We start from the raw sequence: 55,906 nt of genomic DNA, 5'->3' as shown, positions 1-55,906 counted from the left end.
GCATCCCGGCGCCGCCAAGGAGACCGCGGACGGCGGACACCGTTACGCCCTGCCGACGTTGCTGGTCAGCACGCGTGCGGGGTGTCGCGCCGTGCCCGGGTGGCGCTCGTACGAGGAGTACGCGTCGGCGTTCGACGAGCTCAGTCCGGGGCTGCTGAGGGAGCGCGTGAGGCCCGCGCCTTCGGAGGCTCTCGCCCGGTACCGGAGCCTGACCGGACCGGAGCATCGGGTGCTGACCGCCGGCTCCTGGCCTCCGGACGACGCCGTGCGCGTGGAGACGGGCAACGGCCCGGTGTGGCTGCACCCCGAGGAAGCCACCGTCCATCCTGCCACCGGCGGCTCTTCCGCCGTGCGTTGAATCATTTCTGAGCGATCGTCAGGAGTACGGCGGCGAATACGGCGTGACGCTCGCCCTGCGCCGAGTACCTGATCGATCGTCAGGCGTCGGCCGAGCGGCACCGTCCCGGGCTCCCGCCGATCGCCGGCGAAGACCCGTCCCGCCCAATGAGACACCAATTGGTGTCCATTGACAGCCGTCGAGAACCGGCCCCAGGATGTGCACCATGCTCACGACGCACCCCGGCGTGGTGTGCCGCTACGTGGACCTGCGGCGCACCTCCAGCGCTCTCTGTCGCTGACCGCCTGCCGACCACGGCCCCCTGGCGCCTGACTCCCGTCCCGCCGGCACCGGCCCCGCGCCGCACCGCCGCCCGGCCGCCGTCATCGCGCGCCCCCCTCTCGGTGTTCCTCCGCCTTCCCTCCCCAAGTCTCCCGGCCCTCCCCGCGGCCCGACGACGCCTCCTGCCCTGACCCGGCATGCCTTTGTGTGCGCCCAAGCCCGCACCGGCATGCCCGTTCCCGGGCTGCGCGTCGCCCGCCGTCGGGGCTGCCGTCCTTCGCTCCCCCGCCGTCGCCCCGGCGCCGGCGGGAGCTCTCGCAGAAAGCGAACCGATGTCCGGACGCCTCACGCCCCGCCCCTCCGCAGCGGCATCCCGCTCCTCCCGGCGCCCCGGGCGGCTCCGCGCAGCCGCCCTGGGAACCGCCCTCACCACCGTGCTCGTCCCCGCGCTGAGCGCCTGCGGCGGCGAGACCGCGTCGGCCACCGGCTCCGCCGCCCTGAAGTGGACCTCCTCCTACTTCCCCGCCCACTGGGACCCGGTCGTCAGCGGCAGCGGCGCCCAGTTCCGTGAACTCGCCCTGATCTACGCCTCGTTGACCCGGACGGACGCGAGCGGAAAGGCCGTCCCCGATCTGGCCAAGAGCTGGGACTACAACGCCAAGGGCGATGTGATCACCTTCCATCTGCGGCCGAACCTGAAGTTCAGCGACGGCGCGCCGGTCGACGCCACCGCCGTGAAGGCCGCGATCGAGCGCGCCAAGAAGCAGAAGAACTCCGCCCTGTTCGGCGACCTGACCTCGATCACGTCGGTGGACGCCAAGGGTCTCGACGCGGTGATCCACCTCAGCCAGGTCGACTACCAGATCCCCCAGCTGCTGGGCGAGCGCGTCCTTCAGATCGCCAGCCCCAAGGCGGCGGCCTCTCCCGGCAAGCTGGACCAGAGCCCGGTCGGCGCGGGCCCGTTCATCGTCACCCAGCTCGTCCCCGGCACCAAGGCGGTGCTGAAGAAGAACCCGGACTACTGGGACGCCGAGAACATCCACATCGACCATGTGGAGCTGAGCTCCGCCCCCGACGCCTCCACCGTCGTCTCCGGACTCCAGACCGGCGTCTACAACTTCGCCGACATAGCGCCCAGTCAGGCCGACGCGGCCAAGAAGGCCGGACTCGACGTCTTCGTGCAGCCCGGCTTCAACGCCTCCAACCTCAGCCTCAACACCAACAAGGCGCCGTTCGACAACGACAAGGTCGTCGACGCGGTCCGCTACGCGGTCAACCGCCAGGAGTTCGTCGACAAGCTGACGTTCGGCTACGGCTCGGTGACCGACCAGCCGTTCCCCAAGGGCTACGTCGCCTACGACCCGCAGTCCGAGAACGCGTACGCCTACGACCCGGCGAAGGCCAAGAAGCTGCTGGGCGAGGCCGGTTACCAGGCGGGCGCGCTCAAGCTGAACCTGGTCATCCCGGCCGAGGACCCTCAGGCCGAGATCGTCCAGGCGCAGTTGGCGAAGGTCGGCATCAAGGTCACGATCAAGATCGACAAGAACTGGGCCACGCCGTTCTTCGCCAAGGACCTGACGTTCTCGCTGTACGGCACCACGGGCCGTGACTCGGCGGCGCAGACCCTGACCGCGCACTTCGGCCCGGACGGCCCGCTCAACCTCAGCTCCCCCTATGAGCCGTCCGGCTTCGAGGCGGCCATCGCCAAGGTCCGCAGGACCCCGCTGGGCTCGCCGGACTACGCGAAGGTCCTCCAGGCGGCGACCCGGGCCGGCCTCAAGAGCAAGGCGCTGGTCTTCACGTACTCCTCGCCCAACCTCATCGCCAAGAGCAAGTCCATCTCCGCCCTGCCGAAGAACCCGGCCCACATCGACTGGACCGGCGTGACCATCGCCGGCGGCAACTGACAACCCGCCCACGACAGAGAGGGGGCAACCCATGACGACGACGGAGGCACCGGCCCCGTCCGGCGTCCGTCTCCCGGGCACCGCGGTCAGGACCGGGCACACCCTGGGCCGTGTCCTGGCCGTCCTCGCCCGGTCGGCCGCGATCTTCGTGCCCGTGTTCGTGGTCGCGACGTTCGTGACCTTCGCCCTGCGGTCGCTGAGCGGGCTGAGCCCGGCGCGCATCCAGCTGGGCGAGGAGGCGACGCCCGCGGCGGTCGCCCGGGTCGAGGCCCACTGGGGTCTCGACCGGCCGTTCCTCGTGCAGTACGCGGACTGGTTCGGGGGCGTCCTGCACGGACGGCTCGGCACGAGCTGGACCAATGGCGCGGACATCTCCACGCTCATCGGCCTCGGCCTGGGCGTGAGCCTGTCGGTGGCGACGTTCGCGCTGATCATCGGCGTCGTCGCGGGATTCGCCCTCGGCACGATCGCGGCCGTGCGCCGCACCACCTGGATCGACCGCGCGATCACGGGCTTCGTCACCCTGATCTCGGTGATGCCGGCGTTCGTCGTCGGCATCGTGCTCGTCGCCGTCTTCGCGGTGGGACTGCATCTGTTCCCGTCCGCCGGGTACGTTCCGGCGGAGCAGGGGTTCGGGCCGTGGCTCGCCCACATCACCCTGCCCGCCGTCGCGCTGAGCTTCGACGTCGTCGCCGACGTCGCCCGTCAGCTGCGCGGCAGCCTCGTCGGGGCCTACCGCGAGAACTACGTGACCGGCGCGGTCGTCCGGGGCCTGAGTCCACGCCGGATCTTCTTCGGCCATGTACTGCGCAACGGCCTCGGACCCGCGCTCGCCACGCTCGGGCTGAAGTTCCCCGCCCTGGTCGGCGCCTCCGTCGTCACGGAGTGGATCTTCGGGCTCCAGGGGTTCGGACGGTTCGCGAACGACTCCGCCCAGGCCGGCGACGTACCGGCCGTGCAGGGGGTCCTCGTGGTGTCGATCGTCCTGGTCGTCGTCTTCAACCTGCTCGTCAATCTGGTGCTGGCGCGCGTCACGCCCGCCGCGGGGCGGGGGGTGTGACGATGGTGCGCCGCGTTCTCACCCTCACCTCCGCCCGGATCGCCCTGGCCGTCCTCGTCGCGATCGCCGTGCTCGCCCTGTTCGGGCCGCTGCTCGCCCCGCAGGACCCGCTGGCCACCAGCGACCACACGCTCGCCGCCGCTTCCGGCGCCCACTGGCTGGGAACGGACTACCTCGGCCGTGACGTGCTGAGCAGGCTCCTGGCCGGCTCTCGGGTCAGCGTCCTCGGCTCGCTGGAGGTCGCGTTCACGGCCCTGGCGATCGGTGCCGTCCCCGGCATCCTGTCGGTCCACCTCGGCCGGGCCTTCGAATGGGTCACTCTCCGGCTCGCCGACACCCTGGTCGCCCTGCCGTTCCTGCTGTTCGCGGTCGCCGTCGTCGCCCTGCTGGGCAACGGGCTCACCCAGGCCATGCTCGTCACGGGCGCCCTGGTGTCCCCGTTGTTCTACCGCGTGGCCCGCGCCGCCACCCTGGCCGTGGCCCGCTCGCCGTACGTGGAGGCCGCGATCGTCTCGGGCGCCTCGACCGGCTGGATCGTACGGCGCCACGTGTGGGCCAAGGTGCTTCCGCCGATCGCGGTGGCGCTGGCCCAGACCGTCGGTGTCGGCTTCGTCATCGTGTCGAGCCTGACCTTCCTCGGGATCGGGGTGCAGCCTCCCGCGCCCACCTGGGGCGGTCTGCTCGCGTCCGATCTGGGTTATCTCAGCCATCAGCCGTGGGCACCGCTGGCCCCCGCCCTGCTGATCATGGTGACGGTCTGGGCCTGCAACCTCCTCGCCGACGCCGTCCGTGACGTCTCCGGCGAGGCGGGCCGCACGGCGGCCGGACGCGGCAGGACCCGCCCCGACCGGCGTGCCCCGGCCGCTCCCGCTCCCGCCGGAGGTGTGCGATGACGACCCTGTCCGGGAAACTCCTCACCGAGACCCCGAAGGCCGAAGAAGCCCCGGAGACCACGGAGCCCGCTCCGCCCGCGCCCTCCGAACCGCCGGCCCCGGTGCTGGCCGTACGCGATGTACGCATCGGCGAGGGGGGCGGCGGCCGGGAGATCGTCCACGGCGTCAGCTTCACGCTCACGCCCGGCAGCGCCGTCGGCATCGTCGGCGAGTCCGGCAGCGGGAAGACCCTCACCTGCCGTGCCGCGCTGGGAATCCTGCCCGCGCCCTTCGAGATCACCGGCGGTTCGGTGGAGATCGGGGGCCACGACATCGCCGGTCTGTCCCCGGCCCGGTGGACGGACCTGCGCGGTGCCACGATCAGCGCCGTCTTCCAGGACCCGGCGTCCTACCTCAACCCCTCGATCCGCGTGGGCGCCCAGATGGCCGAGGTCCTCCGGGTCAAGACCGGTCTCAAGCGGCGCACCGCACGGCGCCGGACGATCGAACTGCTGCGGTCGGTCCAGCTCCGGGACCCCGAACTCGTCTCCTCCCAGTACCCCCACGAGCTGTCCGGCGGCATGCTCCAGCGAGTCCTCATCGCCGTGGCCATCGCCGCCGGCCCGCGCGTCCTCATCGCCGACGAGGCCACCACCGCGCTCGACGTCACCGTCCAGGCCGAGATCCTCGACCTGCTGGCCGATCTGCGCGAGCGGACCGGGCTGGCCCTGGTCCTGGTCTCCCACGACCTGGCCGTCGTCGCCCAGCTGTGCGACGAGGTCCTCGTCATGCGCCACGGCGAGGTGGTCGAACAGGGCCCGGCCGAGGTCGTGCTCCACCGTCCCCGGCACCCCTATACCCGGCTGCTGATCGCCGAGCACGAGCAGTACGGCCTGGAGAAGTTCCTCGCGCCCGAAGGGGAGTCATGACCACCGAGACCGTGAAGTCCGCTCCGGCCCCGGAGTCCGCCCGCTCCCCGGAACCGGAGCGGGCCGTCCTGGAGATCAGGGATCTCGCGGTCCGCTACGGATCGCGCAGGCGGCCCCGACTCGCGCTGCACGGCGTCTCGTTGAGCGTCGCTCCGGGCGAGACCGTCGGGATCATCGGCGAGACGGGTTCGGGCAAGTCCACCCTGGCCCGGGCGGTGCTCGGTCTGGTGCGGCCCTCGGCGGGGTCCGTCGTCGTCGCGGGCGAGGACGTCAGCGCGTACGGCCGCGGGCAGTGGCGTGCGCTGCGGCGGCGCGGCCTGGTCCAGTACGTCTTCCAGGACCCCCTGCGCAGCCTCGATCCGGACCTCACCGTCGAAGCCTCGCTGAGCGAACCCCTGCTCGTCCGGGGCGTGTCCCGCGCCGAGACGGCGGACCGGGTCCGCGCCTTCCTGGCCCGCGTCCATCTCTCCGCGGACCTGCTCGGCCGGTTGCCCGGTGAACTCTCCGGCGGTCAGCGCCAACGCGTCGCCGTGGCACGGGCGTTGATCACCGAACCCCGGCTGCTCATCCTCGACGAGCCCGTCAGCGCCCTGGACTCCGCCAACCGCGTCCAGATCCTGCGCATCCTGGAGGAACTCCGCGACGACGGGGTGGCCCTCGTGTTCATCTCCCACGACCTCGGCTCCGTCGCGGGGATCGCCGACCGCATCGCCGTGCTCTACCGGGGCGAACTGGTCGAGACCGGGGCCGCCCGCGATGTCATCGGCCGGCCCCGACACCCCTACACGCGCCTGCTCGTCCGTTCCGCGCCCACGCTGCGCTCCGCCTCGGCCGACCGGGCCGAACGCGCCGCCCTCCGCGCCCTGCTGAACGTCTGAAGCACTCGAAGACAGGAAGAAACCCATGACCCGCACGATCCACCTCGCCCTGCACCCCTACGGCGTCGGCGGTCCCGGCCAGCACGGTCTGTGGAAGGACCCGCGCGTGGCGAAGAACGCGAGCATCGACATCGACTACTACATCCGGCTGGCGAAGGCGGCCGAACACGCGCTGTTCGACGCCCTGTTCATCGTCGACAGCCAGTTCATCAACGCCACCTATCCGGCGCACTACCTCAACCGCCTGGAACCGCTCACCCTGTTGTCGGCGGTCGCCACCCACACCCGGCACATCGGCCTGGTGGGAACCGCCAGTTCGACCTACAACTCGCCCTTCAACCTGGCCCGGCGGTTCGCCTCCCTCGACCACATCAGCGGCGGCCGGGCCGGCTGGAACGTCGTCACCAGCTTCGACACGGGTACGTCCCGCAACTTCGGACTCGACGAACACCTCGACTACACCGCGCGCTACGGCCGCGCGCTGGAGTTCGTCCAGGTGGCCCGGGGTCTCTGGGACTCCTACGAGGACGACGCCTTCCCCGCCGACGTGGCCAGGGACGTCTTCCTCGACCCGTCCAGGCTGCACGCGCTCGACCACGAGGGCGAGCACTTCAAGGTGGCGGGACCGCTGAACCTCTCGCGCTCCGCGCAGGGCCAGCCGGTCATCTTCCAGGCCGGAGTCTCCGAGGAGGGCCGCGATCTGGCCGCGCAGGTCGCCGAGGGCATCTACGCGCCCGGCGGCACGCTCCAGCAGGCCCAGGAGTACTACGCCGACATCAAGAAGCGCACCGTCTCGTACGGCCGCGACCCCGAGCACATCAAGATCTTCATCCACGGGAGCCCGGTGGTCGCCTCCACCGACGAGGCGGCCCGGCGCCGCGAACGGGAGATCTTCGAGGAGGACAACGACTTCGTGCGCAACCTCGCCCTGCTCGGACGCGCCTTCGGCGCCTACGACTTCAGCGAGCACGACCTGGACGCGCCCTTCCCCGATGTCGCGCACCTCGCGGAGAAGGGCGGCCGCACCGGCGCCGCCGCCCTCATCGAGCGGGCCCGTACGGAGAACCTGACGCTGCGCCAGGTCGCCGAGTCCGTCAATCAGTTCCGGAGCTCGCCGTTCGTCGGGGCTCCGGAGACCGTCGCCGACACCATCGAGAAGTGGTTCGACGCCGGCACCTTCGACGGCATCAACCTCGCCTTCCGCACCGAGGAGGAGCTGAACCTCTTCGTCGACGGCGTCGTGCCGGTCCTCCAGAAGCGCGGGCTGTTCCGCACCGAGTACGCGGCCGACACCCTGCGCGGCAACCTCGGGCTGCCCGTCCCGGCCAACCGTCACGCCCGCGAGCCGCAGCTCGCGGACGACTGAGAATCCGCCGCGACCGGCCGGTGGAGCAGAACCGGCCTCCACCGGCCGTGCCCGGTGGCCGCCTCACCGAAGAACCGTCCGGCACGGCGCCCCGACGAGACGACCCGCCACCGAAAGGCCGACATCGCATGACGAGCGAGCGACCACGCTTCAGGCTCGGCTTCCTCACCCACGTCCAGGGACGCGATCAGGACGTCGCCCGTACCTACCGCAACGCACAGGACCTGTTCGCCGTCGCGGACGAACTCGGCTTCGACGTCGGCTGGGTGGCCCAGCACCACGTCGCCCTCGGCGGCGGGGGTCTGTCCTCGCCCTGGACCTTCCTCGCCCACGCGGCCGCGCGGACCACCCGGATCCGGCTGGGCACCGCCGTCACCGTGCTCCCGCTGGAGGACCCGGTGCGCCTCGCCGAGGACATCGCCACCGTCGACGCCCTCAGCGGCGGCCGCGTCGAGATCGGCGTGGGCAGCGGATCGAGCGACCGGGAGTACGCCGCGTTCGGCAAGGACGCCGCCCGCAAAAGCGAACTGACCAGCGAGAACCTCGACGTCCTGCGGCGGGCCCTGGCCCACGACGAGGTGGGCACACCCGGCTTCCGTATCCAGCCCCGCCCCGGCGACTTCGGCCGCCGTGTCTGGCAGGGCGTGTTCAGCGCGCACGGGGCCGAGTACGCGGCGCGCCGCGGTTCGAACCTGCTGCTCAACCGGGCGGCCTACGGATTCGACTCCCCCACCGACGAGGTGCAGCGGCCCTGGGCCGACGCCTTCCTCGCCGCCTGGGACCAGCCGCACCGCCCGCGCGTCGGCCTGTCGCGCTTCGTCTTCCCGGCCAAGGACCGGCGCACGGCGCTCCGCGCGATCGGCGACGACGTGCACCGGGCGGCGCTGCGCATGGCGAAGAGCGGCGCGTTCCCCCGGGGCCTCGACAGGGACGAGGCGCTGCGCCGCTTCCAATCGTTCTACGGCCGTCCCGACGACGTCGTCGAAGCTCTGAGCCGGGAGAAGGTCCTGCCGGTGGCGACCGACCTGATCGCCCAGTTCAACCCCGCCGTCCCCGACCACGACGCCGCCGTGCGCGCCCTCGAACTCATCGCGACCGAGGTGGCGCCCGCGCTGGGCTGGAAGCCCGTGCACCCGGACGAGGCCGCCCCCGTCGCACCCGTATCCGCAGGAGCCTGAGATGTCCCAGTACACCGACCACCACGGGCCCGAAGGGCTCCTCGTCCGCGGCACGATCCTCGTGGTTCCCGGCCGCGGCGAGACCCGGGCGACCTACACGCGCCTCGGCGGACGACTCGCCGCCGACGCCTACCGGGTCCGCGTAATCGACCCGCCGACGCTCGACGCCGGAGACCCGGCCGCGTCCCTGACCGAGCTGGAGGCCCGGCTCGCCGAGGCCGTCGAGGACACCGCCTCGCAGGAAGGTGTCGTACGGCCGGTCGTCCTCGTCGGCGCGGACTCGGGGGCCGTGGCGCTCGCCGCGCTCCTCGGCGGGGCCAGGGCTCCGGCGGCCTGGTGGCCGAACGCCCTGGTCCTCGCCGGTCTTCCCGGCCCGTCCGCGAAGACCGACGCCGCCGGCGAGTCGTGGGACGCCGAGCTCGACGTCCGCACCTCGTGCCCCACCCATCGAAGCCGCCTCACCCAGGACCCAGAGGTACGGCGCGGTTCGCTCGACGACGTGATCCCGGACTCGCTGGTCGGCGCGGCCTACGACAGCGAGTCGTCCCTGCCCACCCTGATGCTCGTCGGCGACTCCGATCCGCTCGCCGACGACGAGGCACTGGCCCGCCTGGCCAAGTCGCTTCCCCTGGCCCGCCTTTCGGTCGTCCACGGCGCTCACCACGACGTCCTCAACGACCTCCAGCACCGTTCGGTGGCGGCCGAGGTCGTCGGCTTCCTGGAGGCGCTGCGGGGTGACCTGCGGCCGCTGGTCAGTGTGCGCTCCAGCGCCTGGTGAGTTCCCGTCGGGAGGGCCGCCGGCCGCGACGTCCGCCGACGGCCCTCCCGACGAGCGGGCCCGGCCGACCGGCCGGCACCCGACGACCCGCGTTCACACAACCGCATCCCGACCCGGAAGGTCCGCCATGGCCACCATCGTGTCCGTCTCCGGAAGCCCCTCCCCCACCTCCCGCACCACCCGGCTCCTGCGCCACCTCGACGACCGGCTCCGCCTCCAGGGCCACGAGGTCATCTCCCTGGAGGTGCGTACGCTGCCCGCCCACGCGCTGCTCGGAGCCGACTTCCGGCATCCGGCGATCGTCGAGACGGCGGCCCTGTTCGAGAAGGCCGACGGCGTGGTGATCGGCACTCCCGTCTACAAGGCCGCCTACTCCGGCCTGCTGAAGTCGCTCCTCGACCTGCTCCCGCAGTACGCGCTGACCGGCAAGACGGTGCTGCCCCTCGCCACCGGCGGCAGTACGGCCCATGTCCTCGCCATCGACTACGCGTTGCGTCCGGTGCTCACTTCCATGGGCGCCTCGCACATCGTGCCCGGCTGGTTCACCCTCGACAAGGACATCACCGCGGGCGAGGACGGCACAGCCGTGATCGCACCCGCCGCGGCCCGTGCCCTGGAGCAGGTGACGGACCACTTCTCGGCCACGCTGGGCGGCCGCACGACGGCACTCGCGTCGACCGCCTGAAATGCGAGCACCCGGCCCGGGTCCGCGCCTTCTCCACGGGAGATCGCCCCGTCCACGAACAAGGCACCCCGTGCCCGGAACTCCGGGCACGGGGTGCCTTGTTCGTCGCCCCTGGCCGTCACTCCAGGGGCCGGTGCCGGGTCACCGCTTGCGCCACTCCTCGGCCAGCAGTTCGTAGGAGCGGACCCGGTCCGCGTGTCCGTGGGTGATCGTGGTGATGAGCAACTCGTCGGCCCCGGTGGCCTCTTGCAGCTGCTCCAGTTGGTCGGCGACCCGCCGGGGGGAGCCGACGAACTGGGTGTCGAGGCGGTCCTGGACGAGAGCCCGGTCCGCGTCCGACCAGACGTGGGCGCGCGCCTCGTCCGGGGTGGGGAACTCGATGGCCCCCTCGGCCGTGCGGATGCTGCGGACCCAGGGGCCGTACCCGGTGGCGAGTTCGCGGGCCCGCTCGTCGTCCTCGGCGACCACGACGTCCGCGGACACGCTGACGTAGGGCTTGTCGAGGATGTCGGAGGGCTGGAACGCGGCGCGGTAGCCGTCCACGGCCTCCAGGACGGTGGCGGGGCTGACGTGGTAGTTCGCCGCGAACCGGAGACCGCCCCGGCCCGCGACCTCGGCGCTCTGCCCGCCGCTGCTGCCGAGGATCCACAGTTCCAGGTCGGCGCCCTCGCCGGGGACCGCGCGCGCCTCGACGCCGTCGGCCGAACGGTAGGTGCCCGCGAGCAGCGCGAGGATGTCGTCGATCTGCTCTCCGTAGTCCTGCGACTGGGCGTTGGGCTGCTGGAGGAGCGTGCGCTGAAGGGCGATCCTCGGTGAGCCGAGGAGGTGCTCGAAGGAGAAGCGGGGCGGTATGAGGAGCCCGTTCGGGGCGCGGCCGTCGGTCACGGGCGTCGCGGTCACCGGCGGTGCGGCGGGCTTGCCTGACGGCCGGCCGCCGGAGCGTCCGAGGCCCAGGTCGAGGCGTCCGGGGTGCAGCGCGTCGATCAGGCCGAACTCCTCGACCGTGGACAGGGCGGTGCGGTGGCCGAGTTGGACGGCACCGGCGCCGAGCCGGATGGTCGAGGTCGCGGAGGCGGTCAGGGCGATGACGACGGCCGGCGAGGTGCCGGCCACACCGGGGTTGAGATGGTGCTCGGCGAACCAGTAGCGGGTGTAGCCGAGGCTCTCGGCCCGGCGGGCCAGGTCGATGGAGTTGCGCAGCGCGTCCCCGGCCGTGGAACCCGAGGACACCGGAACCAGGTCGAGTACACCGAGAGGGATGTCGGACATGTGCTGGGGCCTCCTCAGCGGTCGACGGACAGGGGGGCGGTGGCGGACGGTGGGCCGGGAGGGCGGTGGCACGGCTCCCGGTACGGGGCCCGGTACGGGCGTCTCATGACGCCACCCGGGCGGCCCGGGCCTCGGCGTCGGGGTGGGCGAGGCCGAGGTGGTCGCGCAGGGTGGTGCCCTCGTACTCGGTGCGGTAGACGCCGCGTTCCTGGAGGAGCGGGACGACGGTGTCCGCGAAGGAGTCCAGGCCGCCCGGGGTGATGTGCGGGACCAGGATGAACCCGTCGGAGGCGTCGGCCTGGACGAACGCGTCGATGGTCCGGGCGACCGTCGCCGGGCTGCCCACGAAGGCCTGCCGGCTCCCGGTCTCGATGACGAGGTCGCGGATGGACCAGTTGTTGGCGGCCGCCCGCTCCCTCCACTCCCGGACGGTGGCCAGCGGGTCGCGGTACATCCGGACCTGGGCACGGCCCCGGGCGACGGTGTGTTCCCCGAGGTCCGGGTCGATGTCGGGCAGCGGCCCGTCCGGGTCGTACGCGGACAGGTCGCGGTTCCAGACGAACTCCAGGTGCTTGATGGCGGTGGCGCCGCTGACCTGGAGGCGCCGCACCTCGCGCGCGTGCTCCTCGGCCTCGGCGTCGGTGTCCCCGAGCACGAAGGTCGCGGCGGGCAGGATCAGCAGCTGGTCGGGACGGCGGCCGTGGCGGGCGAGACGGCCCTTGACGTCCGTGTAGAAGGCCTGGCCCTCCTTGAGGGTGGAGTACCGGCTGAAGATCGCGTCGGCGCTCGACGCGGCGAACTCCCGGCCTTCCTCGGAGTCACCGGCCTGGAAGATCACCGGGCGGCCCTGCGGGGAGCGGGGGACGTTGAACTGGCCCTCGATGTCGAAGTGCCGGCCCTCGTGGACGAAGGCTCCGGCCTTCGCGTCGTCCAGGAACGTGCCCGTCTCCTGGTCGGCGACGATCTCGTCCCCGCGCCAGGAGTCGAAGAGCTCGCCTGCGGTGCTCAGGAATTCCTTGGCCCGGGAGTAGCGCTCCTCCTGCGGCAGGAAGCCGCCGCGCCGGAAGTTCTCGCCGGTGAAGGCGTCCCAGGAGGTGACGACGTTCCAGGCGGCGCGTCCGGCGGAGAGGTGGTCGAGGCTGGCGAACTGGCGGGCCACCTCGTAGGGCTCGTTGAAGGTGGAGTTGATGGTGCCGGTCAGACCGAGGCGTTCGGTGACGGCGGCGAGCGCGGCGAGGACGGCGAAGGTGTCGGGCCGTCCCACGACATCCAAGTCGTATATTTTCCCGCCCTGTTCGCGTAGTCGCAGGCCCTCGGCGAGGAACAGGAAGTCGAACTTGGCGCGCTCGGCGGTCCGCGCGAAGTGCGCGAACGAGCTGAACTCGATGTGGCTGCCGGCCTCGGGGTCGCTCCACACGGTGGTGTTGTTGACACCGGGGAAGTGCGCCGCGAGGTGGATCTGCTTGAGCGGCTTGCTCATGGTCGGGGTCCTTCCGGCTCAGGCGGTCGTGGCGTAGCGGTTCGCGGGGCGGGCCAGCCCGAGCAGCCCGCGCAGGGTGTCGGCCTCGTAGGCCCGCCGGAACACGTTCCGGCGCTGGAGTTCGGGCACCAGGTCACGGGTGATCGCGGGGAGGTCGTGCCCGGCGACGGCGGGCCGCAGCCGGAAGCCGGATAGTCCTGCCTCGCTCAACTCCTGGAGCAGATCGGCAAGTTGGACCGGCGTGCCGGTGAAGATCCGGGCGTCGCTCGTGTACGGCCGGCCCGCGAGGGCGTCCAGTCGCTCGCGGCGGGCCTCGGCGGCTCCGGGCTCGTCGTCCAGGAAGACGACGAGGTCGCCGAAGACGTGCACGGTCTCGTCGGCCCGCCCGGCCGCGGTCTGCTCGGCGCGGATCTCCCCGACGACGGCACGCGCCTGGTCGGCGTCGTGCGGGGTGACGTAGCCGATGTCGGCGGACCTGGCCACCAGCCGGTACGGGACGGTGGCGTGGGCCAGCGCGCTGACGACCGGCTGTCCCTGCGGCGGCCGGGGCGTGATCGAGGGGCCCTTGACGCGGAAGTTCCCGCCCTCGAAGTCGATGTAGTGGAGCTTGTCGCGGTCGATGAAACGGCCGGTGGCACGGTCGCGGATCTCCGCGTCGTCCTCCCAGCTGTCCCAGAGCCTGCGCACGACCTCGACGTAGTCGGCGGCCTCGTCGAAGAGCTCGGTGACCAGTTCCTGGGCGGCGGGCGTGTCGTAGTCCTCGATGCGGAAGGGCGGGAAGGTGCGCCGTCCGAAGTGCGCGGCCTCGTTCTGGCGTGCGCTGACCTGTACGCGCAGGCCCGCGCGGCCGGAGCTCACGTAGTCGAGGGTGGCGATCGCCTTGGACAGGTGGAACGGCTCGGTGTGGGTGGCCACGACCGTCGGCACGAGACCGATGTTGCGGGTCAGCGGCGCGACGCGCGAGGCGATGAGGACGGCGTCGAGGCGGCCGCGGACCTGGTCGGTGCGCCCGTCGGGTCCGGTGAAGGAGGAGGACTGGAGGCCGAGTCCGTCCTCGATGGTCACGAAGTCGAGCAGACCGCGCTCGGCCTCGGCGACGAGGCCGGTCCAGTAGCCGGCGGTCAGCAGGTCGTGGGGGCGGGCCACGGGCTCGCGCCAGGCGGCCGGATGCCAGCCGGCGCCGTCCAGGGCGACGGCGAGGTGCAGCGAAGGGGGTGACGAGGACACGGAGGTGCCTTCCTGATCGACCGTACGAGGAAGCCCGCCCTGGTGAGCGGGGCGCGGCTGCGTGGAAACAGGTCAGGGGCGACAGAGGGCGCCGGCGAACCGCAGCAGATCGATGTGCGGCCGGCCGTACAGGTGCGGAAGGCGGGGCGGGAGCGGGCTCGGCGCGCGGTGGGACACGTGCCGCATGTGTCTCACCTCCGCCCTCTGGGCCCCGCGCTCGCGGGGGCGTTCTCCGCCCGGTGCCCGCCGGCGCCCGACGGGGCGCCGCACGGTCCTGAACCATGGCAACCGCACGGCTATGCCTTTTCTTCCGGCGCTCCGGCGGCATCTTGTCGTTGCGGCGCGGCCTGGTGTCCGCCAGGGGTGCGGACGAGCATGAACCGGGTGCGGCGGCGCAGGGTGAAGCCGATCGATTCGTAGAGCCGGATCGCGTTCGTGTTGTCGGCGGCCGCGTGGAGGAAGGGGGTGTCTCCCCGTTCCCTGATGCCCGCCGCGACCGCGCGGACCAGGCGGGTGGCCAGGCCCCGGCCCCGGTGGCCGGGGTGGGTGCACACCGCGCTGATCTCGGTCCATCCCGGCGGGCGCAGCCGTTCGCCGGCCAGCGCGACCAGACGGCCGTCCTCGCGCAGGCCGAGGTAGGTGCCGAGTTCGACGGTACGGGGCAGGAAGGGGCCCGGGCGGGTGAGGGCGATCAGGTCGAGGATCTCGGGGACGTCGTCGGGGCCGAGGCGTATCGCCTCGGGCGCGGGCTCCGAGTGCAGCGCGGTGGCGGTCAACTGGACTCCCTCACCGCTCTGTTCGATCGTCCAGTCGGCGGGCACGGTCTGGACCGCGGTGACCGGGGTGAGGGTGCCGGGACCGACGAGCTCGGCCAGGTCCGCCCAGGAGCGGGGGTCGGCGGGGTCGTCGAGGGCGGCGAACGGGGACACGTCCGTGGGGTAGCGGGCGGCGCCGCCGACGCGCTCGGCGAGGTGGGCGTGCGGGCCGGTGAGCGCGGCCCAGGCCGCGTTGTCGAGGACGTGCGGTGCGGTCGGACCCGGGGAGGCGACGGGGCTGAGGCTGGTGGACATGGCGGTGCGGGTTCTCCGTATCTGGAACGCGGCCGGACGCGCCCCGGGACTCCGCCGCGGCGCGGCGGAGTCCCCTGGGCGGGCGGTGTGGTTCAGGAGTTGTCGAGCGGCAGGCCGGGCGGGTTGACCTCGGAGGTCTTGACCGCCTCGTTCGAGAGGTTCCAGGCGGCCAGCCACTTGCCGTACTGCCCGTTCTTGATCAGGTAGTTGATGGCGTCGGCGACCGGCTTGGCGAGCCCGCTGTCCTTCTTCGCCGTGGCCGCGATGAGCCCCTGGATCGTCTCGCCCGCGCCGGAGAACTGCCCTGCGTTGCGGGTCGGGTTGGGGGACTTGGCGTTCTGGGTGACGTGGTAGGCGACGGCGGGGTTGGGGCCGAAGGAGGCGTCGATCTTCCCGCTGTTCAGGGCGAGGGCGGTGGCGTTGTTGTCCTGGTAGTACTTGACGGTGAGCTTCTTGCCCTCCTTGGCCAGCTTCGCCTTCCACTCCAGGAGGATCTTCTCCTGGTTGGTGCCGGCGCCCACCGCGACGGTCCTACCCGCGAGGTTGCGGTAGTCGCCGCCGAAGTTCCAGGTGCTCTTCTTCGGAACCTCGAAGGCGAGGTTGTCCTGCCGGTAGGAGGCGAACTCGTACTTTCTCTTGCGCTCCTCGGTGTCGGTGACGTTGGAGAAGGCCACGTCGACCTTGCCGCTGTCGACGCCGACGAAGAGGTTCTCCCAGGTCGAGTTCTTGACCACCGGCTTCAGTCCGAGGACGGCCGCGACCAGTTTGCCGAGGTCCGGTTCGCTGCCGGTGAGCGTCTTCTGGTCCGAGCCGACGAAGTTCAGCGGCGCCGAGCCGGCGGGCAGCGCGCCGATGCCGACCACCAACGTGCCTTTCTTGGTGACGGACTTGGGCAGCTCTGCGCTGATCGCCTTCACCTCGGACACGTTCAGCGCGGTCTCCTTGGCGGCTCCGTTGGACAGTGCTCCCACCGTCACGGTGCCGGCCTTGTCGGACCGCGTCCGGGTGGCGGCGTCGCTGTCTCCGCCGCAGGCGGCGAGAGAGGCGGCGAGGGAGGCGACGGCGGCGGTCGCGGCGACGCCGCGCAGGGTCCTGCTGTTCAGGCCGAGGGTACGCATGGCTGTCCTTTTCGGGTGTGCGGTGAGGAACGTGGGGGGAGCGGCCCGGGTGGGCCGCGGAATCGAGGGGGCTGCCCCGCCGTGGGTCGGGGAAGGCAGCGCGAGGGAGCGCCCCGTCGAGCGGTGTCGCGCGGGGCGTCCGGGCGGGAGCGGTCAGAGCACCTTGCTCAGGAACTCTCTGGTGCGCGCTTCTCGCGGCTGGTCCAGCACCTGCTCGGGCGGTCCCTGTTCGACGATCCGGCCGCCGTCCATGAAGACCACCCGGTCGGCGATCTCCCGGGCGAAGCCGATCTCGTGGGTGACGATGACGAGGGTGGTGCCGCTGTGGGCCAGGTCCTTGATGACGGCGAGGACCTCGCCGACCAGTTCGGGGTCCAGGGCGGACGTCGGTTCGTCGAAGAGGATGACCCCGGGCCGCAGGGCGAGAGCACGGGCGATGGCGACGCGCTGCTGCTGACCGCCCGACAACTGCCGTGGGTAGGCCCCTGCCTTGTCGACCAGGCCCACCCGCGCGAGCAGCTCGCGGGCCAACTCCCTTGCCCCGGGCCTGGACAGCCTGCCGGTCGCCACCGGAGCAGCGGCCACGTTGCCCAGGACGGTCAGATGGGGGAAGAGGTTGAAGTTCTGGAAGACGAACCCGATGCGGCTGCGCTGGGCCAGGATGACCCGCTCGCTCAGCTCCTTGAGCCGGTCGCCCTGCCGGCGTACGCCGATGAGCTCGCCGTTCAGGCTGACATGGCCGAGTTCGGGCTTCTCCAGGTGGTTGATCACGCGCAGGAGGGTGGACTTCCCGGAGCCGGACGGTCCGAGGATGACCGTCACCTCACCGGGCCGTACGGTCAACTCGACGCCGTTCAGGACCTGTTGGAGGCCGTACCACTTGTGGACGTCGTGCACCTCGACCGCCGCCGGCCGGGGGCTGCTCGTCACGCCGCTCATATCGCCGTCTCCCTACGGACCCGGGCCCGCGCCTCGCGCAGACCGCTTCGCACCTTCTGCAACGGGGTCGGCGGCAGGGTGCGCAGCGCGCCCCGCGAGTAGTACCGCTCGACGTAGAACTGGACGACGGAGACGACGCTGGTGAGGATCAGGTACCAGGCGGTGGCGACGAGGAGCAGGGGCACGATGTCGCCGGGGTAGGTGCTGCCCATGCTCTGCACGGTTCCGAACAGGTCCAGCAGGGACACGTAGAAGACCAGCGAGGTGCCCTTGATCAGACCGATCAGCTGGTTGACGTAGTTGGGGGTGATGGAGCGCAGTGCCTGCGGGAAGACGATCCTCGCGAACTGGTACCGCTTCGGCAGACCCAGGGCGGAGGCGGCCTCGTGCTGCCCCTGGTCCACGGAGAGGAGGCCGCCGCGTACCACTTCGGAGGCGTACGCCGCTTCGTTCAGACTCAGTCCCACGACGGCGACGGCCATGTCGGTGGCCAGGCGCGACTCGTCGAAGCTGAAGAAGGCGGGACCGAACGGAACACCTACGCTCAGCGTCCGGTACAGCGCACTGAAGTTGTAGAGGAAGAGCAGCACCACGATGAGGGGCACCGAACGGAACAGCCAGGTGTAGACCCAGCTCACCGCGCGGAGCACCGGGCTCCGGGAGAGCCTGGCCAGCGCCAGCAGAATGCCGCCGAGCAGGCCCAGCACGGCGCTGTAGAACGTGACTTCGAGGGTGATCAGCAGGCCGTCGAGAACGGTCGGGCGCAGGAACCAGTACTGGAAGCGGTCCCACTGGTAGAAGGGGTTGGTCACCAGGCCGTGGGCGATCTGGGCGACCAGCACGAGCACCACGGCCGTGATGATCCAGCGGCCGGGACGCCGGAGCGGAAGGACCCGCTGAGCGGCCAGGGGTTCGGGTGCGGCAGGAAGGTCGGTCAGGGGGATCGCCTCTGCGGGCGTCGCTGATCCCAAGGACACAGCGCTGCCAGGAGGTTGACTCATGGGGAGCTCCAGCGGATTCGGACACCCCGGATCCACGCGGGCGGCAGCGCCGCGCCGAGCGGGAGACGGCTCGGTACGAGGCGGTGCGCGGCGGCATGCGGAACGGGGGCTGGACAGGAAGGGACGCACCGCGACAGCGGTGGACGTCAGAGACTCGGAGGAACCGTCAGCCCTGGCTGAGAGGGCGGCACATGCCCGTACACAGGGCGCTGTTGACACGCAGCAGGTCCACGGAGCGGTCGGCGCACAGCACATCGCGACCGGTGCGCCGCCATGCGGCCGTCCCGTCAGCTGTGTGCATCGCCGTCACCATTTCTTCTCCGGCCGAAAAGGCATCCTGTTGTGGGCCGCACGTTAGGCCTGTCCGGAAAAGAATGTCAATGCGGGTGACCACCAGGTGAGACCGTGTTGTCGGCCTTCTTGACGGCACAACAGAGCGCCCCGAAACTTGCATGGACGGTCACGATTGTCAGCGCCCCTCGGTGCGGGTTCGCCCCCTCCGGTGGTCATCGGCCCCGGCCCGCTGACAGGCAACCCTTCCACCGCGACGGGGTGCCCCGGGTGACGACCGGGTCCCGCCGGCGTGGCGGGGCAAGCGTGGTCTCGCGTCTCGCGAGCCCTGAGGTCGGGACCGGTGGGAATGCCAAGGAACGGCTTGACGAGGCGCCTGCACATCGATCTGTTGCGTGTCTCCAGCGCCTACTGATCCGCGACCGGTCCGTCAGATCCGGACCGGTGCGACAGGCGCAGTCAATCCGCATTCCGGCCGCCGGTGCCCACAAAGCGGCGGTGGCTTCCGTCTTCCCCCAGGGAGAGTCATGCCTGAGACAGCTTCGCGCACGTCCAGTTCCGTCAACACCCGTCCCTGTGAACAGATTTCGCTCCCCTCCACGCTCCCCTCCACGCTTCGGCTCACGCCGGCGGTCGCGCCGTCCGTCCTCCCCCACCGTGTCGACAGCCGCATCGGCGTGGGCCTGGCCGGCGGCTTCTACCCGGCTCCGCACCGCTACGAGCTGTATCTGTCGCGGAGTTGTCCGCACTCGCTGCGCATCGCCATCACCCTGGGGCTGCTCGGTCTGAAGGACTCGGTCGCCACCACACTCCTCACGGACCCCGTGCGCACCCCCGACGCCTACGCTTCACTGCGCCGGGCCTACGAGGCGACCGAGCATCACTTCGACGGGCCGCTGACGGCACCGGCACTGTGCGACCGCTGGAGCGGACGCATCGTCAGCAACCACACGCCCGACATCCTCCGCGATCTCGCGGGGCTGCTCTCCGGCCACTCCACGACCTGCCCCTCCACTCTCTGGCCTCCCTCCCTCACCGCCGACATCGAGGCCCTCCGCGATCTGCTGGAGCGCGATGTCACCCCCTCCGCCCCGCCCTCGGAACTCGCGGCGGCCCTGGACCTGCTGGACTGCCAACTCACCTCGCGGCCCTACATCCTCGGCGACGGTCTCACGGCGGCGGACGTCGACGTATGGGTGGCGCTCACCGGTCTCGGCGGCCCGGAGGCCCTCGGCGCGCGGCCCCGGCTCCTGGACTACGCACACCGTCTCGGCGAGCACCCCGCCTTCCGGCCGGCCACCGACGCGGTACCCCTGACGACGGACGCCTGAGGCCTGACGCCCCCGACAAGACCCGCTGTCCAGCCCGCCCGGGGTCGCCCGGGCGGGTGCGCGTTCCTCACGCGGACCGACGCGCGGCCCGCAGCGCACGCCTCACACACGAACCGGCCGCCGCGGCCCCGGAAGTGGCCCCGGTCGGCCGCCCCCGCCGCCGTGCGGTTCACCCGCGTGGATCCAGCAGGATGGGCGATCCCGGCGAAAGCCGTCCCTTTCGAGCGTGTCCCGTGCCGTGCGGCCGGGCGTTCGCACTTCCATGTGGCGTCCGGCCCCGCGAACCAAGTCCCGGCGAGCCGCCGGACCGGGCCGCTCCGTTCGCCGTGCCCGCTCGCCGGCCCGTCCGGCGAACCTCCTCCGGGCAGGGAAACCCCATGGAACCGGCACCTCCCGCTGTCCGGCCGCTCCCCCGGCCGTCGCCCCCATCCGGCGGATCAGCCGACACCGCGCGGCTGGGCTGGCTGGACGCGCTGCGCGGGATCGCGGCACTTCTCGTGGCGGTCGACCATGCGTCGTACGCCTTCCTGGCGGAGTCCAGGGAGCAGCTGGCGCCCCTGGTGAACATCGGCCGGTACGGCGTGATGCTGTTCTTCCTGGTGAGCGGCTATGTCATCCCCGCCTCGCTCGAACGCCGGGGCTGCGTGCGGACGTTCTGGATCGGGCGGGCCTTTCGTGTCTACCCGCTGTGGGCCGCCCTGGTCGGCTCGGTCGTGCTGCTCGACCTCCTGGGCGTCGCGCGCCTCGGCCCTCGCTTCGCGGGGCGGGATCCCGTCACGGTCGCCGTCGCGCATCTCACCCTGCTCCAGGAGCTGCTGGGGACGCCGAGTCTGCTGCTCGTCCTGTGGACGCTGTCGTACGAGCTCGCCTTCTACCTGCTGGTCGTCTCCCTGTACACGGTCCGCCTGCACCGGCACCCGGCGACCGTGGCCGTGGTCCTGGGAGCGCTCGCCGCGATGAGCGCGGCGGCGGCGTTCGTACCGCGGGCGTCCGCGCTGTCCTGCGTGGTCGGCACCGGCCCCCTGGTCATGCTCGCTGCGACGGTGCTCGTGATCGCCGTGTGCTGCGGGAGTTCCCGGCGTTCCGCGCCGCGTGTGCCGGGGGCCGTCGCGGGAGGCGTCCTCGCCCTGGTCCTGGTCGCCTTCAACGGCACGGTTCCCCTCTGGGAAGGCCTGGTGATCCTGGCCGTGATGTTCCTCGGCAGCGCGGTACGGCGGGCGGAGGCCGGCGAGTGCACCTGGCCGCACGCGGCCCGGACAGCCGCGGTGGTGCTGGTCTGCACGGTGGGCAGCGCCTACGAGCAGGGCGACGGCGCTCACTTCGCGCGGCGCGGCTGGATCACGGCTCTCCTGCTGGCCGCGCTCACCTTCGGCCTGGCTCTGGCCCTGCGCCGACGGAGGTTCCCGCGCGCTCTGACCCGGCTGGGGACGATCAGCTACTCCGTGTACCTGGTGCATCCGGTCCTGCTGGCGGTGAGCGACAGCGTCATCGGCCGGTGCCGGCATGACCGTCCCGTGCTCGAAGCGGGGTTCTTCGCCCTGCTGCTGCCGGTGTCCGCGCTGGCCCATCGCCTCATCGAGGTGCCGGGCATGGAACAGGGACGCGAACGGATCCGCCGGATTTATTCGACGTGACCCCGTCAATCCATGGTCCGTAGTAGACATGCGACGTGTCCCGCTCGGTCCCGCGCGGGCGGAGAACGGATGCGCATGAAGGAAACGAAGCGAGGCTCGCGACGGCGCGGGCGCGGGCCGAGGCCGCGGAACGCCGCTCTGGTCGCCCTGGTCGCGGCCGGGGCTCTGGTCGCTCTGGTCGTGGCGTTCCGTCCCGGCGGCCACCCGGCCGACGCGGGGCATCCCGTCGCCTCTACGGTCGGCGGCGCCCGGGGGACCTCGGGTCCGGGCCGGTCGGCTCCGGCCGGATCGACGTCTCCCACGGCCACGCGGTCGCCGGACCCCTCGGTCTCCCGGGCCGTGACGGCCCGCCCGTCGGCCACGGCGGCGCGGCCGTCGGCCACGGCCACCCCGCGCACCGCGGCGACGACCGCTTCCCTGGCGGGACGGATCCGCCCCGGGGTCGGCTACCGGGGAGTGGCGACCACGTACGACGCCGGGAACGGAGACGGCTCCTGCTCCTACGGTCCGAGCGACGTCGTCCTGACCGCGGCGATGAACCACACCGACTACGAAACCTCGAAGGCGTGCGGGGCGTACGTACGGGTGCGGGCGGCCGGCGGCGCCACCGTCACGGTCCGGATCACCAATGAGTGCCCCACGGGCTGCGCTCCCGGGCAGCTCGACCTGAGCGCGCAGGCGTTCGCCCGGCTCGCGAACCCGTCGGCCGGCCGGATCCCGATCACCTGGAAGCTGCTGAGCCCCGGCACCTCCGCTACGGTCGCGCTCCGCTACAAGACCGGATCCAGCCGCTACTGGTGCGCGGTCCAGGTGATCGGGCACCGCAACCCGGTCGCCCGGCTCGAACTGCGGGCCGGCGGAACCTGGCGGCGGCTGCCGCGCAGCGGCTACAACTACTTCCTCGCCGAGGACGGCGGCGGGTGCGGCGGCACGATCCGGATCACCGACATCTACGGTGAGCGCCTGACCGTCGACGGCATCGCGCTGAGCCCCGACACGGTGCAGACGACCCGGCTCCAGTTCGCCCGGCACTGAACGGGGTCCGGGGGTGCGCCCCGCCGTGTCCCGGGTGCGCCCCTCGCACGCCGGGGCGCACCGGAGCACACCTGGAGGTGAGCGACTCGGTCGCTCACCCCCTCACCGGCACAGTTGGTCCGTACCCCCGCCGCAGCCCACCCCGGCGACCGCGGAACCGGCTCCGGCGGTGACCGCGGTCATCGGCTCGGCGAGGACCGGCTTGCGGAGCAGCAGCAGCGCCGCGTCGTCGTGCAGACGCCCGCCCACATGGGCCTGGAGTTCGGCGTCGAGCGCGGCGAGCGTGGCAGCCGGTTCGTCGGACACGTGCCGTGCCAGGCCTTGCGCGAGGGCGTAGAACTCGCGGCCGTGGTCGCGGGCCTCGGTCACACCGTCGGTGTACAGCAGGAGCTGATCGCCGTCGGCCAGCGGCAGTACCTGAAGGCTCGGGGACTCCCCCGTCAGGGCCCGCAGCCCGAGCGGAGGGGCGGGATCGACGGGGTCGACCGACACCACGCCGCCGGACGCCCGGACATGGAGCGGAGGAGCGTGCCCGCAGTTGACGACCTCCAGCCGGCCCGGCTCGGGGTACCCGGCGACCACGGCGGTGACGAAGTCGTCGAAGCCGAGGTTGCGCGCCAGGCTCCGCTCGATCCTGGCGACGACCGCGAGGAGGTCCGGTTCGTCGTACGCGGCCTCGCGGAAGACGCCGAGCACGAGCGCGGCCGTACCCACGGCGGGCAGCCCCTTGCCCCGGACGTCACCGATGATCATCCTCACGCCGTGCGGTGTGGGCACCAGCGCGTAGAGGTCGCCGCCGATCCGGGCCTCGGCCGCTGCGGCGCTGTAGCGCACGGCGACCTGGAACGGACCGACGTTCGACGGAATGGGCGCGAGGAGCGCGTGCTGCGCGGCCTCGGCGACCGAGCGGACGGCCGCGAGGACCCGTTCGCGGCGCCAGCGCAGCGCGCTGGCCAGGACGCTCGCCAGCGTGACGGACGCCAGCGCCGACAGGACGGCCACGAGCTCGCCGCCCGGAACGCCGTCCCGGATGCCGAGCATCGCGCTCAGCGCCGAGGCCAGGAAGCCGACGCACAGCACCCCGTACGGCCGGCTGGTCGTGGCCGCCAGCGCGGGTCCCGCGGCGAGCAGCGGGAGCCACAGGATTCCCGCCCGGCCCGCCAGGTCGACGAGCACGATGGCTCCGACGATCAGTAAGGGCAGCACCGACGTGCCGAAGGCGAGGTGGGCGGCGCGCTTGCGGGCCGCCGCCCAGGAACCGGCACCTCGCTTCCCGAACGTCCGTTTCAGCCAGTGCTCGCTACCGTGCTCTCGGGCCCGACTCATACTCGTCCGCAGTCCTCACCTGGGTTCATCCCTGAAATGTCCGGTTGGTCTAGGAAAGACGTTCGAGACGTGATCCACAAGCACGGAGATTTCACATAGTGAGCGACAGGCTCCTGGTCACGCGGTTCGCGGTCGGGATCAGCTTCGTCACGACGTCGCGGAGCCGGGACAGCCGCTCCGCGGGGAGCGAGACGCCGAGCGAACCGAGCGTGTCCCCGCTGTAGACGGGTACGGCGACGCAGACCGTGCCGAGGGCGTACTCCTCCAGGTCGGTGACCGCGGGGGCCACCGGCGACGCGGCCAGGCGCCGGAGCAGTTCCGGCCGGCTGGTGATGGTCCGCGGGGTGAGGTCGGCGAGCGTGTGGCGGGCGAGGTAGTCGTCGCGGGACTCCTCGTCGAGTTCCCGCAGGACGGACTTGCCGAGGGCGGTGGCGTGCCCGGCGTCCTCGAATCCGACCCAGAGGTCGACCCGGGGCGCCCGGGGCCCGTCGACGATCTCGGCGACCCTGATCTCGCCCTCCTCGTAGAAGGTGAGGTAGGCGGCCGCGGCGAGTTCGTCGCGCAGGGCGGCGAGGGTGGGGCGGACGCGGCTGAGCAGCGCCTGCCCCCGGCCCTGGGTCTGGAGCGTCTGCATCTTGTCGCCGAGGATGAACCCGCCGTCGTCGAGCTTGCGGATGTATCCGTCGTGGACGAGGGTCCGCAGCAGGTGATAGGCGGTGGCCAGCGGAAGCTCGGTCTCACGCGCCAGCTGCTTGGCGGGCGCACCGGTCTCGTGCGCGCTCACCGCCTCCAGCAGGCGGAAGGCCCGCTGGACGGAGGTGATGAGCGTGGGCCCGTCGCGAGCTCCCATGCCACCAGCGTGCGCCGAGCGCACGGGACAGGCAAGGCGGAGTCGACGGGACGGCTTGGGAGCCGCCGGATCCGAGACCGGCCGGCACCGGACGGCCTCCTCGGACGGGACACCGCACAGGACACTCCGTCCGACCCCGGCCGGCGATTCGCTTCAGGACCCGCCCGACCCACGCCGCGCGAACCCGATGCCTCCGAGGCGCCCGAGAAGGCCGGCCAGCCGTGTCGTCTCCTCGGTGGTCCACGCCGGTTCGGCGAAGACCTCCTCGGCCACGTGCTCCGCGGTCACGAGCATCTCCGCCAGGCGCTCCCGGCCGGTCTCCGTCAGGGCCGCGTAGGCCACCCGCGCGTCGCGGGCGTCCGCGTCCCGCCTGACCAGCCCGATGCGTTCCAGCGGTACGAGACCTCGGGTGACACCGGACGCCGTCAGCCCGAGCGCCTCCGCCAGGTCCACCCGGCGCATACGGTCGCCCGGAGCCTGGGACAGGCGCAGCAGCATCGTGAAGTCGGCCAGGCTCACCCCGTGCAGTCCGCCGAGACTCGCGTCGAACCGCTTCACCAGGGCGGCCTGCGCCCGCATCAGACGCAGGACCGCGTCCAGCCCCTCACTCATTGACACCTCCTTGACTACTCAAGCATATCGACGACACAAGCCCTCGTTCACTACGAGGGGATCAGGGGGTGTGCTGCGCGGCGGCCCGGCGCTGCCGCTTGCCGAGGGGCGCCTGGGAGAGATCCTCGGCCTGGGACTTGAGCCGCTTGAAGCCGTAGCCGCGCTCGGTGAGCCAGGCGGTGGCGGTGGCCTCGGCCCGCTCGACCGCCTCCAGGATGTCCTCCTCCGCCTCTCCCGAGTCCAGGAAGCGGAAGGTGAAGGCCGGCCGGGCGGCCACGTCGTAGCTGAGGTGCCCCTCGGGGGTGAAGGCCGCGCGCAGGACGTCGTGTTCCGGCGCGCGCGCCAGCAGTCCGGCGCGCTGGTCCGCGCTGAGCCCGTCGAAGACACCGCGAACGGTGATACGGAAGGTACGTGTGGTCATCCGGGGAGCCTAACCAACGAGGCCGGAGGCTTTCCACCGCGTTTCCCGCGCCCGGCACGGCACCGCTCCCCGGCGCCGGCGAGCGGACCGGGAGCGGTGGCCCGCACCCGGTCCGCCTCCCTGCCGGATCACTCAATGGCGGTGCTGGTGGCAGTCCCAATGACCCTTGACCCACACCTTGTCCCAGTGACCGGGGACGTAGACCCACTTCTGCACCCAGCCGTGGGCGTGGTGACCGTGGTGCCAGGTGTCCTGGTGGACCCACTTCTTGGCCCAGTGACCGGGCACCCACTTCTTCTCCCAGTGCCCCTTCTTCCACTCGCAGCGGTCGTGGTGGCCATGGTGGTCGGCCGACGTCCCCGACGGCGCGGGCGGCGGGGTCGTGGTCGCGGCGGCGACACCGGACGTACCCAGCGCGGCCCCACCGGCCAGCAGGCCCGTCGCGGCCGCACCGGCGAGCAGGCGCCGGACGCTGACGCGTGTGGTCATCGGACTCACCTCCCTCTGGATGTGATCGACGTGCACAACGGGAGCCGGTGTCACGGAGGTTCGCGCCGAGACTGTCGGTACGTTCCAAGGCTCCCGCCGTGCTGGACATAAGCCATTCGGAGTGACAAAAGGTACGTATGAGGATAGACCCGGGTAAGTTTTCGGTACGAGTTTTCGGGAGACCGTTACGACTTCTCGTCGGATCCGTCCGGAACCGGCCCCCGGCACCCCGACCCGGCACGGCGATTTCGCGGCGCTCCCGGCTCATCCGCGGGCCGGGACGGCTACGAATACACGCTGAAAGCGACGGACGGATGCTGTGAGCGATGCCCAAGACCGGCCAGGACGGACACGGTTCGCGACGCCCCCCATCGGCGGAGGCGTGGCTGGACGCCCGGCTCGCACGCGCCGCGCGAGGTGACCAGGACGCGTTCGCCGACGTGTACGACACGCTCGCGCGGCCGGTCAAAGGCCTCGTGTGCCGCGTGCTGCGGGACGAGGCACAGGCCGAGGAGGTGACGCAGGACGTGATGGTCGAGATCTGGCGGACCGCGGACCGCTATCGCCCCGAACTCGGCAGCGCCCGGGGATGGGCCCTGACACTCGCGCACCGGCGGGCCGTCGACCGGGTCCGGCAGGTCCAGGCGAGCGCGGCGCGGGAACGGCGCAGCGCCCTGCTCGCGGAGGACCGCCCGTTCGACGAGGTGGCCGAGGCCGTGGAGCGCCACGAGGACCACGACCGTGTGCAGCGCTGCCTCGCCGGCCTTGAGCGGCACCAGCGCGTCCCTCTGGTGCTCGCCTACTACCAGGGCATGACCTACCTGGAAGTGGCCGCCTGTCTGGCCACTCCGGCGGGCACCGTGAAGTCCAGGATGCGCTCCGGGCTGCGGCTGCTCCGCAGATGTCTGGAGGCCGGCCCATGACGGCGGCCCGGGACCCGCACGAGCTCGTCGGCGCGTACGTCCTGCACGCGCTGCCGGCGGCCGAGGAGGCCTCCTTCGAGAACCACCTGGCCGGCTGCGCGGAGTGCCGGGACGAGGTGACGGAGTTGTCCGAGGCCACCCTGTGGCTCGCCTCGGCCCAGGAGGCGGCCCCCTCCCCCGAGCTGCGCGGACGCGTCCTCGAACAGATCGCCCGGACACGTCAGGAGCGCCTGCCGCGCGCCCTCCCGGTCCGCCACCGGGCCCTGCGGGCGGCCCTCGCCGCATGCCTCGCCCTCGCGGCCGCGCTCGGCGGAATCGCCGTCTGGCAGCACACCCAGGCCGACGAGGCCCGCGCGGAAGTCACCTCCCGGCAGGCCCAGGCGTCCGTCCTCGCCGACCTCCTGACGGCCCGCGACGCCACGATCAGCACCCGCGGGCTCGGCGACGGGGCCGACATCAGCGTGGTCGCCTCCCGCTCCCAGGGCCGGGCGGCCTTCGTCGCCTCGGGCCTGCCACGCCTGGCGGGCGATCAGGTCTACGAACTCTGGTACGCGGCCAAGTCCGGTGACCTCCGCCCGGCGGGCCTGCTCCCCGGCACCAGCGGGGGGCACGCCCGGCTGCTCCACGGATCACTCGACGACGTCAGCGCCGTGGGCATCACGGCCGAACCCGCGGGCGGATCACGACAGCCGACGAGCGAGCCGCTCGGCATCGTCACGGTCCCCGCATGACACGGCCGGGGCGGTCCGGGCTCCTCGGGCGACGGCCGCTCCGCCGTATCCCACCCAGGAGTAGCCGGATATGACCCAGTAAAACTAGATAGTTAACTTTTGATGCATTTCGCTGTTGATCATCCTATGCTGAGGTGAGGGAGGGCTCGGGCGGCGGTCAACAGCCGGTCCTGGACCGGCGGGAAGCGGGCTTCCATGACTGAGCGGTTCAAAGGGTCGGGGCTGATCGGCGAGTTGTCCGGTGAGTTCCTCGGCACGTTGATTCTCATCCTCTTCGGGTGCGGCGTGGTGGCGCAGGTGGTCGCCGGCGGAGCACTCACGACACCGCCGGGCGGTCTGGGAAACCACGACAGCATCGCCTGGGCCTGGGGCATCGGCGTCACCATGGGCGTCTACGTCGCGGCACGGCTGAGCGGCGCCCACCTCAACCCCGCGGTGACCCTGGCCCTCGCCACGTTCCGCGGATTCCCCTGGCGCAAGGTGGCCCCGTACGTGGTGGCCCAGACCATAGGCGCCTTCGTGGCCGCCCTGATCGTGCGCTGGAACTACACCGAGGCCCTGGCGAAGGCGGACCCCGGCCACACCATCAAGACCCAGACGGTGTTCTCCACGCTGCCCGCCAACGGCAATCCGAATCTGCCGATCCACGAGTGGGGCGCGTTCCGCGACCAGATCATCGGCACCGCCATCCTGCTCCTGGTGATCATGGCGGTCACGGATCTACTCAACACCCCGCCCGGCGCGAACCTGGGCCCGTTCATCATCGGCCTGCTGGTCGTGGGCATCGGCATGGCATGGGGCACCAACGCGGGCTACGCGATCAACCCGGCGCGCGACTTCGGACCGCGGCTGGCCAGCTTCCTCACGGGATACGGAGGGGCATGGCGAGATCAGTACGGGAACTTCTACTTCTGGGTGCCGATCATCGGTCCGCTGATCGGTGGTGTGCTCGGCGCCGGAATGTACAAGTTCTTCATCGGCCGGTTCCTGCCGACGGCGGAACCCGAGCCCCCGGGACGCATCCCGGTCCCCGAGGCCTGACACCCGGCAGAGGCGGCAACTCATGGCTGACTTCGTGGGCGCGGTGGACCAGGGGACCACCAGCACCCGATTCATGATCTTCGACCACGCGGGCAACGAGGTGGCGAAGCACCAACTGGAACACGCGCAGATCCTTCCGCGCTCCGGATGGGTCGAGCACGACCCCGTGGAGATCTGGGAGCGCACCAACTCGGTGATCCAGAACGCCCTGCGGCACAGAAACCTGACCGCCGAGGACCTCGCGGCGATCGGCATCACCAACCAGCGGGAGACCACCGTCGTGTGGGACCCGCGCAACGGCCGTCCCTACTACAACGCCATCGTCTGGCAGGACACCCGCACCGACTCCATCGCCGCGGCCCTGGAGCGTTCGGGGCAGGGCGACGTCATCCGCCGCAAGGCGGGGCTGCCACCGGCGACGTACTTCTCCGGGGGCAAGATCCAGTGGATCCTGGAGAACGTCGACGGGGTCCGCGAGGCCGCGGAGCGGGGCCACGCCCTGTTCGGCAACACGGACGCCTGGGTCCTGTGGAACCTGACCGGCGGTCCCGACGGCGGCATCCACGCCACCGACGTGACCAACGCGAGCCGCACCATGCTCATGGACCTCGAAACCCTCGACTGGGACGACGAACTGCTGGGCTTCTTCGGTGTTCCGAGGGCCATGCTGCCCAGCATCAACCCCTCGTCCGACCGCGAGGCGTATGGCACGGCGCGCACCTCGCGGCCCCTGCGCGCCGCCATCCCCATCACCGGGGTCCTCGGCGACCAGCAGGCGGCCACCGTCGGACAGGTCTGCTACGCACCGGGCGAGGCCAAGAACACCTACGGCACCGGTAACTTCCTGGTCCTCAACACCGGTGCGGAACTGGTCCGTTCACAGCACGGCCTGCTGACCACCGTGGCCTACCGGTTCGGCGGCGAGCCGGCCGTCTATGCGCTGGAGGGCTCCATCGCGGTCACCGGATCCGCGGTGCAGTGGCTGCGCGACCAGATGAAGGTCATCAAGGACGCGGCCGAGAGCGAGGCGCTGGCCCGCAGCGTGGAGGACAACGGCGGGATGTACTTCGTCCCGGCGTTCTCGGGCCTGTTCGCCCCGTACTGGCGTTCCGACGCCCGCGGCGCGATCGTCGGACTCGCCCGGTACAACAGCAACGCCCATCTGGCCCGTGCGACGCTGGAGGCGATCTGCTACCAGAGCCGCGATGTCGTCGAGGCGATGGAGCAGGACTCCGGAGTCCATCTGGACGTGCTCAAGGTCGACGGCGGCGTGACCGCCAACGACCTGTGCATGCAGATCCAGGCCGATGTCCTCGGCGTACCCGTCAGCCGTCCCGTCGTCGCCGAGACGACCGCGCTCGGCGCCTCGTACGCGGCCGGTCTGGCCACCGGGTTCTGGAAGGACACCGACGAACTGCGCACCCATTGGCAGGAGTCCAAGCGCTGGGAGCCCCAGTGGTCCGAGGACCGGAGGCAGCAGGGGTACGCGGACTGGAAGAGGGCGGTGGAACGCACGCTCGACTGGGCGAAGGTGGAATAGCGGGAGCGACGGAGCACCGACGGTGACCGTCGGTGCTCCCTCCGGCCCCCGCCGTGGATCGCGGCGGGGGCCGAACGGGTCTCCGGACCTCATGCCGTGTGCGGTCGCGAACCCGGCCCGTCGCCCGCGACCGCTTGCGTCCGGCTCGCTATGCGGACACCTGTCACCGGCGGACGGTCGTTCCCTCCCCGCGGGCCACACGCCGAACGATCACCCCCGGTCACGCGCCCACCGCCTCAGCTTCTCTATGCTCGGAGGCGAACCTTCGCATCCATGAGGAGCAGAGCAATGAGCCAGAACGTCTTTTTCGAGGTAACCGCCGACGGCGAGCCGCTGGGCCGCATCGAGTTCAAGCTCTTCGACGACGTCGTCCCGAAGACCGCGCAGAACTTCCGTGAGCTCGCCACCGGCGAACACGGTTTCGGTTACGAGGGCTCGCCGTTCCATCGCGTCATCCCGGACTTCATGCTCCAGGGCGGCGACTTCACGCGCCAGAACGGTACCGGCGGCAAGAGCATCTACGGCGAGAAGTTCGCCGATGAGAACTTCAAGCTCAAGCACACCAAGCCGGGTCAGCTGTCGATGGCCAACGCGGGCCCGAACACCAACGGCTCGCAGTTCTTCATCACCACCATCGTCACCGACTGGCTGGACAACAAGCACGTCGTCTTCGGCGAGGTCGTCGAGGGCATGGACGTCGTGAAGGCGATCGAGGCGTTCGGCAGCGGTTCGGGCACCCCCTCCAAGAAGATCGTCATCTCCAAGAGCGGCACCGTCTGAGCGGTCCGGCACACCGTGCCGGGTCCCTCCCACGGACACCCCGGGCGAGGGCGGCGGGTGACGAACCCGCCGCCCCCGCCGGGCGGTGGTCGCACGGGACCCCGCGGCCACCGGAACCGAACCCGCCCCACGCGTCGCGGCGTCCCGAAAGAGTTCGGCCGGATTCATGGCCGGATCCCGTACACCAGGGGACCGGCCGCGCCGCGAGGGGTAGCCCTTCCCGGACACGCCTGAGCGCGTGAGGGTTGGGGGGAGCTGGCCCGGGTGAGTTGGCGGGGGCGGACACCGGCACAACGCTTGTCAGGACGCGCGCAACGGCGATCGGCCGTACGCCGGCTGCGTGCGGAAGGGGCCTACGGGCCCGTACTTCGCGATGTGCTGCCCGCTCTCGCCGCGGTCGTCGTCCTCCTCTGCGCGATCGTCGCGGGCCTCGCCGTCGGCTACCGCGTCGCCGGCATCGGCGTGCCCCTCGCCGCACTGGCCGTACTGGCCGTCGCCACGCCCACCGCGATCCGGCGGAACCGGCCGACGGCCCGGCGCCGCCTCGGCTTCTACACACCCGAGGAACTCGCGGAGCTGGACACCCAGGGCCTCGCCCTGGCCGTCTCCCGGATGCTGCGCCGGGACGGCTGGCGTGTGGTCGCGCCGCGCAGAGCCGAGAACCGCGTCCGGGTCCGCGCGCGGGACGGTCACGGGCACCGTCTGGAAGTCGCCTTCCGGCCCGTGGCCGAGCCGCTGCCCGACGAGGACACGCCCTCGCGATCCAGCCGTCCGGGCGGCCCCGGCCCGCCGCTCCGGCTCGTGGTGCACCGTGGAACCTTCACCCGGCGTGACGTCCACTGGGCACGGCGCCAGGGCGGTGTCCGTCTGATCGACGGTTCGTGTCTGAGGCGGTGGGCCCACGGGACACCGCTGAACGAACTGAGCGACTTCCCCTGAGTCCGCAGGGACCCACCGACCGTACGAACCGACCGCCCGTACGAACCCGGCCTCCACCGCATGTCCGTGCCGGCCACACCACAGACCTCACTCCGAGCTCTCGCGCAACAGCGGTTTCTCCCACAACAGACGAGGTCAGCGGCATGGACACGTTCCCACCAGGTAGTTGAAGGAAAGCCCTTCGCACGGACCGACGAGCCGCATAGCGTTCGAGGACCCGAGCCGTCCCCCACCGTCCCGCGGTCCACGCACGCCGGGCCCGCACCCCACGAGGAGACCGGCATGTCGTACGACAGTTCCGCCCCGCGGCCCGAACGACCGCCCCGGGGACACCACAGCTCCTTCGCCGACCACGTCCCCGACCCGGCCGCGGCGGAACCCTTACGCGGCGGGGCATCACCCCGCACCTGGACCGGACACCACCGCGATCTGCGGATCCTGCGCCGCGCCTACCGACGCCAGCGGCGCGTGACCACCTTCGCCGTGCTCGGCTGCTTCACCCTCTTCCTCGGCCTCTGCGCCGGCTGCCCCACCCTGATGGACCGGCCCGTCACCGACGGTCTCTCGACGGGCCTGGTGATCGCCCTCGCCCAGATCCCCGCCACCTGGCTCGCCGTGCTCCTCTACGAGCGCACCGCCCGCCGCTATGTCGACCCCCTCGCCCACCGGGTGACCCGGAGTGTCCCGTGGGCCGGCGGCGAGCGGGAGCGGAAGCGGTGAGCGCCTTCTCCGGCTCCACCCAGTCCTGGTCCCTGGTCGCCTTCTCCATCGCCGTCACGGTCACCCTGCTGCTGTGCGTGCTGACCGGCCCCGACAGCGACGACCTCGCCGAGTTCTACACCGGATACCGCTCGCTCTCCCCGCTGCGCAACGGACTCGCCATCGCCGGCGACTACATATCCGCCGCGACGGTCCTGACCATCGGCGGTGTGATCGCGCTGTGCGGTTTCGACGGCGTCGTCCTGGCCCTCAGCACCCTGCTCTCGCTGCTGGTCCTGATGTTCCTGCTGGCCGAACCCCTGCGGAACACCGGCAAGTTCACCATGGGCGACGTACTGGCCCGGCGCATGCCCGGACGCTCCGTACGGATCACCGGGTGCGCGGTCACCATCGCCGCCCTCGTACCGATGATGCTCGTCCAACTCGCCAGTACAGGAAAGCTGTTGGCGTTCATCCTCGGTTTCACCGACAGCTCCATGAAGACGGGCTGCATCGTCGGGGTCGGCGCTCTGATGATCACGTACGCCGCCATCGGCGGTATGCGGGGCACCGCGTTGATCCAGCTCCTGAAGATGGTCGCGCTCCTCGGTTCCGGCATCGTCGTCGCGGTGCTGATCCTCGGCCGGTTCCACTGGAACCCCGGGGCGCTGTTCGACGCGGCCGCGCGGCGCAGCGGTTCACCGGACGCGTTCCTGCACGGCGGGCTCGAGTTCGCCGGCGGTCCGCATCCCCGGCTCGACATGATCAGCACCCAGTTCGCCATCGTGCTGGGCGGTGCCTGCCTGCCGCATGTGACCATGCGGATGTTCACCGCCAACAGCGCGCGCCAGGTGCGGCGTTCGATGTCCTGGGCGGTGTCCTCGGTGGCGTTGTTCATGCTGGTGGCGGGAGTTGTGGCCATCGGCGCGACGGCGATGATCGGCCGGTCCGGTGTCACCGCCGCCGACCCGCGCGGGCACACCGCCTATCTGCTGGGCTCACGTGCCGCGTTCGGCCCCGTGGTGTCCCGGCCCGAGACCCTGGTGTTCACCACGGTCACCACGGCCATCTTCCTCACGCTGCTCGCCTCGGTCGCGGGGATGACGCTCGCCTGCGCCAACTCGCTCGCCCACGACGTGTTCGCGGGCCGCGGCACCGCTCTGTCGTCGCAGCGCGAGACCGGAATCGCCCGCGGCTCGGCGCTCGTCGTCGGCACTCCCGTGATCGCCCTCGCGGTCGTCGTCCAGAACCGGAGTCTTCAGCCGCTGGCCACCCTGTCCTTCTGCGTGGGCGCCTCGGCGATCGCGCCGGCCCTGGTCTACAGCCTCTTCTGGCGCCGCTACACCCGCGCCGGTCTGCTGTGCACGCTCATCGGCGGCACCCTCGCCGTGCTGGTCCTGATGCCGGGCACCCGGCTGGTGTCGGGCTCCCCGACGTCCGCGTTTCCGGGCGCCGACTTCAACTGGTTCCCGTTCACCACCACGGGGCTGGTGTCCATCCCGCTGGGCTTCCTGTTCGGCTGGCTCGGCAGCGTGCTGTCCGGGCGCCGTGCGGCCGACCGCGAGCGGGGGGTGTACGAGAGTGTCGAGAGCCTGATCCTCGCGGGGCCGCGCCCGAGGGAGTGGTGAGGGTGGCGGGGCCGCCGTCACCCTCACCACCCCCGACAAGGCCTGCGCCCGCACCGGTTCACCGGCCGCCGCCACGGGTGCACGACCACGGACCGGTTCAGGAGCCGCTGATCACGATCTCGCGCTTGAGGATCTTGCCCGTGGGGCCGGTGGGCAGCTCGGCCGCGATCTCGACGACCCGGGGGTACTTGTACGCGGCGACCCGCTCCTTGGCGTAGGCGCGGATCTGCTCCGCCGTGGCCTCGGCCCCGGGCCTGAGCGTGACCACGGCCGCCACCTCCTCACCGTGCAGGGGGTGCGGCACGCCGACGACGGCGGCCTCGGCGACGGCGGGGTGCTCGTACAGCACCTCCTCGATCTCGCGCGGGTAGACGTTGTAGCCACCGCGGATGATCATGTCCTTCTTGCGGTCGACGATGAAGTAGAAGCCGTCCTCGTCGACGCGGGCCAGGTCTCCGCTGTGGAACCAGCCGTCGCGGATCGCCTCCGCGGTGGCGTCCGGGCGGTTCCAGTACCCGGTCATGACGTTCTCGCCGCGGATGGCGATCTCACCGACCTCGCCGGGCGCGGCCACATCCCCGTCCTCGGCGACGAGCCTCATCTCGACCCCGCGGACGGGCACGCCGATCGAGCCCGCCTTGCGCGGGCGGTCCGGGTGGTTGAACGCGGCGACCGGTGAGGTCTCGGACAGTCCGTAGCCCTCCAGCACGGCGGCGCCGAAGCGCCGCTCGAATCCGTGCAGGACCTCCACCGGAAGCGCTGCCCCGCCCGAGACGGCCAGCCGCAGCAGACCGGCGTCGAAGCCGTCCGGCAGGTCGGCGTGCAGCAGGGCCGCGTACATCGTCGGCACCCCGAGGAAGACGGTCACCCTGTCCCTGACGACGACCTCCAGAGCGCTTCTCGGGTCGAACCGGGGCAGCAGGGTCAGCGTGGCTCCGGCCGCGACGGCCACGTTGAGCGCGCAGGTCTGGCCGAAGGCGTGGAAGAGGGGCAGGCCGCCGAAGAGGACGTCGTCCGGTCCGACCTGAAGGAGGGTCTCGGCCGTGGTGAGGGTGTTGCGGGCCAGGTTCCGGTGGGACAGTTCGGCGCCCTTGGGGGTGCCGGTGGTGCCCGAGGTGTAGAGGATCAGGGCGGGATCGTCGTCGGCCCGGTCCGGGGTGTCGCGCAGGGGCTCGTAGCCGCGCAGCAGGGCGTCGAAGGTCCCGGGGTCGGTGACCAGGCAGTCGGTGCCCGTCTCCGCGGCGGCCTTGGCCACCTCCTCGGCGAACAGCGGGGACACCAGGGCGATCCGCGCTCCGCAGTCGCGCAGGGCGAAGGCGACCTCGCGGGCCTTGAGCAGCGGATTCATCGGGACGACGACTCCGCCGGCGCGCAGGATGCCGTAGTAGAGGACCGGGAACAGCGGCACGTTGGGCATGGTCAGCGCGACACGGTCGCCCGGCGTCAGACCGCGCTCGCGCAGCAGCCCGGCCACCCGCGCACTGGCGTCGTCCAGTTCGGCGTAGGTGAGCGTGCTGTCGTCGTGGCGGACCGCGACGCGCTCGCCGTGGGTCGCGACGGTGGCGGCCAGAAGGGTGACGAGGTTGGTCATGCCGGGTATCTCCTTGAGTTCGTCGCGCGGGGCGCGGCGGTGGCGCGCGGTCGGATCACATCGCGAAGCGTGACCCACGGGTGTGCGTCCTGGCCACCTGGTCCCCCGGGAACGGCCGGCCATCGGCATGGCAGGTGGCCTGAACGCTCCGGCGAACGGCGTCATGCTAGGTTCCTCGACCACCGCCCCGCTTGTCATGGCGGGACAGGAAACTTGGCTTTTCGGGACATTCCTGGAGCGCGCCCATGAAACCGCTGGTCCGCACCGCCGCCCTGAGCGGCTATGTCGAGCTGTCCCGCTCCCTGGGGATCGATCCGCAGGCCCTGCTGAAGCGGGTGGGCCTGGACACCGCGGCCCTCACCGTCCAGGACCGGTGGATCTCCGGCACGGCGGCCGTCCAGGTGCTGGAACTGTCGGCGGCCGAGTCCGGTCACGAGGACTTCGGGGTGCGGCTCGCGGAGTTCCGGCGTTTCTCCACCCTCGGACCCATCAGCCTGGTCGTCCGCGAGGAACCGGACGTGCGCAGCGCGCTGGAACTGCTGATCCGTCATCAGTACATGTACAACGAGGTGCTGCACACCCGGCTGTCCGAGGGGGACGGACTGGCCACGCTGAAGGTGGGCCTTCGGCTCGGTGAACCGATGGAGTCCCGGCAGGCCACGGAGCTGGCCGTCGCCGCGTTCCACCGCATCCTGAGCGACTTCCTGCACGCCAGCTGGCAGCCGCTCTCCGTGTGGTTCCGGCACCCCGCGCCGGCGGACACCTCGGCGCACCGGCACGCGTTCGGGCCCATCGTGGAGTTCGGCCGCGAGGTCGACGGGATCGTCTTCTACGCCGACGACCTCGACGCCCCCAACGCCATGGCGGACCCGTTGATGCGCGAGTACGCCCGCCAGTACTTCGACGCGATCGCCGTCCCCAAGGACACCACCGCCGCGGACCGGGTGCGCGAACTGATCGAGGTCCTGCTGCCGACCGGGCGCTGCACGATCGAACAGGTCGCGCGCAGTCTCGGCGTCGACCGGCGCACCGTCCACCGCCATCTGGCCGCGTCGGGCGAGACCTTCTCCTCGGTGCTCAACACCACCCGGCGCCACCTCGCGGAGCAGTTCGTGGCGAATCCGCGGCGGTCGCTGACAGAGATCTCGGACCTGCTGGGGTTCTCGTCACTGAGCGGGTTCTCGCGGTGGTTCCGCGAGCAGTTCGGGTGCAGTGCCAGGGCGTGGCGCGGGAGCAGGACCCTGTAGCGCTCCCGGCGCGCCGACGCCCCAACTCCCTTGCCGGGCACCTGCCGTGACGGGTGGGACGGGCGTACCGGACCACACGCGGCTCCCCGGGAGTGCCGCGTCACCGATGTCCCCAAATGACAAATCATCTGTCCCCTGGCGGCAAGCACGTCCCCGGATGCGGCCCTACCTTGGCACCACCGCACAGAACAAGCGGTCGGCCGGCGGATGGAGTTGCACCACTCCCCCGTACTCCCTCCGGACCGGCCGATCGCGGCGGGCCGGCTCGCGCCCGCTGTCACCGGTGACCCGCATCGATCCCGCCGGAACTCCCAGGCCCGCGCAGCTCGCGGCGATGCCCCCCGGCGAGTGATCACCGATCCGACGAAGGAGACGGACCGTGCACTTCCACGACGACTCGCTCTTCCCCGAGAACCAGGAAAAACTGGTCATCCAGGCCGCTCCCTACGGGCCCGAATGGCTTCCCGGCGACGCCGACGACCTTCCCCTGACGATGGACGAACACGTGCAGGCGGCCGTCGACTGCCACAACGCCGGTGCCACCGTTCTCCACATCCACGTCCGCGAGCTCGACGGCAAGGGCTCCAAGCGCCTGTCCATGTTCAACGAGTTGATCGGACGGCTGCGCGAGGCCGTACCGGACATGGTCCTCCAGATCGGCGGGTCGATCTCCTTCGCCCCCGAGGGCGAGGGCTCGGAGGCCAAGTGGCTCGACTTCGACAGCCGTCACATGCTCGCCGACCTGGATCCGAAGCCCGACCAGGTCACCATCGCGATCAACACCAGCCAGATGAACATCGTCGAGATCATGACCGACGAGGACCTGGAAGGCACGTCGATCGCCAAGCCGGACTACTACAAGGCGTACCGGGACATGTACCTGGAGGCCGGTCCTGACTTCTACCTGGAGCACCTGGAGCGGCTCGGCGCGAACGGCATCCAGCCGCACTTCCAGCTGGCCACCCTCGCCCAGCTCGAAACCGTCGAGCGCCTGATCCGGTCGGGTGTCTACAGCGGCCCGCTGGTCCTCAACTACGTGGCGATCGGCGGCGGTTTCGCCGGCCGGCACCCCGCAGACCTCATCGAGTTCGTCCGTCGCGTTCCCGACGGGGCCGTCCTCACCATCGAGAGCTCCATGCGTGCGGTGGCGCCCATGAACGCGATCGGCATCGCGCTCGGCGTGCACGTCCGGGTGGGCAACGAGGACAACCTGTGGCGGCGCAAGGGCGAGCGCATGTCCAGCGTCGAGCAGGTCGAGCAGATGGTGCGGATCTCCGAGGCGCTCGGCCGTGACATCGCCACCGGCGCGGAGGCCAGGAAGATCTACCGGATCGGCGAGACCTACTCGGGCACCGACGAGACGCTCGCGCAGCTCGGCATGGTGCCGAACCGCCGTCCCGGCCGGCGCGGCTTCATGCTCCGCGACGCCTGACCCTCGGCTCCGCGCGACCTGATCGAGGAACCCGCCGCGCCCGGCCCGAAGGTTCCGCCACACCCGGCCCGACGGTCCCGCGACACCTGGACCGAAGATCCCGCCGCGCCCGGCCCGAGGGCGTACGCCCACCCCTGGCCCGAGATTCACCGCCGCGACGGACCGGGCCCGTCCTGCCACGTGGCCGCCGGAGCCAGACCCCCCGGCTCCGGCGGCCGCCTCCCCTCCCCTCCTCCCCATCCACCCCACAACCACCCGACACGAACAACGGAGCGCCCCCGTGGCCCACGCCATTCGATTCAAGGAGACCGGCGGTCCCGAGGTCCTGCGCTGGGAGGAGGTCGTCGTCGGCGACCCCGGGCCCGGCGAGGTCCGGATCCGCCACCACGCCGTCGGACTGAACTTCGCCGACACCTACTTCCGTACCGGGCTCTACCCCGCGCCGCTGCCCGCCGGTCTCGGCGTCGAGGCGGCGGGCGTGGTCGAGGCCGTGGGCGAGGGCGTCACGGGGTTCGCCGAGGGCGACCGCGTCACGTACACGGGAAGCCCGCTCGGCGCGTACAGCACGGAGCGCGTCATGCCCGCCGGGTCCCTGATCCGGCTGCCGGACGGCATCTCCTTCGAGACCGCCGCGGCGATGACCATGCGCGGTCTGACCTCCGCCTATCTGCTCCGCAGGATCCGCCCCCTCGACGCGGGGGACACGATCCTGCTCACAGCGGCGGCGGGCGGCGTCGGACTCATCGTCTGCCAGTGGGCCAAGCTGCTCGGACTGAACGTCATCGGCACCGTCTCGACCGAGGAGAAGGCCGAACTGGCCCGGGCCCACGGCTGTGACCACGTCATCCACTACCGGCGCGAGAACGTGGCCGAGCGGGTCCGCGAACTCACCGACGGCGCAGGGGTCCCGGTCGCCTTCGACAGCGTCGGCAAAAGCACGTACGCCTCCTCGCTCGCCTCACTGCGCCGCCGCGGCCTGCTCGTCTGCTTCGGCACCGCCTCCGGCCCCGTCCCGCCCATCGACGCCATGCAACTCGCCGTCCAGGGCTCCCTGTTCGTCACCCGGCCCGCCCTCGCCGACTACATCGCGGACCCCGCCGAACGCGCGGAGCTCGCCGGCGAACTCTTCGACCACGTCCGCTCCGGACGCATCGACATCAAGGTCAACCAGCGCCACGCCCTGGAGGACGCCGCCCGGGCGCACCGTGAACTCGAAGGGGGACGGACCACCGGCTCGTCCGTCTTCGTGCTCTGAACGCGCCACTCCCCCGCGGTCAACTCCGCTGTCACCAGGAGGAAGCATCATGGAACACACGCTCGCTCCGCCCGAGGGCGCGCCGGTCCGCGCCCACCACCGCGGCTCGATCCGGGTCGAACCGCTGACCTGCACGATCGGCGCCGAACTGTCCGGGGTGAACCTCGGCGACGCCGCTCGCGACGACGACCTCTTCGCGGAGATCAAGTCCCTGCTGCTCCAGTACAAGGTGCTGTTCCTGCGCGACCAGGACATCACCCGCGCCGAACACGTCGCCTTCGCGGAGCGCTTCGGCGCGCTGGAGGACCACCCGGTGGCCGGCAGCGACCCCGAGCACCCCGGCCTGGTGCGGATCTACAAGGACCTGGACAGCCCGGCCGAGCACTACGAGAACGCCCTGCACACGGACGGGACCTGGCGCGAGAACCCGTCGATGGGCGCCGTGCTCCGCTGCGTCGAGGGGCCGCCCGTCGGCGGCGACACGATCTGGGTGGACATGGCGGCGGCGTACCGCCGGCTGCCCGAGGACGTACGGACCAAGATCCGGGGGCTGCGTGCCCGGCACAGCATCGAGGCGACCTTCGGCGCCGTGATGCCCGAGGCGAAGCGGCACGCCCTCAAGGCGCAGTTCCCCGACGCCGAGCATCCGGTGGTGCGCGTCCACCCGGAGACCGGCGAGGAGATCCTCTTCGTCAACGCGTTCACCACCCACTTCGTCAACTACCACACGCCCGAGAACATCCGGTTCGGACAGGACTTCGCCCCGGGCGCGAGCCTGCTGCTCAACTACCTGATCGGGCAGGCCGCGATCCCGGAGTACCAGGTGCGCTGGCGCTGGACCCCGAACAGCGTCGCCATCTGGGACAACCGCTCCACCCAGCACTACGCCGTACAGGACTACTGGCCCGCGGTCCGCCGCATGGAACGCGCGGGCATCGTCGGCGACAGACCCTTCTAGGCCCCTTCCCCCCCAACAGCGCGTGAGGTGATGACAATGGAGTTGCACACCCCTGCCGGATCCATCCCCTGGACGGACCCGACCGCCTCGTCCCGATGGCCCGTGTCCCGACGCTATGCCTGGGTGGTCTTCGCCCTCAGTTTCGGCCTGCTGCTGTCCGACTACATGTCCCGGCAGGTCCTCAACGCCGTCTTCCCCGACCTCAAGAGCGAGTGGCTGCTCACGGACGCGAAGCTCGGCACGCTCAGCGGTGTCGTCGCCCTCATGGTCGGCCTGTTCACCTTCCCCATGTCGCTGATCGCCGACCGCTGGGGCCGGGTCAGGAGCCTGCTGCTCGCCGCGGCGATGTGGAGCGTGGCGACCCTGGGCTGCGCGGTCTCCGCGGACTACGGCCAGTTGTTCGTCGGCCGCCTCTTCGTCGGCATCGGCGAGGCCGCGTACGGAAGTGTCGGCATCGCCGTGGTCCTGAGCATCTTCCCGATCGCTCTGCGCGCCACCCTGTCCGGCGCCTTCATCGCCGGCGGTGCCTTCGGTTCGGTCCTGGGCGTGTCGATCGGCGGCGCCGTCGCCCAACACCTGGGCTGGCGCTGGGCGTTCGGGGTCATGGGCATCTTCGGCCTGGTGCTGGCCGCGGTCTACGGCTTCGTGGTCACCGAGCGGAAGCTGGCACCGGGGTCCGGTTCCACCGACGCGGAGCCGGATCCCGGACCGCGGGGCCGACTGCGCGTGCTGCTGCCCCGGCTGTTCTCCTCGGTCTCGGTGATCAGCGCGTACGTCGGCAGCGGTCTCCAACTGTTCATCGCCGCCTCCCTGATGGCCTGGCTGCCCAGCTTCTTCAACCGCTACTACGACATGCCCACCGCCAAGGCGGGAGCGACCGCCGGTGTCTTCATCCTCGTCATCGGCGTCGGCATGATCGGCGGCGGCATCGTCTCCGACCGCATCAGCCGGGTGTTCCCCCTGCGCAAGTGGTCGGTCGCCATCGCGTGCAGCATCGGCTCGCTCGCCCTGCTGATGACCGCCTTCCGGCTGCCGACCGGCCCGCTCCAGCTGGCGGTTCTGGCGGCCGGAGCCCTGCTGTCGGCCGGAACGGCGGGGCCCGCGACCGCCATGGTGGCGAATCTGACCCCGGTGTCCATCTCCGCGACGGCCTTCGCCACCCTGACCCTGGCCAACAGCCTGCTGGGACTGGCTCCGGGACCCGCCGTGACGGGCGCCCTCGCCGACGGCACGGGACTGCTCGGCGCCCTGCGGATCATCCCGCTCACGGCGCTGGCCGCCACCCTCGCCTTCCTGGTCGGCCGCCACTTCTACGAGCGTGATCTGCGCCGTCTGACGAGCGCACCCGCTCCCGCGGCGGAACCCGAGGACGCGGTGGTGACCGCGTGAGCACCACCGAGCCGGTGATCGTGATCGTCCCGGGACTGCGCGGTCATGTCGCCGACCACTGGCAGACCCTGCTGGCGAACCGGCTGGCCGAGGCCGGGCGCACCGTGCGCACCGTCCCGCCGCTCACCGAGGACCCGCTGAGCCGCGAGGCCCGCGTGGCGGCGCTCGACAAGGTGGTCGCCGAGACGGCGAGACCCGTGGTGCTCGTCGCGCACAGCGCCGGCGTGATCACCACGGTCCACTGGGCCCGGACGTGCACCGCGCGGGTACGCGGGGCGCTGCTGGTGACCCCGCCGGACTTCGACACTCCGCTGCCCAAGGGCTTTCCGGGTCCCGGGGAACTCGGCGAGAACGGCTGGACACCGGTGCCCCGGAGCCCGCTGCCCTTTCCCAGCGTCGTCGCCGCGAGCTCGAACGACCCCCTCGGCACGGCCGAGCGGGTCGCCGGGCTGGCGCTCGACTGGGGCGCCGACCTGGTGGAACTCGGCGAGGTCGGCCACCTCAACCCCGCGTCCGGCTACGGCCCGTGGCCGCGCGCGGAAGAACTGCTCCGCGACATCGAGGCCGGCTGAGCGCCGCGTCCGGCCCGGGAGGCGACCGGGATGCCGGCGTGGTTCGTGGAGTTCGCCGCAGGACGACATTCGTGATCACCGGTCGGGCAATGGCGATCAATTCCATGCCTCCCGAAGCACTGTTCCATCCTCCTTCCGCCAGTCCCGAAACAACCCGGCCGCCCGCCGCGGACGGTCCGTAGGGTCCGGGTCACCGGCCGGTCGGCTCCTCCGTCCGCGCGGTGACCCGAAGGAGACATAGGTATGGCAAATGTGGAGATCTCCCTCAAGGAGACGATGACGTCGATCGAGGGCGCGCTGGGCGTCGCTCTCGTCGACTACACGAGCGGCATGGCCCTGGGCACCCTGGGGGGTGGCAAGGATCTCGACCTGAACGTCGCCGCGGCCGGCAACACCGACGTGGTGCGGGCCAAGGTGCGCACCATGGAGCACCTCGGACTCAAGAGCAAGATCGAGGACGTACTCATCACCCTGGAGAACCAGTACCACCTGATCCGCCCGCTCACGGGCCGTGACGGCAACGGTCTGTTCCTCTACCTCGTGCTCAACAAGGGGACGTCGAACCTGGCCATGGCCCGCCACCAGCTCGCACGCATCGAAGCCGAACTAGAGGTGTAGACAGCCACGTTCTCCGCACCTTCGCATGCCCACGACTTGAAGACTTCTTCAATTAGGTAAATCCAGATCGAGTCAATCACGTGGGCGTGCGGAGGTGGAGCCGACAGGATCGGTCCTTCAGGGACCGCTCGAGCGCGCGGACGACGACCGCACCAGCCGGAGAAACAGCCCGTCCCCAGGCGGCAGGGAGCGAACGAATTTGACCAGGCAGGTTCCCCTCTACCAGGCCAAGGCCGAGTTCTTCCGCATGCTCGGACACCCCGTGCGCATCCGCGTCCTGGAACTGCTTCAGACCGGCCCCGTCTCGGTACGCGACCTGCTCAGCGAGATCGAGGTCGAACCGTCCAACCTCTCGCAGCAACTGGCCGTACTGCGCCGCTCGGGGATCGTGGTGTCCATCCGCGAGGGATCGACCGTCAGTTACGCGCTGGCGGGCGGGGACGTCGCCGAACTACTGCGCGCCGCCCGCCGCATCCTCACCGAACTGCTCGCGGGACAGACCGAGTTGCTGGCGGAACTACGGCAGGCCGATGTCGGCACCGGCCTGCCTCCCGGGCCGCGCGAACCGGACCTCGTCATCACCCGGTCCGCGCGGCCCGCGCCCGTCGTCCGGGGGCACTGACGCCCGCCGACGCCACGCGGGAGGACGTCAGGCCCGGCCCCTGCGCGCGGCGTGCCAGCCGAGCTGGACACGGCTCTCGGCGCCGGCCCGTGCCATGAGTTCACCGATGCGCCGCTGCACGGTGCGACGGGAGACGCCCAGGCGCGCGCCGACCGCCTGGTCGGTGAGTCCCGCGAGCACCAGAGCGAGCATCCGGGTGTCGAACTCGTCGATGGCGTCCGGCCGTTGCTCCACCAGCCCGTCACCCGCCGCCTGCGGCGACAGCGGATACGCCTGCTCCCAGGCCAGCTCGAAATAGGCGACGAGCGCGTCCAGCAGACCTCCGGGGTGCACCAGGACGGAGGCGGCGGCCGTGTTGCGGCCACTGAACAGGGGCAGCATCGCCAGATCGTGGTCCGCGATCATGAGCTTGACCGGCACGGCGTCGGCGACCCCGACCCGCTGTCCGGCCGCCAGCACCGCGAGGGCCTGGGCCACCACGCCCGGCTCGGTCAGCGCGTCCCGGTGCAGGATCGTCCGGTAGAGCACTCCGCGGCGCATGCCCGCCCCTTCCGCGGTGTTGTCGTCGCGCGTCACGACGCTCTGCTCGGGCACCATCATCGACCGCACTTCGCGCCGGGCGGACTCCTGGAGCTGCCGGAACCGGTGACGCACCGCGTCGATGTCGCTGATCACCTCGACCGCTCCGCCCTCGGCACCCGTGCGGTGCTGCTCGGCGAGGGTGAGCACAGCGTGTTCCGCCGCGCTCAACTCGTCGCGGCGACGCCGCAGTTCGCCGCCCAGCGCGACCGCGGGCGGCGCCGCCACGAACAGGGTGGCCGCGCCCTCGACGGGCTGGGGCACGACGAGACCGCGTCCCGCGAGGGCGGCGAGGATGTCCCGCACCTCGGAATCGGGGCGGCCGCCGTCGGCCGCCAGTTCCTGGACGGCCGCCCGTCCGCGCTTCACCAGGAGACGGTAGATCTCCTCCTCGGCCGGACCGAGACCGAGCGCGGCGAGCATGGGCCACTCCTTGAAGTCGGCTGGCGGGACGGGGGCGAGGCCCGCACGGCGGAGCCGAAGCCCGCCGGGTCCCACGGATACGCCAAGGTCTACTTCACCCCACCGGCCCCTGTCATCTCCGCAGACCCTTCTGCCCGCATCGCCCGAGTGCGTTCCCCTGCGAGGCACGGCGGGAGGGCATTGTCAGTGGTGGCAGGCAGGATGGCGGGTATGACAACACCTGTTGCAGTGATCGTGGACGCCGTCGCCTACGCGCAGGCGGTCGAGGACGCGCTGAAGGCATCGGCCGCCTATTACGAGGGCGGCACCTCCGTGCTGGACGACGACGCGTACGACCGGCTGGTGCGGGGCATCGCCGCGTGGGAGGCCGGCCATCCCGATCAGGTGCTGCCCGACTCGCCGACCGGGAAGGTCGCGGGCGGCGCCGTCGAGGGGGACGTCCCGCACACGATGCCGATGCTGAGCCTGGACAACGTCTTCTCACCCGAGGAGTTCACCGCCTGGACGGCCTCGCTCGCCCGGCGGACCGGTCATGAGGTGGAGCGGTACAGCGTCGAGCCGAAGCTCGACGGCCTGGCCATCGCGGCGCGTTACGACCAGGGCCGGCTCACCCGGCTGATCACCCGCGGGGACGGGACGGCCGGTGAGGACGTGTCGCACGCGATCGGCACGATCGAGGGGCTGCCCGGCGAGCTCACCGAACCCGTCACGCTGGAGGTGCGCGGCGAAGTCCTCATGACGACGGCGCAGTTCGAGCACGCCAACGAGGTGCGCACCGCGCACGGCGGTCAGCCGTTCGCGAACCCGCGCAACGCAGCGGCGGGCACACTGCGCGCCAGGGAACGCGCGTACACCGTCCCGATGACCTTCTTCGGCTACGGCCTGCTTCCGGTGCCCGGCACCGACGCGGACACGGCCGCCCGGCTCGACGAGCTCGCGCACAGCGAACTGATGGCCAGAGCCGCGGAACTGGGGGTGAACACCACCGCGAGCACGGCCGTCCCCGGCGTCACCGCGGCGACCGCCGAGCAGGTCCTGGACCGGGTGCGGGAGATCGGCGGCCTGCGCGCCGAACTGCCGTTCGGGATCGACGGCATCGTGATCAAGGCCGACCTCGCGGCCGACCAGCGCGCGGCCGGGTCCGGTTCACGCGCGCCGCGCTGGGCGGTCGCGTACAAGCTCCCGGCCGTCGAGAAGATCACCCGGCTGCTGGCCGTCGAGTGGAACGTGGGCCGTACCGGCATCATCGCCCCGCGCGCCGTGCTGGAACCGGTCGAGATCGACGGCTCGACGATCACGTACGCCACGCTCCACAACCCGGGGGACATCACACGTCGCGATCTGCGGCTGGGCGACCATGTGATGGTCCACCGCGCCGGGGACGTCATCCCCCGTGTCGAGGCGCCCGTCGCCCATCTGCGCACCGGCGAGGAACAGCCCATCGCCTTCCCCGAGGCCTGCCCGAACTGCGGGTCGGCCATCGACACCAGTGAACAGCGCTGGCGCTGTGAACAGGGCCGCAACTGTCATCTGGTGGCCGCCCTCTCGTACGCGGCCGGCCGCGACCAGCTCGACATCGAGGGCCTCGGCCACACCCGGGTCGTCCAGCTCGTCGAGGCGGGCCTGGTCACCGATCTCGCCGGTCTGTTCGCTCTGACCCGCGAGCAGTTGCTCGCTCTGGAGCGGATGGGCGAGACCAGCACCGACAACCTCCTGGCGGCGATCGGGAGGGCCAAGGGCCAACCGCTGTCCCGGGTGCTGTGCGCGCTCGGTGTCCGCGGCACCGGCCGTTCCATGTCCCGGCGCATCGCCCGGTACTTCGCCAGCATGGACGCGATTCGCGCGGCGGACGCGGAGACGATGCAGCGGGTCGAGGGCATCGGCACGGAGAAGGCCCCCTCGATCGTCGCGGAGCTGGCGGAACTGGCCCCGCTCATCGACGGACTCGTCGCCGCCGGGGTCAACATGACCGAGCCCGGGGCCACCCCGCCCGCCGCACCCGGCGAGGACGGCGCGGACGCGGAGGGCGGTGGGACGGCCGGGGGGCCTCTGGCCGGGATGACGGTGGTGGTCACCGGCGCAATGACCGGGGCCCTGGAGGAGCTCAGCCGCAACCAGATGAACGAGCTCATCGAGCGTGCCGGGGGACGCTCCTCCTCCAGCGTGTCGAAGAAGACGAGCCTGGTCGTCGCCGGGGAGGGGGCCGGATCCAAGCGCGCCAAGGCCGAGACCCTCGGGATCCGGCTGGCGGCACCGGAGGAGTTCGCCGAGCTGGTCACCGACTACCTCACCTGATCACTCAGCACGGGCCGCGCGCCGACTACCTCACCTGATCGCCGTGCGCGGGCGGTGCGCCGATCCGCCGGGCGAGCACCTGGCCGGGCCAGGTCCCGGACAGGAACGGCTCGGTGGGGGTGAATCCCTGCCGCTCGTAGTAGGCGACCAGCTCGCCCCCGCCGCCCGCCCAGCAGTCGACCCGCAGCAGGCCCACACCGGCCAGCCGGGTCTCCTCGGCGGCGTGGGCCAGCAGCGCGGCCCCGACGCCCCGGCCGGTGCGCCGGCGGTCGGACACCAGCAGCCGGACGTAGCGCTCGGGTTCTCCGGCGGGGCCGATCGGCATCTGCGGGTTGGGCCCGGTGTCGAGGACCAGGGCTCCGACGGGTCTGCCGCCGTCCTCGGCGACGAAGGCGGTGTTCTCGGTCAGGTACCGATCGATCCGCTCCACCAGACTCGGCGTCGTCGAGAACGGGGTCGTGCCCCACTGCTCGGTGTTGCCTCGGGCGTTCATCCAGACCACCGCTCCGTCGAGCATGTCCAGAACGGCCTGTGCGTCGGCCGGCTCGCCCGGCCTGATCCGTATCGGCTGTGAGGTGTCCCACTCGAACTTGTCCACGGCGGAAGCCTAGGCGGCCGGCCGGACGGGTCCCAGGGAATGGCCGGCGGCACCTAGGCGCACGAAGGGCACAGCCCCCGGTAGGTGACCTCGACGGCGGCCACCGTGAAACCGAATCGTTCGGCAGCCGGAAGGTCGGCCAGCGGGTTCCCGGTCGGGTGCACGTCACGGACGGTGCCGCAGCTGGAGCACACCAGGTGCTGGTGCGGGTGGTGGGCGTTGGGGTCGTAGCGCTTGGCCCGGCCGTCGGTGGAGACCTCGATGACCTCACCGAGCGAGACGAGCTCCCCCAGGGCGTTGTAGACGGTCGCCCGGGAGATCTCGGGCAGCCGTTCGGCCGCGCGGGCATGCACCTCGTCGGCCGTGAGATGCACGTGGTCGCCGTCGAGGACCTCCGCAACGACACGCCGCTGGGAGGTCATGCGCCAGCCACGCCCTCGCAGTCGCTCCAGCAGGTCACTCATATCGGTTCACCTTTTCGGGATCGGTGGGAACCCGCAGTTTATCTGTGCGCATCCTGGGTCCGATCGAATATGGGTCTGGTGTCCTTCTTGACTTGGACTCTGTCCATCGTAGGATCGGTTTTGGCACTGGCCAAGGGACACGAAGACTTCGGTACGGCAGGAGAGACTCAGATGTCGGGACCACCGCCGTGGGACCTCACGGCGCCGGTCTGCGGGTGACGGCCGTCGTGACACGCAGCCCGGGGCTCTCCCGGAGCCCGGGATCCTCTCGGCGTCGACCCGGTCGCCACCGAGGCGGGCGGCCCGGCGCCGTACCTCCCCGCTCGTCGCACCCAGCCCTCCGTCCGCCCTCCGTGGCGGGATGCGTACCCCGTTTCGGACCGGTCCAGCCGGTCCGGCGCGAGCCGTGTACGCCGTCCCCGCCCCCGGCCGTGCGGACGGGCACGCCCTTGGCCCGTTCCCGTCCGAAGACCGAGGCCTCCCCGTCGATCCCTTGGACGGTTCCGAGGCCGCCCGCCGGGGCCCCGCCCCGGCTGTTCCCCCCACCCGCAGTCGCTGAGCACCGAGATCGGCCCGTCCGGAAGGATTCCCATGTCTGAGAACCATGACGCGATCGTCACCGACGCGAAAACGGAGGGCGCAGGCGGCTGCCCCGTCGCCCACGACCGCGCTCCGCACCCGACCCAGGGCGGCGGCAACCGCCAGTGGTGGCCGGAGCGGCTCAACCTGAAGATCCTCGCCAAGAACCCCGCCGTGGCCAACCCGCTCGGCGAGGACTTCGACTACGCGGCCGCCTTCGAGTCCCTCGACCTGCCCGCCGTGAAGCAGGACATCGCCGAGGTGCTCACCACCTCGCAGGACTGGTGGCCCGCCGACTTCGGCAACTACGGCCCCTTCATGATCCGTATGGCCTGGCACAGCGCGGGCACCTACCGCATCAGCGACGGCCGCGGTGGCGCCGGAGCGGGCCAGCAGCGCTTCGCCCCCCTCAACAGCTGGCCGGACAACGTCAACCTGGACAAGGCCCGCCGTCTGCTGTGGCCCGTCAAGAAGAAGTACGGCCAGAGCCTGTCCTGGGCCGACCTCATGGTCCTCACCGGCAACGTCGCCCTGGAGCAGATGGGCTTCGACACCTTCGGCTTCGCCGGCGGCCGCGCGGACGTGTGGGAGTCCGAGGAGGACGTGTACTGGGGCCCGGAGACCACCTGGCTCGACGACGAGCGCTACACCGGCGACCGTGAGCTGGAGAACCCGCTCGGCGCCGTCCAGATGGGCCTCATCTACGTCAACCCCGAGGGCCCGAACGGCAACCCGGACCCGATCGCCGCGGCCCGCGACATCCGTGAGACCTTCCGCCGGATGGCGATGAACGACGAGGAGACGGTCGCCCTGATCGCGGGCGGTCACACCTTCGGCAAGACCCACGGCGCCGGTCCGGCGGAGAGCGTCGGCGACGACCCCGAGGCCGCCGGGATCGAGGCGCAGGGCCTGGGCTGGAAGAGCACGTACCGCACCGGCAAGGGCGGCGACGCGATCACCTCCGGCCTGGAGGTCACCTGGACGACCGCACCCACCCAGTGGGACAACGGCTTCTTCGACATCCTCTTCGGCTACGAGTGGGAGCTGACCCAGAGCCCCGCGGGCGCCAACCAGTGGAAGCCGAAGGACGGCGCGGGCGAGGGCACCGTCCCGGCCGCCCACGACCCGGCCAAGAAGATCGCCCCCTCGATGCTCACGACGGACCTGTCGCTGCGCTTCGACCCGGTCTACGGGCCGATCTCCCGCCGCTTCCACGAGAACCCGGCCGAGTTCGCGGACGCCTTCGCGCGCGCCTGGTACAAGCTGACCCACCGTGACATGGGCCCGAAGTCCCTCTACCTCGGCCCCGAGGTCCCGGAGGAGACGCTGCTGTGGCAGGACCCGCTGCCGGAGGCGCAGGGCGAGGCCATCGGCGCCGAGGACGTCACCGCCCTCAAGGCGAAGATCCTCGGCTCGGACCTGACGGTCGCGCAGCTGGTCTTCACCGCGTGGGCGTCGGCCTCGACGTTCCGCGGCAGCGACAAGCGCGGCGGCGCCAACGGTGGCCGCATCCGTCTGGAGCCGCAGCGCGGCTGGGAGGCCAACGACCCCGACACGCTGGCGTCGGTGCTGCGCACGCTGGAGGGCATCCAGCGCGACTTCAACGCCGGCGACAAGCACGTCTCGCTGGCCGACCTGATCGTCCTCGGTGGTGTCGCCGCCGTCGAGAAGGCCGCCAAGGACGCCGGGCACGACGTCCAGGTGCCCTTCGCCCCGGGCCGCGTCGACGCGACGGACGAGCAGACCGACGCGGAGTCCTTCGCCGCGCTGGAGCCGACCTCGGACGGCTTCCGCAACTACCTCGGCAAGGGCAATCGTCTTCCGGCCGAGTACCTGCTGCTCGACCGGGCCAACCTGCTGACCCTGAGCGCGCCCGAGCTCACCGTCCTCGTCGGCGGTCTGCGTGTCCTGGGCGCGAACCACGGCCAGTCCTCGCACGGTGTCCTCACCGCGAACCCCGGACAGCTCACGAACGACTTCTTCGTCAACCTGCTCGACCTGGGCACGACGTGGAAGGCGACCTCCGAGGACGCGACCACCTTCGAGGCGCGTGACGACGCCACGGGCGAGGTCAAGTGGACCGGCACGCGTGCCGACCTCGTCTTCGGCTCGAACTCCGAGCTGCGCGCGCTGGCCGAGGTCTACGCGAGCGACGACGCCGGCGCGAAGTTCGTGAAGGACTTCGTCGCCGCCTGGGACAAGGTCATGAACCTGGACCGGTTCGACCTGGTCTGACACCTGGCATGAGGGCCGGCTCCCACCCCGGGGGCCGGCCCTCACGCGTGTCGCGGCGCGGTGGCCCAAGGCCTCCCGGCCGCGCTCGTCCCTTCGCCGAGGGAGCCGACGTTCTAGGCTGGCCGCCATGAGCACACACTTTGACGTGGTGGTCCTGGGCGCCGGTCCGGGAGGATATGTCGCGGCGATCCGGGCCGCCCAGCTCGGACTCAGCACGGCGATCGTCGAGGAGAAGTACTGGGGCGGTGTGTGCCTGAACGTGGGGTGCATCCCGTCGAAGGCGCTGCTGCGCAACGCCGAGCTCGCCCACATCTTCACCCAGGAGGCCAAGACCTTCGGCATCCAGGTGAACGGAGAGGTCACCTTCGACTACGGAGCGGCCTTCACCCGCAGCCGCAAGGTGGCCGACGGACGCGTCAAGGGCGTCCACTACCTGATGAAGAAGAACAAGATCACCCAGTACACCGGCCGCGGCACCTTCCGCGACGACCGCACGCTCGACGTCGCCCTGTCCGACGGCGGCACGGAGACCGTCACCTTCGGCCACTGCGTCATCGCCGCCGGCGCCACCACCAAGCTGCTCCCCGGCACCTCGCTGAGCGAGCGCGTGGTGACGTACGAGGAGCAGATCCTGTCGGACACCCTCCCGGACAGCATCGTCATCGCGGGTGCCGGCGCCATCGGTGTGGAGTTCGCCTATGTGCTCCACAACTACGGGGTCCCGGTCACCCTCGTGGAGTTCCTCGACCGGATCGTCCCGCTGGAGGACGAGGAGGTCTCCGCCGAACTGGCCCGCCGCTACAAGCGGCTCGGCATCAATGTGCTGACGTCCACCCGTGTCGAGGCGATCGACGACTCCGGCGACCGGGTCAAGGTCATGGTGACCACGGGCGGCCAGCGGCAGACGCTGGAGGCCGGCAAGGTGCTCCAGGCGATCGGGTTCCAGCCGCGCGTTCAGGGCTACGGGCTGGAGAACACCGGGGTGAAGCTCACCGACCGCGGCGCCATCGACATCGACGGCCGGTGCCGGACGAGCGTGCCGCACATCTACGCCATCGGTGACGTGACGGCGAAGCTGATGCTGGCGCACGCGGCCGAGTCGATGGGGATCGTGGCCGCCGAGACGATCGCCGACGCGGAGACCATGGAGCTCGACTACGTCATGATCCCGCGGGCGACCTACTGTCAGCCGCAGATCGCCAGTTTCGGCTGGACCGAGGCGCAGGCCCGCGAACGGGGCTTCGACGTCAAGGTGGCGAAGTTCCCGTTCACGGCGAACGGCAAGGCCCACGGTCTCGGCGAGACGGCGGGATTCGTCAAGATCCTCAGCGACGCGCGCCACGGCGAACTCCTCGGCGCCCATCTGATCGGCCCCGAAGTAACCGAACTGCTACCGGAGTTGACGCTCGCCCAGCAGTGGGACCTGACGGTCCACGAGGTCGCGCGCAATGTGCACGGACACCCGACGCTCGGCGAGGCAGTGAAGGAGGCCGTGCACGGGCTGGCCGGCCACATGATCAACATGTGACGGACGGACGCTGCCGCACCCCTTCCAGGCGCCGCCCTCACGCGACAACCCTCGGGCGAGCCCTCGAAGGGGGCCGGCCTACTTGGTCTTCAAGTGCGCGGTCAGGCGTGACAGCAGGGGCAGCGCCGCGGCGAGCGTCTCCCGCTCCTCGGAGCTCAGGACCTCGCTGATCGCCGTACCCAGCCAGTCCTCACGCCTTCGGCGCTCCTCGGTCAGTCGGCTGCTTCCCGCCGCGGTGAGGCGGAGCAGGAGCTTGCGCCCGTCGCTGGGATGGGCCTCGGCATGCACGAAGCCGTGACCGAGGAGTTCCTTGACCGCCTTGGCGACCGACTGATGGCTCACTCCCCGCTGTTGGGCGATGTCGGCGGTGGTCAGCGGACCACCGCGGTCCAGGTACCCGAGGACGGCGGCCTCGCCGGGGGGCATCGTGTCGGCAGGACGCACAGCGCGTACGAGCTGCCCGACGGTCGAGCGAAGATCTTCGGCCAGCCGTTCGTCGTCCATGCCCGCAGCCTACCCGCAACTCGTCAACCAGGCTGTACACCCTGGGTGCATGGTTCACCGGTGCACCGCGCGAACGCGCCCCTACGGCCGAGGCCGAGCCGCACCGACCCTTGCCCTCATTATGCACAACCAACATGTACAGTTTGGCTGTAGATATTCGTCAGGCCGGAAGGGACTCCCCATGAAGCTCACCAAGCACGCCCACGCCTGCGTCACGCTGGAGAAGGACGGCACCCGCCTGGTCATCGACCCCGGCACCTTCACCCCGGACGCGGCGGAGGCCGTCTCCCGGGCTCACGCCGTACTGATCACTCACGAACACTTCGACCATTTCGACGAGAAGGTCGTCGCCGCAGCCCTCGAAGGCCGGCCGGACCTCCAGGTCTACGGCACGGCGGCCGTCACGTCCGCCCTGGGCGGCCCGAACAGCCGCGTGCACACCGTCATCGCGGGCGACACCTTCACCGTCGGCCCCATCACCGTCGATGTCCACGGCCACCGCCACGCGTCGATCCATGCCGACATCCCGTGCCCCGACAACGTCGGCTACCTCCTCGACGAGGGAGTCCTCTACCACCCCGGCGACGCCTACTTCGCGCCCAAGGCTCCCGTGCGCACCCTCCTGCTGCCGACCAGCGGGCCGTGGACCAAGCTCGGCGAAGCCGCCGACTACGTCCGGGCCGTCAAGCCCGGGCGCGTCATCCAGATCCACGAACTCATGCTCAGCGACCTCGGCCGGCAGTCCACCGCCACCCTCCTCGGCGAGAACGGCCTGACGGGCACCCCGATCGACTGCCTGGAGCCCGGCACCACCGTCCAGTTGTAGAGCCCTCGTACGCGACCGTGAGACGTTCGCCCGGTCTCACTCTCGGTGGCGACGCGCCGTCATGGGGATCGTCGAAGCCACCCGGCCGTGCTCCGTTTCGTGGGTCAGGCGTTCCTGAGCAGCAGGCCGCTGAGCTCCACGGGCTCGGTGATCATGGAGTCGTGACCGGTCTTCAGCTCGTGGACGCGGGACGGCTCACCGTTGGGCTGCGTCTCCGGGACGGGCCGGCGGGCGATGCCTTCGGGCGCACTGCCGACGCAGAGAATGTGAACCCGGGGGATCAACGCCTGTGCGGGGTTGTCCATCTCGGCCGGCTGTTGGAAGCAGAGGACCGACTCGTCGGTGAGCGTGGTCCTGAGCCAGGCGATGTCATCGGGGTCGGTGACGCCGAACAGGCCGAGCGGCGCGGGAAGCTCCGGCAGCGGCGGAATGCGCCAGGGCTGGGCGCCGGCCGCGGCACCGTCGATCATGACCTGGGTGATCGGCATGACGTCGATGGCGTTCTCACCGTGCGTCGGCACCATCGCGTCGATGTACACGAGACGCGAGATGCGCTCGGGGATCCGGTTCGCCACGCTGGAGATGACCATTCCCGCGTAGCTGTGCCCGGCGAGGACGACATCGGTCAGGTCGTGACCGAGGATGAGGCCGACGATGTCGTCGACATGGGTGGTGAGCCCCACATGGGGGCCGAGCAGGTGCGCCTTGTCCCCGTGGCCGATGAGGGACGGGGCGAAGACGCGGTGGCCCTGGGCGGTGAGCAGGGGGACGACACGGTCCCAGCACTGCCCGTCGTGCCAGGCGCCGTGGACGAGTACATAGGTGGTCGGCTCGGACATGACGACTTCCCTCACGTGAGCACATGGATCTACTGGCTGATGCGGTCGCACGCACACCTTCGGGCGGGCATCCTCGTGCGCGGCCGTGGCGGTTGAAGGCCCCGTGGGTCCTGCCGGCGTAAGAAGCCGCCGAACGCGACCCCCGGCATCCCTCCGGACTGTGCGCTGCATGCCGTCGACGTTAGGGGGCCGACAGGTACCCCTAGGTACCCTTCGGCACATGAGCCTCCGCCCGGGAACCGTCTTCCTCGCCGACTGCCACGCCCGGCTGGCCATCGAGATCATCGCCGGCAAGTGGGCCGTGGTCACGCTCTTCGCTCTGAGTGACGGCCCCTTGCGGCACGGGGAGTTGGCCGAGGTGATCGGAGGCGTCTCGCGCAAGGTGCTGACACAGACGCTGCGTCGGCTCCAGGGCAACGGGCTCGTCGAGCGGCGCGTGTACGCCGAAGCGCCACCGCGGGTGGAATACGGCTTGACCGAGCTGGGACGCACCCTGGAGGAGCCCATCGCGCAGCTCACCGCATGGGCGAGAACCAACGGTGAAGCGATCGCCGCCTTTCATGAGGCGGGGCGGAAGATGCCTAGCCAACGCGCCGCGGGATCGGGCGAGGGCTAGGTGTATTGACCCGCAGCGTTGTTCACACGGCTGATGGGTGGCTGGCCTCCGAGGGCGGTGTGGCAGCGATGGTAGTTGTAGCCGTGGAGG

At 71.2% G+C, this 55,906-nt stretch carries 55 protein-coding genes and 1 riboswitch (1 of these 56 cut by a window edge); of the genes, 35 read left to right on the top strand and 20 right to left on the bottom strand.

Translation table 11 applies throughout. The features are described 5' to 3' along the window. The 10 genes from ACZ4AA_RS22895 to ssuE form a co-directional block, all read left to right on the top strand. Positions 1-358 carry the 3' end of a DsbA family oxidoreductase gene (locus ACZ4AA_RS22895; protein ID WP_467605445.1) on the top strand. It extends 581 nt beyond the left edge of the window, so only the last 358 of its 939 coding nucleotides appear in the window; the start codon falls outside the window, past its left edge; the stop codon is at positions 356-358. Between the two features lie 593 nt (positions 359-951). Beyond that, positions 952-2,526 carry an ABC transporter substrate-binding protein gene (locus tag ACZ4AA_RS22890; protein WP_467605441.1) on the top strand — a complete coding sequence of 525 codons (1,575 nt, stop codon included), beginning with the start codon at positions 952-954 and terminating at the stop codon, positions 2,524-2,526. Positions 2,527-2,557: 31 nt separating this feature from the next. Next, entirely contained in the window at positions 2,558-3,586 is a 1,029-nt protein-coding gene (locus ACZ4AA_RS22885) for an ABC transporter permease (protein ID WP_467605438.1), read from the top strand. Positions 3,587-3,588: 2 nt separating this feature from the next. After that, positions 3,589-4,479 carry an ABC transporter permease gene (locus ACZ4AA_RS22880; protein WP_467605435.1) on the top strand — a complete coding sequence of 297 codons (891 nt, stop codon included), beginning with the start codon at positions 3,589-3,591 and terminating at the stop codon, positions 4,477-4,479. After that, positions 4,476-5,387: an ABC transporter ATP-binding protein gene (locus ACZ4AA_RS22875; protein WP_467605430.1), complete on the top strand. Its 912-nt coding sequence runs from the start codon at positions 4,476-4,478 to the stop codon at positions 5,385-5,387. The genes ACZ4AA_RS22880 and ACZ4AA_RS22875 overlap by 4 nt, the downstream gene beginning before the upstream one ends. Next, entirely contained in the window at positions 5,384-6,265 is an 882-nt protein-coding gene (locus tag ACZ4AA_RS22870) for an ABC transporter ATP-binding protein (protein ID WP_467605426.1), read from the top strand. Before ACZ4AA_RS22875 ends, ACZ4AA_RS22870 begins: the two co-directional genes overlap by 4 nt. Before the next feature lie 25 nt (positions 6,266-6,290). Beyond that, positions 6,291-7,631 carry an NtaA/DmoA family FMN-dependent monooxygenase gene (locus ACZ4AA_RS22865; protein WP_467605422.1) on the top strand — a complete coding sequence of 447 codons (1,341 nt, stop codon included), beginning with the start codon at positions 6,291-6,293 and terminating at the stop codon, positions 7,629-7,631. 128 nt (positions 7,632-7,759) lie between these two features. Further along, positions 7,760-8,809 carry an LLM class flavin-dependent oxidoreductase gene (locus tag ACZ4AA_RS22860; RefSeq protein ID WP_467605418.1) on the top strand — a complete coding sequence of 350 codons (1,050 nt, stop codon included), beginning with the start codon at positions 7,760-7,762 and terminating at the stop codon, positions 8,807-8,809. 1 nt (position 8,810) lies between these two features. Then, the gene (locus ACZ4AA_RS22855; RefSeq protein ID WP_467605412.1) at positions 8,811-9,587 is read left to right on the top strand and encodes an alpha/beta hydrolase; all 777 of its coding nucleotides are present in this window, start codon (positions 8,811-8,813) and stop codon (positions 9,585-9,587) included. A 127-nt stretch (positions 9,588-9,714) separates the two neighbouring features. Beyond that, on the top strand, positions 9,715-10,272 hold the full coding sequence (gene ssuE / locus ACZ4AA_RS22850; RefSeq protein WP_467605408.1) for an NADPH-dependent FMN reductase: 558 nt from the start codon (positions 9,715-9,717) through the stop codon (positions 10,270-10,272). A 141-nt stretch (positions 10,273-10,413) separates the two neighbouring features. On the opposite strand, the gene ACZ4AA_RS22845 is transcribed toward ssuE, so the two are convergent. From ACZ4AA_RS22845 to ACZ4AA_RS22805, 9 genes are all read right to left on the bottom strand, one after another. Further along, entirely contained in the window at positions 10,414-11,541 is a 1,128-nt protein-coding gene (locus tag ACZ4AA_RS22845; RefSeq protein ID WP_467605404.1) for an LLM class flavin-dependent oxidoreductase, read from the bottom strand. Between the two features lie 103 nt (positions 11,542-11,644). After that, entirely contained in the window at positions 11,645-13,021 is a 1,377-nt protein-coding gene (locus ACZ4AA_RS22840) for an NtaA/DmoA family FMN-dependent monooxygenase (protein WP_467605402.1), read from the bottom strand. Between the two features lie 18 nt (positions 13,022-13,039). Beyond that, positions 13,040-14,248: an LLM class flavin-dependent oxidoreductase gene (locus ACZ4AA_RS22835; RefSeq protein WP_467605398.1), complete on the bottom strand. Its 1,209-nt coding sequence runs from the start codon at positions 14,246-14,248 to the stop codon at positions 13,040-13,042. 72 nt (positions 14,249-14,320) lie between these two features. Further along, a complete protein-coding gene (locus tag ACZ4AA_RS22830) occupies positions 14,321-14,434 on the bottom strand; it encodes a putative leader peptide (RefSeq protein ID WP_467605395.1) in 114 nt (37 codons plus the stop codon). A gap of 110 nt (positions 14,435-14,544) precedes the next feature. Further along, complete coding sequence (locus ACZ4AA_RS22825; protein WP_467605392.1) at positions 14,545-15,318, bottom strand: GNAT family N-acetyltransferase; 774 nt, start codon at positions 15,316-15,318, stop codon at positions 14,545-14,547. A 92-nt stretch (positions 15,319-15,410) separates the two neighbouring features. Further along, a complete protein-coding gene (locus tag ACZ4AA_RS22820; RefSeq protein WP_467605390.1) occupies positions 15,411-16,436 on the bottom strand; it encodes an ABC transporter substrate-binding protein in 1,026 nt (341 codons plus the stop codon). 153 nt (positions 16,437-16,589) lie between these two features. Beyond that, the gene (locus tag ACZ4AA_RS22815; RefSeq protein ID WP_467605389.1) at positions 16,590-17,375 is read right to left on the bottom strand and encodes an amino acid ABC transporter ATP-binding protein; all 786 of its coding nucleotides are present in this window, start codon (positions 17,373-17,375) and stop codon (positions 16,590-16,592) included. Next, on the bottom strand, positions 17,372-18,376 hold the full coding sequence (locus tag ACZ4AA_RS22810; protein ID WP_467605386.1) for an amino acid ABC transporter permease: 1,005 nt from the start codon (positions 18,374-18,376) through the stop codon (positions 17,372-17,374). The genes ACZ4AA_RS22815 and ACZ4AA_RS22810 overlap by 4 nt, the downstream gene beginning before the upstream one ends. A gap of 166 nt (positions 18,377-18,542) precedes the next feature. Then, positions 18,543-18,677: a hypothetical protein gene (locus ACZ4AA_RS22805; RefSeq protein ID WP_467605382.1), complete on the bottom strand. Its 135-nt coding sequence runs from the start codon at positions 18,675-18,677 to the stop codon at positions 18,543-18,545. 157 nt (positions 18,678-18,834) lie between these two features. Next, a riboswitch (SAM riboswitch) is annotated at positions 18,835-18,980 on the top strand. Positions 18,981-19,016: 36 nt separating this feature from the next. Here ACZ4AA_RS22805 and ACZ4AA_RS22800 point away from each other — a divergent pair. The 4 genes from ACZ4AA_RS22800 (at position 19,017) to ACZ4AA_RS22785 (ending at position 22,667) form a co-directional block, all read left to right on the top strand. Beyond that, positions 19,017-19,082 (top strand): putative leader peptide, encoded by a 66-nt coding sequence (locus ACZ4AA_RS22800; protein WP_351121255.1) that lies wholly within the window; start codon positions 19,017-19,019, stop codon positions 19,080-19,082. 112 nt (positions 19,083-19,194) lie between these two features. Continuing rightward, positions 19,195-19,998, top strand: coding sequence for a cell envelope biogenesis protein OmpA (locus ACZ4AA_RS22795; protein WP_467605377.1), 804 nt, complete (start codon positions 19,195-19,197; stop codon positions 19,996-19,998). Positions 19,999-20,375: 377 nt separating this feature from the next. After that, complete coding sequence (locus ACZ4AA_RS22790) at positions 20,376-21,632, top strand: acyltransferase family protein (RefSeq protein ID WP_467605374.1); 1,257 nt, start codon at positions 20,376-20,378, stop codon at positions 21,630-21,632. A gap of 75 nt (positions 21,633-21,707) precedes the next feature. Beyond that, positions 21,708-22,667, top strand: coding sequence for an expansin EXLX1 family cellulose-binding protein (locus ACZ4AA_RS22785; protein ID WP_467605372.1), 960 nt, complete (start codon positions 21,708-21,710; stop codon positions 22,665-22,667). 102 nt (positions 22,668-22,769) lie between these two features. Here the strand turns inward: ACZ4AA_RS22785 and ACZ4AA_RS22780 are convergent, their stop codons facing one another. The 5 genes from ACZ4AA_RS22780 to ACZ4AA_RS22760 form a co-directional block, all read right to left on the bottom strand. After that, entirely contained in the window at positions 22,770-23,993 is a 1,224-nt protein-coding gene (locus ACZ4AA_RS22780; RefSeq protein ID WP_467605368.1) for a PP2C family protein-serine/threonine phosphatase, read from the bottom strand. Positions 23,994-24,084: 91 nt separating this feature from the next. Continuing rightward, positions 24,085-24,843, bottom strand: a complete 759-nt coding sequence (locus ACZ4AA_RS22775; RefSeq protein WP_467605364.1) for an IclR family transcriptional regulator — start codon at positions 24,841-24,843, stop codon at positions 24,085-24,087. A 153-nt stretch (positions 24,844-24,996) separates the two neighbouring features. Beyond that, positions 24,997-25,455 carry a MarR family winged helix-turn-helix transcriptional regulator gene (locus ACZ4AA_RS22770; RefSeq protein WP_467605361.1) on the bottom strand — a complete coding sequence of 153 codons (459 nt, stop codon included), beginning with the start codon at positions 25,453-25,455 and terminating at the stop codon, positions 24,997-24,999. Between the two features lie 61 nt (positions 25,456-25,516). Further along, a complete protein-coding gene (locus tag ACZ4AA_RS22765) occupies positions 25,517-25,876 on the bottom strand; it encodes a DUF6204 family protein (protein ID WP_467605358.1) in 360 nt (119 codons plus the stop codon). Between the two features lie 132 nt (positions 25,877-26,008). Then, positions 26,009-26,365, bottom strand: a complete 357-nt coding sequence (locus ACZ4AA_RS22760) for a hypothetical protein (protein WP_467605355.1) — start codon at positions 26,363-26,365, stop codon at positions 26,009-26,011. A gap of 326 nt (positions 26,366-26,691) precedes the next feature. On the opposite strand from ACZ4AA_RS22760, the gene sigK reads away from it, so the two are divergent. The 8 genes from sigK to ACZ4AA_RS22720 all read left to right on the top strand — a co-directional run bounded on the left by sigK (position 26,692) and on the right by ACZ4AA_RS22720 (position 34,646). Continuing rightward, a complete protein-coding gene (gene sigK, locus ACZ4AA_RS22755) occupies positions 26,692-27,288 on the top strand; it encodes an ECF RNA polymerase sigma factor SigK (protein ID WP_467605351.1) in 597 nt (198 codons plus the stop codon). Further along, positions 27,285-28,019: an anti-sigma factor gene (locus ACZ4AA_RS22750; protein WP_467605347.1), complete on the top strand. Its 735-nt coding sequence runs from the start codon at positions 27,285-27,287 to the stop codon at positions 28,017-28,019. The genes sigK and ACZ4AA_RS22750 overlap by 4 nt, the downstream gene beginning before the upstream one ends. Positions 28,020-28,214: 195 nt before the next feature. After that, positions 28,215-29,060: an MIP/aquaporin family protein gene (locus ACZ4AA_RS22745; protein ID WP_467605344.1), complete on the top strand. Its 846-nt coding sequence runs from the start codon at positions 28,215-28,217 to the stop codon at positions 29,058-29,060. Between the two features lie 22 nt (positions 29,061-29,082). Further along, on the top strand, positions 29,083-30,600 hold the full coding sequence (gene glpK, locus ACZ4AA_RS22740; RefSeq protein ID WP_467605341.1) for a glycerol kinase GlpK: 1,518 nt from the start codon (positions 29,083-29,085) through the stop codon (positions 30,598-30,600). A gap of 288 nt (positions 30,601-30,888) precedes the next feature. Continuing rightward, positions 30,889-31,380 carry a peptidylprolyl isomerase gene (locus ACZ4AA_RS22735; protein WP_467605337.1) on the top strand — a complete coding sequence of 164 codons (492 nt, stop codon included), beginning with the start codon at positions 30,889-30,891 and terminating at the stop codon, positions 31,378-31,380. Positions 31,381-31,755: 375 nt separating this feature from the next. Next, a complete protein-coding gene (locus ACZ4AA_RS22730) occupies positions 31,756-32,319 on the top strand; it encodes a hypothetical protein (protein WP_467605334.1) in 564 nt (187 codons plus the stop codon). Between the two features lie 282 nt (positions 32,320-32,601). Further along, the gene (locus ACZ4AA_RS22725; RefSeq protein WP_467605330.1) at positions 32,602-33,039 is read left to right on the top strand and encodes a DUF485 domain-containing protein; all 438 of its coding nucleotides are present in this window, start codon (positions 32,602-32,604) and stop codon (positions 33,037-33,039) included. After that, positions 33,036-34,646, top strand: coding sequence for a sodium/solute symporter (locus ACZ4AA_RS22720; protein WP_467605328.1), 1,611 nt, complete (start codon positions 33,036-33,038; stop codon positions 34,644-34,646). The genes ACZ4AA_RS22725 and ACZ4AA_RS22720 overlap by 4 nt, the downstream gene beginning before the upstream one ends. Positions 34,647-34,743: 97 nt before the next feature. On the opposite strand, the gene ACZ4AA_RS22715 is transcribed toward ACZ4AA_RS22720, so the two are convergent. Beyond that, a complete protein-coding gene (locus ACZ4AA_RS22715) occupies positions 34,744-36,237 on the bottom strand; it encodes a long-chain-fatty-acid--CoA ligase (protein ID WP_467605325.1) in 1,494 nt (497 codons plus the stop codon). Between the two features lie 245 nt (positions 36,238-36,482). Between ACZ4AA_RS22715 and ACZ4AA_RS22710 the strand changes: the two genes are divergently transcribed. The 8 genes from ACZ4AA_RS22710 to ACZ4AA_RS22675 all read left to right on the top strand — a co-directional run bounded on the left by ACZ4AA_RS22710 (position 36,483) and on the right by ACZ4AA_RS22675 (position 44,330). Then, positions 36,483-37,484, top strand: a complete 1,002-nt coding sequence (locus tag ACZ4AA_RS22710) for an AraC family transcriptional regulator (RefSeq protein WP_467605321.1) — start codon at positions 36,483-36,485, stop codon at positions 37,482-37,484. Between the two features lie 379 nt (positions 37,485-37,863). Beyond that, the gene (locus ACZ4AA_RS22705; protein WP_467605317.1) at positions 37,864-38,916 is read left to right on the top strand and encodes a beta-keto acid cleavage family enzyme; all 1,053 of its coding nucleotides are present in this window, start codon (positions 37,864-37,866) and stop codon (positions 38,914-38,916) included. 280 nt (positions 38,917-39,196) lie between these two features. Beyond that, positions 39,197-40,171, top strand: a complete 975-nt coding sequence (locus ACZ4AA_RS22700; RefSeq protein ID WP_467605314.1) for a quinone oxidoreductase family protein — start codon at positions 39,197-39,199, stop codon at positions 40,169-40,171. Between the two features lie 49 nt (positions 40,172-40,220). After that, complete coding sequence (locus tag ACZ4AA_RS22695) at positions 40,221-41,129, top strand: TauD/TfdA dioxygenase family protein (RefSeq protein WP_467605311.1); 909 nt, start codon at positions 40,221-40,223, stop codon at positions 41,127-41,129. A gap of 102 nt (positions 41,130-41,231) precedes the next feature. Next, entirely contained in the window at positions 41,232-42,518 is a 1,287-nt protein-coding gene (locus ACZ4AA_RS22690) for an MFS transporter (RefSeq protein ID WP_467605306.1), read from the top strand. Continuing rightward, positions 42,515-43,090 (top strand): RBBP9/YdeN family alpha/beta hydrolase, encoded by a 576-nt coding sequence (locus tag ACZ4AA_RS22685; protein ID WP_467605302.1) that lies wholly within the window; start codon positions 42,515-42,517, stop codon positions 43,088-43,090. Before ACZ4AA_RS22690 ends, ACZ4AA_RS22685 begins: the two co-directional genes overlap by 4 nt. 243 nt (positions 43,091-43,333) lie before the next feature. Then, entirely contained in the window at positions 43,334-43,708 is a 375-nt protein-coding gene (locus tag ACZ4AA_RS22680; protein ID WP_467605298.1) for a hypothetical protein, read from the top strand. A 199-nt stretch (positions 43,709-43,907) separates the two neighbouring features. Beyond that, positions 43,908-44,330 carry an ArsR/SmtB family transcription factor gene (locus tag ACZ4AA_RS22675; RefSeq protein ID WP_467605294.1) on the top strand — a complete coding sequence of 141 codons (423 nt, stop codon included), beginning with the start codon at positions 43,908-43,910 and terminating at the stop codon, positions 44,328-44,330. A 27-nt stretch (positions 44,331-44,357) separates the two neighbouring features. On the opposite strand, the gene ACZ4AA_RS22670 is transcribed toward ACZ4AA_RS22675, so the two are convergent. Further along, a complete protein-coding gene (locus ACZ4AA_RS22670) occupies positions 44,358-45,332 on the bottom strand; it encodes a helix-turn-helix domain-containing protein (protein WP_467605290.1) in 975 nt (324 codons plus the stop codon). Between the two features lie 201 nt (positions 45,333-45,533). Between ACZ4AA_RS22670 and ligA the strand changes: the two genes are divergently transcribed. Next, positions 45,534-47,627: an NAD-dependent DNA ligase LigA gene (gene ligA, locus ACZ4AA_RS22665; protein ID WP_467605287.1), complete on the top strand. Its 2,094-nt coding sequence runs from the start codon at positions 45,534-45,536 to the stop codon at positions 47,625-47,627. A gap of 25 nt (positions 47,628-47,652) precedes the next feature. Here ligA and ACZ4AA_RS22660 read toward each other — a convergent pair whose 3' ends face one another. After that, positions 47,653-48,225: a GNAT family N-acetyltransferase gene (locus ACZ4AA_RS22660; protein WP_467605285.1), complete on the bottom strand. Its 573-nt coding sequence runs from the start codon at positions 48,223-48,225 to the stop codon at positions 47,653-47,655. 53 nt (positions 48,226-48,278) lie between these two features. After that, positions 48,279-48,689 carry a Fur family transcriptional regulator gene (locus tag ACZ4AA_RS22655; RefSeq protein WP_467605282.1) on the bottom strand — a complete coding sequence of 137 codons (411 nt, stop codon included), beginning with the start codon at positions 48,687-48,689 and terminating at the stop codon, positions 48,279-48,281. Between the two features lie 591 nt (positions 48,690-49,280). On the opposite strand from ACZ4AA_RS22655, the gene katG reads away from it, so the two are divergent. Continuing rightward, positions 49,281-51,503: a catalase/peroxidase HPI gene (gene katG / locus ACZ4AA_RS22650; RefSeq protein WP_467605279.1), complete on the top strand. Its 2,223-nt coding sequence runs from the start codon at positions 49,281-49,283 to the stop codon at positions 51,501-51,503. Between the two features lie 127 nt (positions 51,504-51,630). Continuing rightward, complete coding sequence (gene lpdA, locus ACZ4AA_RS22645; RefSeq protein ID WP_467605275.1) at positions 51,631-53,031, top strand: dihydrolipoyl dehydrogenase; 1,401 nt, start codon at positions 51,631-51,633, stop codon at positions 53,029-53,031. Positions 53,032-53,109: 78 nt separating this feature from the next. Here lpdA and ACZ4AA_RS22640 read toward each other — a convergent pair whose 3' ends face one another. Further along, on the bottom strand, positions 53,110-53,535 hold the full coding sequence (locus tag ACZ4AA_RS22640; protein ID WP_467605272.1) for a MarR family winged helix-turn-helix transcriptional regulator: 426 nt from the start codon (positions 53,533-53,535) through the stop codon (positions 53,110-53,112). A gap of 181 nt (positions 53,536-53,716) precedes the next feature. Between ACZ4AA_RS22640 and ACZ4AA_RS22635 the strand changes: the two genes are divergently transcribed. After that, positions 53,717-54,361 carry an MBL fold metallo-hydrolase gene (locus ACZ4AA_RS22635; RefSeq protein WP_467605270.1) on the top strand — a complete coding sequence of 215 codons (645 nt, stop codon included), beginning with the start codon at positions 53,717-53,719 and terminating at the stop codon, positions 54,359-54,361. Between the two features lie 104 nt (positions 54,362-54,465). On the opposite strand, the gene ACZ4AA_RS22630 is transcribed toward ACZ4AA_RS22635, so the two are convergent. Further along, positions 54,466-55,200 (bottom strand): alpha/beta fold hydrolase, encoded by a 735-nt coding sequence (locus tag ACZ4AA_RS22630; protein WP_467605266.1) that lies wholly within the window; start codon positions 55,198-55,200, stop codon positions 54,466-54,468. A gap of 220 nt (positions 55,201-55,420) precedes the next feature. On the opposite strand from ACZ4AA_RS22630, the gene ACZ4AA_RS22625 reads away from it, so the two are divergent. Then, a complete protein-coding gene (locus ACZ4AA_RS22625; RefSeq protein WP_467605263.1) occupies positions 55,421-55,816 on the top strand; it encodes a winged helix-turn-helix transcriptional regulator in 396 nt (131 codons plus the stop codon). Positions 55,817-55,906 lie beyond the last annotated feature (90 nt).

The organism is Streptomyces sp. NPDC024698 (genome assembly GCF_055559015.1).
Note: the sequence above shows the minus strand (reverse complement) of the source record. Positions and strands in the feature narration are given on the sequence as shown.

Coding starts and splice junctions, on each gene's coding strand:
- ACZ4AA_RS22880 (WP_467605435.1), top strand. CDS start 3,589: ATGGTGCGCCGCGTTCTCACCCTCACCTCCGCCCGGATCGCCCTGGCC.
- glpK (WP_467605341.1), top strand. CDS start 29,083: ATGGCTGACTTCGTGGGCGCGGTGGACCAGGGGACCACCAGCACCCGA.
- ACZ4AA_RS22890 (WP_467605441.1), top strand. CDS start 952: ATGTCCGGACGCCTCACGCCCCGCCCCTCCGCAGCGGCATCCCGCTCC.
- lpdA (WP_467605275.1), top strand. CDS start 51,631: ATGAGCACACACTTTGACGTGGTGGTCCTGGGCGCCGGTCCGGGAGGA.
- ACZ4AA_RS22820 (WP_467605390.1), bottom strand. CDS start 16,436: ATGCGTACCCTCGGCCTGAACAGCAGGACCCTGCGCGGCGTCGCCGCG.
- ACZ4AA_RS22855 (WP_467605412.1), top strand. CDS start 8,811: ATGTCCCAGTACACCGACCACCACGGGCCCGAAGGGCTCCTCGTCCGC.
- ACZ4AA_RS22805 (WP_467605382.1), bottom strand. CDS start 18,677: ATGCACACAGCTGACGGGACGGCCGCATGGCGGCGCACCGGTCGCGAT.
- ACZ4AA_RS22635 (WP_467605270.1), top strand. CDS start 53,717: ATGAAGCTCACCAAGCACGCCCACGCCTGCGTCACGCTGGAGAAGGAC.
- ACZ4AA_RS22625 (WP_467605263.1), top strand. CDS start 55,421: ATGAGCCTCCGCCCGGGAACCGTCTTCCTCGCCGACTGCCACGCCCGG.
- ACZ4AA_RS22810 (WP_467605386.1), bottom strand. CDS start 18,376: ATGAGTCAACCTCCTGGCAGCGCTGTGTCCTTGGGATCAGCGACGCCC.
- ACZ4AA_RS22845 (WP_467605404.1), bottom strand. CDS start 11,541: ATGTCCGACATCCCTCTCGGTGTACTCGACCTGGTTCCGGTGTCCTCG.
- ACZ4AA_RS22815 (WP_467605389.1), bottom strand. CDS start 17,375: ATGAGCGGCGTGACGAGCAGCCCCCGGCCGGCGGCGGTCGAGGTGCAC.
- ACZ4AA_RS22790 (WP_467605374.1), top strand. CDS start 20,376: ATGGAACCGGCACCTCCCGCTGTCCGGCCGCTCCCCCGGCCGTCGCCC.
- ACZ4AA_RS22750 (WP_467605347.1), top strand. CDS start 27,285: ATGACGGCGGCCCGGGACCCGCACGAGCTCGTCGGCGCGTACGTCCTG.
- ACZ4AA_RS22630 (WP_467605266.1), bottom strand. CDS start 55,200: ATGTCCGAGCCGACCACCTATGTACTCGTCCACGGCGCCTGGCACGAC.
- ACZ4AA_RS22715 (WP_467605325.1), bottom strand. CDS start 36,237: ATGACCAACCTCGTCACCCTTCTGGCCGCCACCGTCGCGACCCACGGC.
- ACZ4AA_RS22780 (WP_467605368.1), bottom strand. CDS start 23,993: ATGAGTCGGGCCCGAGAGCACGGTAGCGAGCACTGGCTGAAACGGACG.
- ACZ4AA_RS22885 (WP_467605438.1), top strand. CDS start 2,558: ATGACGACGACGGAGGCACCGGCCCCGTCCGGCGTCCGTCTCCCGGGC.
- ACZ4AA_RS22825 (WP_467605392.1), bottom strand. CDS start 15,318: ATGTCCACCAGCCTCAGCCCCGTCGCCTCCCCGGGTCCGACCGCACCG.
- ACZ4AA_RS22765 (WP_467605358.1), bottom strand. CDS start 25,876: ATGACCACACGTACCTTCCGTATCACCGTTCGCGGTGTCTTCGACGGG.
- katG (WP_467605279.1), top strand. CDS start 49,281: ATGTCTGAGAACCATGACGCGATCGTCACCGACGCGAAAACGGAGGGC.
- ACZ4AA_RS22785 (WP_467605372.1), top strand. CDS start 21,708: ATGAAGGAAACGAAGCGAGGCTCGCGACGGCGCGGGCGCGGGCCGAGG.
- ACZ4AA_RS22795 (WP_467605377.1), top strand. CDS start 19,195: ATGCCTGAGACAGCTTCGCGCACGTCCAGTTCCGTCAACACCCGTCCC.
- ACZ4AA_RS22775 (WP_467605364.1), bottom strand. CDS start 24,843: ATGGGAGCTCGCGACGGGCCCACGCTCATCACCTCCGTCCAGCGGGCC.
- ACZ4AA_RS22745 (WP_467605344.1), top strand. CDS start 28,215: ATGACTGAGCGGTTCAAAGGGTCGGGGCTGATCGGCGAGTTGTCCGGT.
- ACZ4AA_RS22760 (WP_467605355.1), bottom strand. CDS start 26,365: ATGACCACACGCGTCAGCGTCCGGCGCCTGCTCGCCGGTGCGGCCGCG.
- ACZ4AA_RS22870 (WP_467605426.1), top strand. CDS start 5,384: ATGACCACCGAGACCGTGAAGTCCGCTCCGGCCCCGGAGTCCGCCCGC.
- ACZ4AA_RS22860 (WP_467605418.1), top strand. CDS start 7,760: ATGACGAGCGAGCGACCACGCTTCAGGCTCGGCTTCCTCACCCACGTC.
- ACZ4AA_RS22875 (WP_467605430.1), top strand. CDS start 4,476: ATGACGACCCTGTCCGGGAAACTCCTCACCGAGACCCCGAAGGCCGAA.
- ACZ4AA_RS22655 (WP_467605282.1), bottom strand. CDS start 48,689: ATGAGTGACCTGCTGGAGCGACTGCGAGGGCGTGGCTGGCGCATGACC.
- ACZ4AA_RS22770 (WP_467605361.1), bottom strand. CDS start 25,455: ATGAGTGAGGGGCTGGACGCGGTCCTGCGTCTGATGCGGGCGCAGGCC.
- ssuE (WP_467605408.1), top strand. CDS start 9,715: ATGGCCACCATCGTGTCCGTCTCCGGAAGCCCCTCCCCCACCTCCCGC.
- ACZ4AA_RS22670 (WP_467605290.1), bottom strand. CDS start 45,332: ATGCTCGCCGCGCTCGGTCTCGGTCCGGCCGAGGAGGAGATCTACCGT.
- ACZ4AA_RS22735 (WP_467605337.1), top strand. CDS start 30,889: ATGAGCCAGAACGTCTTTTTCGAGGTAACCGCCGACGGCGAGCCGCTG.
- ACZ4AA_RS22830 (WP_467605395.1), bottom strand. CDS start 14,434: ATGCGGCACGTGTCCCACCGCGCGCCGAGCCCGCTCCCGCCCCGCCTT.
- ACZ4AA_RS22680 (WP_467605298.1), top strand. CDS start 43,334: ATGGCAAATGTGGAGATCTCCCTCAAGGAGACGATGACGTCGATCGAG.
- ACZ4AA_RS22725 (WP_467605330.1), top strand. CDS start 32,602: ATGTCGTACGACAGTTCCGCCCCGCGGCCCGAACGACCGCCCCGGGGA.
- ACZ4AA_RS22865 (WP_467605422.1), top strand. CDS start 6,291: ATGACCCGCACGATCCACCTCGCCCTGCACCCCTACGGCGTCGGCGGT.
- sigK (WP_467605351.1), top strand. CDS start 26,692: ATGCCCAAGACCGGCCAGGACGGACACGGTTCGCGACGCCCCCCATCG.
- ACZ4AA_RS22640 (WP_467605272.1), bottom strand. CDS start 53,535: ATGGACGACGAACGGCTGGCCGAAGATCTTCGCTCGACCGTCGGGCAG.
- ligA (WP_467605287.1), top strand. CDS start 45,534: ATGGCGGGTATGACAACACCTGTTGCAGTGATCGTGGACGCCGTCGCC.
- ACZ4AA_RS22840 (WP_467605402.1), bottom strand. CDS start 13,021: ATGAGCAAGCCGCTCAAGCAGATCCACCTCGCGGCGCACTTCCCCGGT.
- ACZ4AA_RS22710 (WP_467605321.1), top strand. CDS start 36,483: ATGAAACCGCTGGTCCGCACCGCCGCCCTGAGCGGCTATGTCGAGCTG.
- ACZ4AA_RS22695 (WP_467605311.1), top strand. CDS start 40,221: ATGGAACACACGCTCGCTCCGCCCGAGGGCGCGCCGGTCCGCGCCCAC.